This is a genomic window from Streptomyces sp. NBC_01549 (assembly GCF_026339955.1).
Taxonomy (GTDB): Bacteria; Actinomycetota; Actinomycetes; order Streptomycetales; family Streptomycetaceae; genus Streptomyces.
Genome location: NZ_JAPEPW010000003.1, coordinates 344511 through 401613, shown reverse-complemented (window position 1 = coordinate 401613; position 57103 = coordinate 344511). Strand labels below are relative to the sequence as shown.

Here is a 57103-nt window from a genome sequence, read left to right as displayed (position 1 = left end):
ACCTGGAGAGGCGGCGCCCGGTGGACGTCCTGCCCGGCCGGGATGCCGAACCGCTGGCCACTTGGCTGAAGGGCCATCGGGAAGTGGAGATCATTTGCCGGGACCGGGCTGGGGCTTATGCCGAGGGCGCCCGCAGCGGCGCCCCGCAAGCGGTGCAGGTCGCCGACGCCTGGCATTTGTGGCACAACCTCGGCGAGGCTGTCGAAAAGACCGTCGCCGCCCACCACGCCTGCGTCCGCACCACGTTCGAGAACACCGTACCGGCCGCCCCGCCGACCAGCGACGACATCTGGCTGACGCCGCCCGCACCGGCTGCCGCGCTGCTCGACGTCTGCGGACGAGAGCGCCGACTGGTGACCCGGACCAGGGAACGCTATACCGCCGTGCGACAGCTCCTCGACGATGGCAGAACGCTGGAGGAGATCTGTCGGACACTCCGGCTGGACCGATCCACCGTGCGCCGCTTCGCCGGCGCCACCAGTATCGACGAGCTGCTGGTCAAAGCAACGAACCGGTCCACCATCCTGGACGAGTACACGCCCTACCTTCACCAACGGTGGAACGAGGGCTGTCACATCAGTACCCAACTCCACCAGGAGATCGTCGCCTTGGGCTTCGCCGGAAGCATCCAGACTGTGCGGCGCTACCTCCGTCCGTTCAAGGCCGCCACCGCCGCACCACCCGCACGTCGCCCGGCACCACGGCCCCGCCGCATCGTCCGCTGGATCATGACCGACCCCGGAAACCTGACAGCCGATAATGCCGCCGATCTCAAGGAGATCCAGACCGGTTGCCCTGAACTCGACGCCGTCACCCACCACGTCCGCGACTTCGCCGCCATGATGCGTGACCTGCGGGGCAACCAACTGCCCGCCTGGATGGAGCGCGTCCTTGCCGACGACCTGCCCGCCCTGCACTCCCTGATCAACGGACTGAGCCGCGACATCGACGCCGTCACGGCCGGACTCTCCACCCCCTGGAGCTCCGGCCAGGTCGAAGGACAGGTCACAAGGACGAAACTACTCAAAAGGCAAGGATATGGACGAGCCAACCTCGACTTCCTCCGCAAGCGCGTACTCCTCACACCCTGAACCAACAGCGTCACAAGATCAGCGCCAGAGCCGAATTACGTGATCGTCCACAGCCGCCAAGTCTCTGCCTGCCCACCACCCGTCAAGCAATCGGGTGAGGGACTTCGACCGTGCGGAAATTCCCCGACCCCGCAGCGGCAGCTGCGGCACAATCGCCGGATGATCGGCAACAAGACCACTCACCGCACGGTGGACGGCGTTCGCATACCCGGCACCTGGCGCCTGATCGCCCACCCGTGCGGGCTGCTCAAGGAGTTGCCTTTCAGCTCGGTCCGTTCCGTCACACCCGGCGCGTACCTCTCCAGACTGGCCTTCACCAGAGCGAGGAACTCCAGGTCCGGCAGGCGTTCGGGCGGCGGTTCGGCGTCACGCGCTCGGCGACGTATCCAAGACATGCGGTGGATCTTAGAACGCCGTCACGCTCCCGGGGGTGCGTCCGCGTCTGAGCGGTCCGCTGTGGCTTGTCGGGCAGTTCCCCGCACCCCTGGTGCTCCAAGGCTCCCCCCGGGGACCCGTCGCCGTCCCGCGGTCCGTCGTAAAGCCCCGAGGCAGCCGCTCAACCGACTGACCTTGCGCCCCGCGCATTTCGTCACCCCGAGCACCGCATTTCGTTGGTTGCCCGGCTTGGGCGGCGGGTGGGGCAACGGCTCACCCCCGCCTGCGCGGAGAGGACAACTGGCCGCCTGGAGTGGATTCGCCAGGCCGAACAGGGCGGCCCCAAGCCCATGCAAGGCTTTGCCAGGCTTCCTTCGCCAGGACCTCGACGCCGTCACCGCCGGCCTTACCCTCGCCTGGAGTTCCGGCGTCGTCGAGGGGCACGTGAACCGGGTGAAAACACTCAAGAGGGCGATGTATGGCCGAGCCTCGTTCGAACTCCTGCGAGCCCGCATCCTCACCCAGGCATGAACTGCGGCATGAAAACCGCCTCGTCAGCCGACAGGCTGCCGGGTACGTTCGTCTCGTGTGTTACTACGCCGAGCGGCCCTACAAACTGCATTACGTGTGCGTGCCCTGCCGCGTCGCGTTCAAGCAGCACCCCGGGCCTGGCGGACACCGATGCAACCGATGCGCCGAGCCCATGCTCTGTGCTGGCCACGACTTTGCGGCACCACGGCGCCAAGACACGAAGGCGTGGACCGTCGTGGCTGCGGTGCTGGACGCGGGACTGCGTTACGAGGGCCGCGAACCCTGCGGCTGCGGCAGGGAACCCAAGTTCCGCCCTCGTACCCGGGCCCAGTTGCGAGCACGTCGAATCGCGGCAGCACGAACCGGGACTCCCCTCGCCGAGATGCTCGGACGCGAAGATCCACTGACGCCTGCATGACCCGCCAATCCGGTACACACGCTGCACGTGACTGCCGCTGCACCCGCGAGATCATTCACGGAACTGCGGACAGAGCCTTGAGAACGGCCAGGTACGCGCGTCGCGCCACTCGATCCGGTGTTCAACGAAGTGGGGAGTTCCAGCGAGCGCCGGGCGCGTTGTCGACCGGGGCCGCCCGCTCGTGGAGTGCGCGAGACGAAACCTCCGGCAGACGCCATGTGCCGTGCTGCCTCGTGAGAACTCTTCCAGAGCGCGGGTCGGGCTTCAGAACGGCCGATCGGCCGTGCCCAGAACAACGAGTTCGGTGCTGCCCAGCACCTCCGCGAGCGCCTGCGGCGCGCCGCACATGTGGCAGTAGTCCCACTGCGCGCGGCGGATCACCTGGTCCGGGTGACTGAGCGCACGCAGCACGTCCCAGTGCAGGGCCTGGGCCCAGACGTACCCCGGCTCGCCGTCGACGTCCATGTCCTCCGCGTCGATCGGGGTGTCCGCGAGCGCGGAGGCCAAGCGGTGGCTGTCCACGGGCCCGGTGGCGAAGTCCAGGAACGCAGCGGGATCCGCGCCCAAGGGTGCGTCGTTGGCGCTCTCATCGCCCCGGTCCGGCCAGGAGTCGTAGCGGTGGGCGCGAACTCCGTCCCGCCAGACCTCCAACTCCAGTCGGTCACCGTCGTACTGGAAGGCCGCCAGCACCGGGACGCCCAACTCGGCGCTGATCGGCCCGGCGAGCGCGAAGACACCATTGCCGTCGACGAACCGGTCCGGATGGGCGAGGCAGAATCTCGGCCCGGCGGGGGTCGCATAGCCGGCCGTGCAGACCTCGCGCAGGACGGGGGCCGCCTGTTCGAGCGGCACGGGAATCAAGATCGTGCCGTACGTGGTCACGGCCTCACCTCCTGGGACGCGGTGACCCTATGTGGCCGTTACGCTGCGCGGCAAACGAAATACGCCCACTTCAGAAGTGCGCCTCGCGCCCGTCCGATGGCCTTTCCACGTGGGGAGATCCATCGAGCAGGTTTGGGGGCACCCCCGAGCAGGAGGTGGCCGATTTCAAGGCTCTGACCGGATCGGCGTGAACGCTCATGTAGGTTCTTCCGGACTCGCGTGGGCGGGCCCTAGGTGGAGGAAAGAGGGGGTGACCGTGGCTGACGAACGGCTTGATGCCGAGTGGCTTCGCGGCTGGTGTGAGCAGGCGGGTGCGGCGCTCGCGAAGCTGATGGAGTCGTTCCAGGCACGGTTTGGCTTCGAGCCGGGAAGCAACGTGGTCGTGCACGCTTCGGAGGCGAGCCATCAGGCCACCGACGTGCTCGTGGAGCTGACGCCGATTCCCTCGGACCTGACCACGATGTACTGGGTGATCGACGAGGTCTCCTTGCCCGATGTGGAGAACGGCTACTTCGTCCACCCGGCCTTGCTGGTCGCGGACCACTTCCGCGAGTACGGGGCCATCCAGATCGACGGGGAAGAGCCCGCCCTGGTATTCGCCAGCGACGGGGGCGGGCACCTGTTCGCACTGGCGGGCTCCGGGCGGGTCTGGAGGTCGACCACCGCCTCGTGGTTCGATCAGTTCGACCTTGCCGCGGCCAGTCTTCAGGAGTTCTTCGAGGGGCTCTCTCGGCAGATCAGCGGCCGGCTCTGACGGCTGGTCGAAGGGCGAGCCGACTCGAAGCCGGGTGAGGATTCGGATCCTCAGGAGCCGGATTTCACCCGTGCCTGGCCCTTTGCCCTGGTCGGCTTCAGACAGCACGAGACCATCCTCTACGGTGCACAGATGCGCTATTTGTTAGACGCCTTCGCCGTTGGAGCACTGAGGCGAGGTCGGTCCGTCGAGCAGTTTCTGGGCCCCACCGGCTCGCCCGAACGGCCTGGTGTCCGCTGGGTCGAGGTCAGACCAGCTTCCGGACGTTACGAGGTCTTCCTCCACACCGCCCAGGATGTCGGCCATCCGGGCTTCATGGACCTCGTCGAGTTCCCACCGCTCGACCTGGACGACGAAGAGGAAGAGTTCGGTCGCCTGGTCACCACTGCGGACGACCCGCTGACCGCCCTAGCCGAGGCTGCGGGTCGCGCGGGGGCGGTCAGTGGCCGATGGGTCAACACCGGCCTGGCACAAGACGAATACATCGACTTCGTACGAGCCGGGCGCCCAGCACGTGAATCCTCCGACACGCAGCCCCCGATCTGACCAACGGTCGGGTCGTCGAACCTGGAAATTCACGGAACCGCGGTCAGAGCCGTTTTCAAAGATCCTCATCATGTGATCACTGTTCGGCTCACCTCCGCCTCCGAGGGGAGGACGGGCTGAGCCGTTCGAGCTGACGAACTTACGCTGGCTCACCCCTGCCCGCGCGGGGAGGATCCGAGGAAGTACACCGGCTCCGGCGGGGCGGGCGCGGTACTGATCGGCCGCGACCTCTACAAGTTTGTCGGTGCTCTCGCCCGAACGCTGCAGTGTCGGCGGCGGTTGAGCACCCCGATGAGAGTGGCAAGGTCGGCGGCACCGGCCGGGTCATCCGCGTAGCGGGTGGTCTGGAGTGGGCCGACCTCAGGAAGGACGATGTCCTCCCGGGCCAGGATGTGGACCAAGGTCAGCAGGGCAGCGCGGGCGTTGCCATCGGTGAAGGGGTGGAAGAACGCCACGTCAAGGTATGCGCGGGCCGCGCGTGCCGCCAGCGGGATGTCTGGGTCGGTCGCCTCGCGCAGGCAGGAAGCAAAGTCGGCCTGGGTACGCGGGGTCAGGCCGTAGCGCTCGCGGCCGGCCTTCGCATAGGCGACGTTCACGCGGAACGGTGCCTCTGCTTCAGCGAGGATCTCTCGCTGCCAGCCGGCCAGCAGGGCGAAGTTCAGCGGGATGCCGTGTGCGGCATCGGCTCGGGCCAAGGTGTGGGCAGCGAGCAGACGCTGGGCACGAACGGGGTCGCGTCGGCGCACTGGCCCTTCGCACCAAGTCCGGAACCCGTCGCTCGCAGGCGGAACCCGCCGTAGGACTGGTGCGTGTTGCCAGTCGGCCTCACGGCGCACGCGCAGCCAGACCGAAAGGCTGTCAGTAGCGGTCATGGAGATCCTCCAAAGCCGCCCTCTCACGGTGGTCCCGGTACGGGGCGTGGCCGGTGAGGCCAACGGCGAGGTCCTCGCCGACGGATTCGATCAGTGTCCGTTCCGGGGTGACCCAGCTCTTGAACCGGCCGCCGATCGCGCTCTCCACCGCTCGCGCGGCTTCGGCTCGGTCCATGCCGGTGCTGGTGAGGAACCAGCCCAGGACGATCGAGGCCTGGCCGTGCCAGCCGCCCTCCGCGCCCGAGTCCAGCGTGTGGGTCACGAGCCGGACGCAGGCCCGCTCCAGGTGCCAGCTGCGGTCCTCGGGTGAGGCGTCCGACGGCGGCGCCAGTTCGGCGAAGCGCTGAGTTGTGCGCTCCAACCACTCCCGCCACTCCAACAGCGCGGCTATGACGCGTGCTGCGGTCTCGTCGGGGGTCGTCACCGAGCTTGCTCCGCTGATCCAGTTACCGATGGGCCCGCCGTCGCGGTAGCACCAGCTCCATCCCCAGGCCCAGGTGCCGTATCGCTCCCGGATGATTGCGTCCACCTGGCTTTCACACCAGTGTTCGCCCTGCCACCAGCCGGCCATACCGGAGAGCACGGGTGGCACCCACTCTCGGACCAGCGAGCGGAGGTGGGCTTCCTCGCTCTTGTCCCAGGCGAACGGGTGCCGGGCCGGGTCAAGTTCATCCCAGTTCCGAATGCCCTCGTAGGTGATGGGGGGAACACGGTTCTCGGGGAAGGGCAGGGTGTCACGGTTGTACGTCAGCGCTGGCCACTCTTCCTGTCTGATGTGATCGACCCGTCAGTGTCGGCTCGAAGCCCCTCGGATTGCGAACGGTTTTCCGGGCCGCACCCCAGTGCGGCCATCCGTGCAGAACCTATAGCCCGCTCTCGTCGTCACCGACCGATGGTTCGCGCAGCGGCCGGCGCCCGGCCTCCTGCGGTCGGAAGAATGCGTAGCGGCCCAGGAAGTTGATGTAGTCGAACTGCGGCGAGAGCCTGGCGACGTGCCCACCGTACGGCGCCAGGCTTCCCGCTACGTTGGGCCAAGGGCCGCCCTTACGATGATTACCGTGACCGCCCGCCGCATGTCGGCAACGGCACTGTGCGGCCTCGGTGTGGTCAGTCGGTGGCGGTGGGGACGCGGCCGAGTTCGCGGCCCTTCATGCGGTAGGACTCGCCTTTGAGGGAGTGGACCTCGGCGTGGTGGACGAGTCGGTCGATCATGGCGGCGGCGACGGTCTCGTCGCCGAAGGTCTCTCCCCAGCGTCCGAAAGGCTTGTTCGAGGTGACGATCACGCTGGCTCTCTCGTATCTGTTCGAGACGAGCTGGAAGAACAGGTTCGCGGCCTCGGCCTCGAACGGGATGTAGTCGACCTCGTCGACCTATGCGGATATCCGCATAGATCGACGAACTCGGCTACATGGAACTGGACCGCCACGGCGCCGAGCTCCTCTTCCAGGTGCTGACCGAGCGCGAGGAAAAGAACAGCGTCGCCATCGCCTCCAATGAGTCCTTCGGCGGCTGGACCAAGACGTTCACGGATCCTCGGCTCTGCGCGGCCATCGTCGACCGGCTGACCTTCAACGGCACCATCATCGAGACCGGCACCGACTCCTACCGCCTCGCGAGCACCCGAGCCCGGGCAGAAGAACCCGCTTGAGGGTTCTGAGCTGTCTCTTCCATAGTTGCGGACTGCAATCCGGCAGGACGTTATCTACAGGAAGGCACGCACTGATGCGCACTCTTTACGTCGTCACCCATCCGGAGGCGACGCACCACGTCGAGGGAGTCGTCGGCGGATGGCATGACTCGAAGTTGACGCCCGCTGGCGTCCGTGCGGCCGTCTCCATCGCCCAGGCGTTGCGGGCCCAGATCCCGGACGGCGCCGAGGTGGAGCTGTTCTCCTCGGATCTGCAGCGCACCCTGCGGACGGCCGAGGAGGTGGCCGAACTGTTCGGCGTGAAGCCGATTGTGGATCGCAGGCTGCGGGAGAAGTCCTACGGTGAGGCGGGGGGAAAGCCGCAGGAGTGGCTGGACCGGCGCTTCGTCCCACCGCCGGCTGTCGGGGAGCGCATGGACCACGACGAGGGCGTGCAGGGTTCCGAGACCAAGGCTGCGTGGGCGCAACGCATCTACGCAGCAACGGACGAGATCCTGCAGAACCCTTGCGAACATCAGAGTGCGGAACGTGGGCTCTTGTCCGTTTCGTGGTTGAGGTTGTGGAAGGACCGCTGGTCGCGGGTGGGGGGTGGTCCTCAGGCGCCGGGGCAGGCGAACAGGCCGGGTTCGGGTTCGATGAGGATGCCCCGGCTGACCAGGCGTTTCAGTTTGCAGCGGATGCCTTCGGTGTTCTTCGGGAGGATCGGCAGGTCGAGGGCCTGGCAGAGGTCGCGGGCGCGTATCGGCCGGCCCGCGTCGGTCAGGGCGGTAAGGATCTGCTGGTAGGCGGGGTGGTCCGGGATGTCGGGGCGGTCCGGCCCGGTGGAGGGTGAGGGCAGCGGGAGAGTGAGGAGGGTCTTGCGGGTGATGCGCAGGTTCTCGCTCTCCGCGTCGAGTTCGCCGAGCTGCCGGGTGAGCTCTTCGATGCGGGCCCGGAACTGCCCGGCCTGGTCGTCCAGTTCGCGTTCGCGGGTCTCGATGTGTTCCAGGATGACTTTGACCTGCGGGTTCTCGCTCATGCGGTCCTCCAGGAGGCGCTGGTGGCTCCGGTGAGGCGACGGCTCATGACGGAGGCCATCGCCCACAGAACGCGGGAGCGGGAGGAGGCGGGGCGGTGTTCGTAGTCGCGTACGAGACGGCGGTAGAACATTAGGATCCCGTTCGTCTGCTCCACGATCCACCGTTTGGCCTGTGGAACGAAGCCCTTGTCGTCCGGGTTGCGCTCGACGATCTCGACGTCGATACCCACGTTCTTGCCGTGCTCGACGACCTTCTTCTTGAAGCCCTGGTCGACCAGGGCCTTTTTCACCGTGTCGCACTGCTCGGTGACAGCGTCCAGCAGGGCGATGCCGGCGGTGTTCTCGTGCGCGGAGGCGGGCAGGACGACGCAGTCAATGACGAGGCCCAGCACGTCCACGGCCAGGCATCTCTTCCTGCCCGGCACCCTTTTCGCGGCGTCCCGGCCCGTCGTCGTGGCCGGGACGCCGACGGCGGCGTGGATGCTCTGTGTGTCCAGGACCACCAGGCTCGGGTCGGCTAATCGTTTCCGCTTCTCCCGCAGCTGCCAGCGCAGCAGGTCGTGAATGTCCTGGTCGGTGCCCTCGTCGCGCCAGAGGTAGAAGTAGTACTTCACCGCTCCGGGCGGGGGCATGTCATGGGGCAGGAACTCCCACTGACAACCCGTGCGGTTCTGGTAGAGGATGGCGTTCACGATCTCCCGCATCGCGTACTTCCCCTGATGCCCGCTGACTGACGGATGCCGGGCCTTCCATGCCGTGATCACGGGTTCGAGGAGCTCCCACTGCTCGTCGGTGAGATCACTCGGGTACGGCTTGCGCATGCTCATGCCACAACTCAAGCGAACCCCGAACTCCTGACCACCAGCGATGCCCCAACATCACACCATCGAGCGATGACAAGACCGACGGAACGCCACATCCCGCACTCTCAGATCATCGTGACGCATGGCGGCTCCCTGACGTTCGTCGTGGCGTCCTGGATCAAGATGCCGATCGAGTCGGCCGGCTATGCCAGTTTCCGGGCCCCCTCCGGGAGCATCACCACGCTCCGCGAAGACGACTTCTTCCACAACCGCCAAGTCGTCAGCCTCGGTGACACTCTTCATCTCGACTCCGCACAAGCTGGCTGACCTCAGCCTGGCTCGCTTCGACGGCCCGCCGCCCTCACGGGCGGCGGGCCGTCCCACACTGACGTCATTTCTCGGGTTCTGGCTCACTTTCCGTGGAGGGCTGACTGAGTGTGATGTCAGTGGGTTGTGGTGGGATGGCCGGACTCTGCTGCCGTGATCTGCTGGGAGTCCCCTTGATGTCCGTGTACTCGTCTCTGACCCACGCCCTGGCCGAGGCTTTGGTCGACGTCCTGTGGTTCATCGAGGGCAGTGAAGACGATCAGATGGATCCGGACGACTCCGTCAAAGTCCTGGAGGGTGTCGCTCACCTGGTCAGCAAGCTGTCGAGCGACCAGCGGAGCGAACTGATCGACCTGCTCGGGGCGATGGCCGAAGCCGAGTCCGACCCCGCTCGGCGGGAGTTCCTGGAAGGGTTCCCGGAAGACTTCGGCCTCGTTGATGATGCGGTCTGACCTGCGCATCACGAGTAGAGCAGGACACGCTTGCGGAGAAGACGAAAGCCGGCCCGGCCGAACATCTGGCGTTTGGTGTGTCCTGAGAAGCCGTTGTCTTTCCGGATGTGATCGTTGAGTTTCCGCTGCTCAGGCATGGTTCGGGCGTCGTTGCGGGAGAGTTCGGGCGATCAGATCGTTCTCGCGATGCGGAGATGACCGGTGACATCGGTGATGGGTTTGCTGGAGGAACGTGAGAAGGCTGCCCGGGTGCGGGCGGAGGAGCTTCAGGGGGAAGCGGACCGGATTCTTGCGGAACTTGCCGAGGCGGAGGCGGTGTTGGAGCGTCGGGTGATCGCCAGGGTCGAGCTGGCCGAGGCCCTGGCCGCGCCGGGCGCTGCCGCGGATGCGTCTGCCCAGGAGGCGGCGGCCCCGGTGCCGTCGGCCGGGGCGGCGAGGGTTCCGGTCTCCGGGTCCGTCGTGCAGCGATGGCGGGAGGGGATGACGGCGGTGGCGCTCGCGCCGGACTACCGGCGGATCGTGGAGCTGCTGGAGGCCGAACTCCCGGATGGCGGGGAGGGGTTGATGGCGAAGGAGATGACGGTCCGGCTCGGGCTCGAGTTGGTGCCGGCGAAGATCGAGGGGGTGCGGTCGAAGGCGAAGCGGCTCGTTGAGCGGGGCTGGCTGACCCCCTCGCCGTCGGGCCGGTTCATGCCGCGAGTGTCGTCCGCTGCTGACGCGGCGTCCTGATCGTCTGGCCGTGGGCAGTGGTGCGAGCCAGGCGGCGGGTCATGAGCATAGTGGCCGAGAAGTGGATGAACGCTTCGCTGCTGGCGGGTAGCGTCTCGTAGTCCCGGGCCAGACGCCTCGTGCGCAACAGCCATCCCAGAGTTCGTTCCACCACCCACCGTCTCGGCAGTACCACGAACCCCTTCATGTCGTCGCTCCGCTTGACGATCTGCAGGGTGAGCTGGAGTTTCTCCTTCGCCCAATCGACCAGGACGCCCGTGTAGCCGCCGTCGGCCCATACCAGGCTGATCTTCCTAAACCGCACCCGCAGCCGGGGCAGCATGATGCGGGCGGCCTGCCGGTCGGTGACGTCCGCGGCGGTCACCAGCACCATGAGCAGCAGGCCGAGGCAGTCCGTGATGACGTGCCTGCGCCTGCCGTTGATCTTCTTCCCGCCGTCGTAGCCGCGCGTGGCGGACGGCACCGAGGCGGCGCCCTTCACCGACTGCGAGTCGATGATCGCCGCACTCGGCTCCGTCTGACGGCCCTCGGCCTCACGGACCTTCCCGCGCAGCCGGTCGTGCAACTCCTTGACCAGGCCGTTCTCCCTCCACCTGCGGAAGAAGGCATACACGCGGTCCCAAGCAGGGAAATCGGCAGGAACCGAGCGCCACTTGATCCCGTTGTCGGTGACGTAGAAAACCGCATCCAGCATCTGCCGGTGACAGTAGCCCTCCGGCTGCCCGCCCCGGCCCTCCAGCCACGCCGGCACTGGCAGCGCGTCACGCACCACCGCCCACTCCGCATCCGTCATGTCCGACGGATACCGCCGTACCCTCTCGGGCCGGTCGGCCGCGTTCCCGAACCGGTGAGCGAGGCAATCGCACACCGACACGCGGAAGTTGGACGGGACGAGGGCGGAAACGCAAGACTGGAACAACAGGGCCTCCTGATACTCGAGTGGCGTCGCAACCCCGAGCTACCAAGGGGCCCTGTTCTCATGCATCCACCCGGCCAAGATCACCCGACCAGGCACCCTGTTCGAACAGAACCGTCCTCATGATCGATAGGAATACGGCTTCTGAAGTCAAGCCAAGCGCAGGGTCCGCGTGTGCCCGCGTAAAGTGCCCGCATGATCGTTCGGTGCGTTCAGATCATCAGCCCGACGAGCTGAGAGGTCGTGAGTGATCACCCGGGGATCGGGGTCGGCGCGGAGTATCCGGTCCTCGAGGTCATCACAACCGCAAGCCGGGTGCTGCTCCGGATCCCCGAGAGGCCCGACGTCTTGGTGGCGCGGGACTCTCCTGGGCTGTGGGATGCCGCCATGTTCACTGTGGTCAGCAGCCGCATGCCGGACTGCTGGGTTGCAGGGCTTGAGGGCGGCCAGATGACGCTGGCGCCAAAGGAGTGGCAGCGCCCAGGCTTCTGGGAAGACTACTTTGACGGCGAGCCATCTGCTGGCGCCGAGTACGAGCGTCTGCGAGCGAAGGTTACCTCCCAGGCGTGATTTCGAACTGGCGAAGATGGCTCTATTCATCTGAAGTCGCAGGTCAAGTGGCTGCTGTGATCGGTCTCCGGGTGCTCATGTGGGCGGCTGTCCGCGGAGCGCGGTTGCGTGGCGCACGTGCACGCGGAGCGTGGTGAGGATGCGCCACTTCTTCAGGTACGCGAAATATGCTCGCAGATGGAACGGACGGAGGCGATCAGCTTGTTGACCTGCTTCTTCGCCGGGGTGAGGGGCTTGGTGCAGGCGGCCTTGTAGCCGGTGATGACCATGGGGTTGTCCGGATCGTCGTCCAGACCTGTGAAGCCGAGGTTGCGATGGGGCCCAGCTCGTACGCGCGCAGGCGCTCGACGAGCTTGTTGCAGCGGGCGGTGGTGATCTCCGAGCTCGGCCGGAGCGGGTCCACCGCGTCGACGACGTCGTGGTCGGCGCGGTGGACCCAGTGCGGGGAGCGGTGCACAGCCGCGAGGGGCGAGGCACGTATGGAGGAGGGTTCCTCAGCCCTGTGGGACCTGCCGCCAAGGACGGACGAAGTCGTGGAGGATCTGCTGCGCGGCTGGCGCGATCACCGGATCGTTGACCGGCGTGCCGACGGGGTGGAGGAGATGGTCGAGTCCAGGGAGGACCCGCAGTCCTGGGCCGGTGGTGTGGGCGGCAGCAAGGGCCGACAGCAGAGAAGGCATCGTCCAGCAGGGCACATTGGTGTCCTCGGTGCCGCAGGTGACGAGCGTACGCGTGCCGTGCGCGATACCTCGGGCGACGGACGGCGGGTAGAGGGCGTCGTCGCTGCGGACGAAATCCGCGTTGACCGGTCCGAACATGCTCTTAAGGAGCAAGGAGAGGGACGGCAGCAGCCCCGAGGTGTCAACCGGGCGCTGGGCGCGGAAGTCCGCGATGGCCCTGGCCACGCCGTGGTTGTTCAACCACGCCTGCTTCGCGGTGAGTTGCCCTGCGGCGGCCGCCCGGTTCAATTCGGCCGACAACTGGAGGCGGATCAGGTCCAGCAGCCGCATGTCCTGCGGGGCGATGAGCGCGAGCCCGGCGGGCTTCGGCTGTACGGCGCGGTCGACGAGCAGTGCTTGCAGGCCGCCCTCACTGTGCCCGACCACCAGCATCGCGTGTGGGTCGGCTTCAGCCTGGGCGCGCAGGGTGTTGTACGCGGCCACGGCCTGCCGCGTGTAGGCGGCCATGACGGGAGCGCTGGTGCGTCCGCCCAGGCCCGTCCGCCCGGTGCCGTACTTGTCGAAACGCAGGGTCATCACGCCATCACCGCTGAGGACGCCGGCCATGAGGGCCAGGGTGTGGGGCGTGAAGCCGGGCGGCTCGTCGCCGTTGCGGTCGGTCGGTCCGCTGCCGGGAAGCAGCAGCGCCGCGGCGAGCCTGCGGCCCGCGCGGTGGGCGGGTATGTGCAGCGTGCCGTACGCGGTGGTGCCGTCCGCGGTGAAGTGGACCTGACGGTCCACGGCGGGTACGAGGGCGGCCCGGGGTGCCGCGGACGCCCAGGTCGTGCCTGACACCGGCCCGGCCGTGACGACGGCGACCGCCACTATGAGCACGGCGATCATCCTGCTGCGCCAGGGGGTGCGTAAACGCATGTGTTCTCCTCATGAGCTGAAGTTGTGAGAGAGAGGGTGAAACGACCGGGGATAGTGGTTTGCCGGGTGCGGAGTAACACGCCCTGGCCAGACGCCTGAGCAATGACTCGTCGGCGGACGCACTCAGTGGACGAGGAGCGGCACGACGAGCGCTGGGGCCAGAATGAGCCCGAGCAGCAGCACGACACCTCGCGGGTTGCCGAAGTTGACGGTCCAGCCGATGCCGAACCGCTTTTGAACAAGCAACGCAGGATCGGCCCGGTTGACGTATACCGAGCCGAGCAGACGCCAGTACTGGTCATCGTCGCGCCGCACCATTCCGGTGCTCTCCTCCGCCACCGCGCCGTCGTGCGTGGGCAGTCGACTAGCGCCCTGCCCGGTGCGGACAGCGATACAGATCACCACGACCAGCCCGGCCAGGATGGGCAGCACGATCAGGGCCGGGGACACCCGCTGGCCCGCGTGCCACATAGCCCACGCTCCGGCGAGCAACGAAAGGTTGGCGAACGCCGCCAGCAGCAGAAGGGAGATGGCGGTACGAACCGAGAAGCGGCGGTGCCTGCGGGCGGAGTCGGCCGGCCGCGCCGGATCGAGATCCGCACGAGCCCGGAAGGACAGCCAGGTCAGCGCCAAGAGCAGCACGGTGAGCGCGGCCTGCGCGAACACCGGGAAGAACGCGCTGCTGATCGACCTGGCAGCGAAGCGGTCAGCGCTGCCGGAGCCGGTGAAGTGCACGGGAATGCGGTCCGGCAGTGACGGATAGCGCAGGACGCCCACCACCGTCGTACCGATGCAAATGAGCAACGCGGGGACGGCCCACATCCAGGGGAAGCGCTCCGGATCGGTACGCAGCGCCGTGTCCGCCACCACGCCCTGCCGCAGCCCGCCGTACCAGTCCTCACGCCGCTTGACCGCCATGACCGCCACCCGTGCCCGTCCGTAGGCTGCAAGGTAGGCGGCAACGGTCAGCAGCGGGATGACGCCAGGCATGCCGAAGCGGAACACGGAGCTCACCAGGACTCCAACCATGATCAGCACCGCACCGGACGCGGCGACCTGCTGGCGGTACTGTCTCCGCTGCACGGCGATCTCTGGGGCGTCCGCCCGCGCATCAGGGCTGCGTACCCCGAAGGGCAGGGTCGGACCGGTCAGCGACGGCAGCCACCACGTCACTCCCGTAAGCACGGCGGGCATGAACACGTTGACCAATAAGTCTGCACTGCTCATGACGCTGAATCTCCTTGGTCTGCACTGGGGTTCGCGTGCCGTGAAGAGGGAGCGAGTGACGTGAACGAGCTGAGGACGGAGCGGCAGCTGTCCAGTACCGCCGGGTCGCCGGTCCCATGGGCGACCGCCTCGGCGAGCAGGGTCCGAAGCCGCGTCTCCCACTCGGCGGTGAAGCCCGGTTCGGGCGGACCGCTGCGGGTGTCGCGCTGCACCAGGGCGCCGCTCTTGCGGTTGACCCGCAGCAGTCCTTCGCGTCGCAGTAGGTCGTACGCTTTGTTCACGGTGTGGAAGTTGATGCCCAGATCTACGGCGAGTTGCCGCGTCGAAGGCAGCGAGCTGCCTTCGACGAGCTGACCGGAGGCGATGGCCTCGACGATGCGGTCCCGGATCTGCTGGTAGATCGGCACCTCGCTGTCCATGTCGAGGCTGAGGATCACGTCTCGCTCCCACTGTTGCTCTGTTATAGCTTTTATAGAACACAAGGAAGTATGGGGGCAACGGGGAGAGCGTGAAGAACGTGACAAGGACGGCGCCGGCAGGCGAAGCCTCACCTGCCGAGGACCTTCAATGGACGCCATTGATGTCGATCGGCCACCGGGCTCACGGCCGTCTGGGTGAGTCTGACCTGTGGAGTGTTGTTCGCGGCCCCGCAAGGCGGTACGAGTCGTTCGGGGCGCCGTGGTATGTGTGCGTGATGCCTGCGCTCCGTCCGGAGGGCGTCCAGAACGATTGGAGTGAGCGGGCATGGTCCTGGCAGCACAGCTGGTGTTGGCTGCGGTCTTCGGGGTCGCGGGGATGGCCAAACTCATGGACCGCGAGGGACTGCCCCGCGCAATCGCAAGCTTCGGCCTGCCAGCTCGAACGGGGAAGCCGCTTGGATACCTTCTCATCTCCTACGAGTTCGTCACAGCCCTGGCCCTTATCGTCAACCCATGGGCAAGAATCGGTGCGCTTGGAGCGCTCGGACTGTTGCTGACGTTCTGCCTGGCCATCGTGGTGAGCATCGCACGCGGCCGGACCCCCGATTGCCACTGCTTCGGAGGGCTACGCGCCACGCCGGTCGGGTGGGCCACGCTCGCACGCAACGGACTCCTCGCAGCTACGGCGGGATTCGTCGCAACCGACGGGCGTGCCCCATGGTTCTTCACGGGCCTAGGGACCATCGCAGCGACGTGTTGGGTGGTGCTGGGACTCAAGCGATCCGGGAAAGTGCGACCGGGCATGGTCACAGCGGGCTTTTCACTGCCTGACGCAACGGGACAAGTATGGACTCTCGACAAACTGTTTGCTGGTGCGCATCAGCCACTCCTGCTTCTCTTCACTGATCACGCGTGCGGCGCGTGCGACGCACTGCTGCCACAGGTGGCCCGGTGGCAACAGGCCTATGCAGAACGGCTGACCATCGCAATCGTGAACGGCGGTCCCCCCGCAGACAGCGTTGCCTTCTCACGTGAGCACGGGCTGCGGAACCTACTGGTAGACGAAGACCGAATGCTGCTCACCACTTACGGTCTGACCGCCACACCCAGCGCAATGCTGATCGACACCGACCGGATCCTCGCCGCCACGCCAGCAGCTGGGTCAGCAGAGATCGCCGACCTGGTGACCAGGGCACTCCAACCGCGTGGTAGATCAACGATCGCACGACGCGCGCTGTTGTTCGCCTCGGCCACGATGGTACCCGCCGTCATCTCCACGCGCGCGATGGCCCGCGGCGTTACCGGGGCGAACTGGCGCCCAAAGCAAGTGAAGTTCGCTGGGGGATGGCTCTGCAAACAGCGCTACGCGCTGTGTACTAAAGCCGCCTGCAAACCCTCGCCGAGCGACCCGAACGTCCTCATCTGCCGCTGCGTGGTGGAATACGGCTACTCCTACGGCTATAAGTCGTGTGCAGAACGGGCACCAGTCGGCAAAAGATTGGTATCGACGTTCTCGACACAAAACACGAACCACCATACCCGCACCATGACCTGCACATCCCCAGCACAATGGGCAAACTGTCTGGACGTGGACTGCGAAATCGACCCGCGCAACCCGAACCACGCTGTGTGCCGCTGCAAGTCCGTGGAGAGCGGCGACTTTTTCACATTCGGGGGAAACTGCGACACCAGCACCTGCACCTCCGTGCTTTGGTCAGCGGCAACACCACCCGGAGTCCCCTTCCAAGCCGCGATGAAGAGCATCGGCCTATCAGTCACACTCCCCAAAGCATGCCCGACAGGCACGGACGACGATGACCTTCCGCCTAGCGGGCTGGAGCTGCTTTGGGGCGAGTGATCATGGCCCCTTAAGCTTCCGGCGAGTCGGGCAGTCTGTGGACCTGCCGGTTAAAGCACGACGTTGGGGCCATGGTCTTAGTTCACGTCCGCGAGAGTGGTGTATTGACGGCTACTCGGTGATCTCGTTTTGAGGCGATGCGGTGAGTTCGGTGGGCAGGGCGGTCTCGTCGGTTCCTGACTCGATCGGGTGGAGGCGGGCCTTGGTCAGCAGGTCGAGTCCCATGTAGCGGCGGTTCTCGGTCCACTCGTCGTTCTGCTCGGCCAGCACCGCGCCGACCAGACGGATCAACGCGGTGCGGTCGGGGAAGATGTCGACCACGTCCGTGCGCCGGCGGATCTCCGTGTTCAGCCGTTCCTGCGGATTGTTCGACCAGATCTGCCGCCAGATCTCACGAGGGAAGGCGGTGAACGCCAGCAGGTCGTGCTGGGCGGCGTTCAAGTGGGCTGCAGCTTTGGGGAACTTGGCTTCCAGGGCGTCCAGGACGTGTCGCATCTGGGCCTGGAAGGCGTCGGTGTCGGGCTGTTCGAAGACGGTCCGCAGCAGCGTGGCCACCCAGGGCTGGGCCGATTTCGGAACCTGGCTGAGCAGATAGCGGGCGTAGTGAAGCCGTAAAGAATCAACGTGTCGGCGTGTCGGTTTCTTCATCCGCGGCGGCGAGGAGTTCGGTGGCGGTGCGGTAGCGGGTGGTGGCCGGAGGTGGGAGAAGTCCGCCTTCGGCAAGCAGGGGCCGGATCTCGCGGACGACGTTCCCGATCGAGGACCTGCTCACGTCCCCCAGCACGTCGGCGAGGACGTCCAGGGTGCACAGTTTCCGCAGGTAGAGGATGGCGACGACGACGCGTTCTCTGTCGCCGAGCTTCTGCGGGAAGACGCCGCCGCGGCTGCCCGGCTGGCGATCGGCGCCCCGGCGCTGGTAGGAGGCACGTTCGACCTGGGCAACCTGGCGTGGGGCGAGGCGGCGAGCGAGCGCATCCAGCTCCGTGCGGGACATGCCGGTAAGCCGCGGATGGGACAGGCTCTCCATGATCCGGGTGCGCGGCGGGGTTTTGTCGGTGTCGAGGAAGGCCATCAGCGTGTGCGCCGTGGTGAACCGGTTGGGGGCGTAACCGGGCTGGTGGCCGTGGTCCTCCAGGACCCGGCGGGTCTCGGCGACGAGGTGGCCGATGCAGGTGGGGGTCACCTCCAGCATGTCGCCCAGCAGCTTCATCGAGCAGACCTGGCGCTGGTAGAGGAGGGTGAGCATCACCCGGGTGGCGTCGTCGAACAGCGGCTTGGCCCGCTGATTTCCGGTTGCGCGCCGGGCGCGTCCGCCGCGCTGCTCGCTGTAGCGTTCCTGGGCCCGGGCGGCCTGCAGCGGGGCCAACTCAGCGCACAGGTCCGCGAGTTCCGTGCCACGCAGCCCGGTCAGGCGTGGGTCCGCGAGACGGGTGAGAAGCTCGCGGCGGCGGTCGGCGACGCCGTGTGCCTCGCCGGCGGGCGACACCTGTGGCGCGGAGGGTTCGGGCAACAGGGTGTAGTTCCACTGGCCGTGAACCTCATGCCGGACTAGCGGCAGCGCGGCGAAGCGGTCATTGCTGATCGCGATGCCGGTGGGGTAGTCGCCGGGATCCAGATGGGCCTCGACGCGCAGACCGGCCCGGGTGCGAGTGGCGGCGATCGTCTCAATGACGACTTCATGGCTGGTCAACGGCCTGCCGCGCCAGCTGTGGGTGATGTGGGAGAACAGCCGGTGCTCGATTTTGTTCCATTTACTTGTGCCTGGACAATGCCGTTGCTTGAACTCGTCAAGCAGTTCGCAGTGACGCCGGAGGAGCGCGGTCGTTGGGCCCGGCATGCATCCTTGGGTGGGGTTGTCCGACCATGTGCGACTGGGGGTGGTGACCCGGTGGGTGACTCCGGAACTGGTCGCCGAGGTGCTGGAGAAGTGCCGGGTCCGGGACAAGAAGCCCGGCGCGCTGCCGGCCGGGTTCATGGTCTACTTCACGCTTGCCTTGGCGCTGTTCCAACAGGACTCCTATGACGATGCGGCGGAGCAACTGGTGGGCAGTATCAGGGAGTTGAGCGGGAGCATCCCGAACAAGTCCTCGTTCACGCGGGCGCGCAGGCGTCTGGGACCGCTGGTCCTGGAGGCCGTCTTCCGCGAGCTGGCCGACCCGTTGGCCCCCGTCGGCCTGGAGGGCTCCTTCTACCGCGGGATGCGGCTGGCCGCGGTGGACGGGTTCGTGCTGGACGCGCCGGACACACCAGCCAACCGTGCCGCGTTCGGTGGGCCGGTCAAGAACGGCCAGCCGGCGGGGTTCCCTCAAGTGCGGGTGGTGACACTGACCGAGTGTGGCACGCACGCGCAGATCGACGCGGCGGTGGGCGGATTCAACGGCGGTGAGCGGGAGTTGGCGATCACTCTGGCGACCTCGGCGAGCAAGATGCTCGTCATCATGGACCGGGGCTTCCCCGGGGTCGAGTTATGGAAGGCCTATCTCGGATTCGGGGCCCATCTGCTGATCCGGGCTCGCTCGCCGGTGGCGCACCGGCCGGTTGAGTATGTGCCCGACGGGACCTACCTGGGGAGGATGAACCTGGGCGGGCAGAAGGGCGCGCATCCTGGCGGGGTGCTGGTCCGGGTGATCGAGTACCGCGTCGACGGCGGCGAGGTGGTCAGGCTGTTGACCGATCTGTTGGACCCGGTTGCGTATCCGGCGGCGGAGTTGGCAGAGCTCTACCATGCCAGGTGGGAGGCGGAGTCGGCGTTCCGGCAGATCAAGACGTTCCAGCGCGGGCCGGTCGAGGTCCTGCGCTCGGGAGACCCGGATCTGGTGCGGCAGGAGGTCTGGGCGCACCTGGTCGTGCACCACTGCCTCACGCGGGTCATCATGTGTCTGGCCGACGACAACGGCATCAACCCGGACCGGGTCTCGTTCGTCAAGGTCCTCAAGCACACGCGGCGCAGCGTGGTCCGACAGTGCGCGGATACGCCCAAGAAGATCAAGAAGTTCCTGGCCGTGCTGGCGGCGAAGGTGCGCCGGAAGCTCGACAACGGCGCCAGGCGCCTGCGCGAGGCGGACCGGCACCTCAAACGGCCGGACTCGAAGTACTCCTCGAAGCTCTCCTACCGGATCAACACCCGGGACCGGCAACCGACACGGCGGATCACAGCCAAGGCCATCACGCTGCACACCGCGATAGTCCAGTAATCAAGCAACGGCATTGTGTGCCTGGAGGAAAGTGACACACCGTGATTGTCAGTCCGGTCTCGGCTGCCAGGGCAGCCAGTTCGCTCTTCCAGACCCGGTAGCGGTAGCCGTTGGAGCCGCCCGCGTCCGAGGTGATCAGCAGCCGTGACGCCTTCGGGTAGTCGAGGCTGCCGCGACAGCGCCACCAGCGGCGGATGGACTCGACCGCGAAGACTGAAGTGTCGTGATCGACACCCACGTTGACCCAGCCGGTGTTGCGGGCGATGTCGTAGATCCCGTACGGGATCGCCTGCTGAACATCCGGGCCGCTGAAGAAGAAGTGGTGGTCCTCCACCTCGACCGGCTCGCCCTTGGGCCGCCACTCCCGGCCGGCCATCGGCAGCCGTCCGATCTGCTCCCGCTTCTTCGTGTCCACGCTGATCACCGGCTCGCCGTCGCCCTGGTGCTGTTTCACCTGCTCGTTGATGTAGCGGAACTGGGCATCCCGGTCGGGATGTTGGGAGCCCTCAAGGGTCTTCACATTCGCCTGCAGACTGAAGCCCTCTTGCTTGAGCAGCCGCCCCACCGTCGGCGCGGACACCGGGTGCCCCTGCCGGGTCAGCTCCTCGGCCAGGTTCCGCAGCGACTTCGTCGTCCACCGCAGCGGCGACATCGGATCCCCCCGCTCGTCCGGCTCGACCAGGCCCAACAAGGCTTTGAGCAAGGCGGGATCGTTGGCTTCGGTCCGCTTGCGGCCCCCGCCTGGCGCACGCACCCGGCCGCCCGGCAGCGGCCCGGCCCCCGCTTCCAGCTCCAACACTCCACGACGCACGGTCGTCTCGCTGACCTGCGCGATCCTCGCCACCGCCCGTACGCCGCCATGCCCGATCAGCCGGGCCTCGGTAGCCAAGGCCAGACGCCGCTGCCGCTCGTTCAGATGCGGCAATAACACCGAGAACCTGCACTGAAGTTGGGAACAGATATCCTCCGGAACCGCCATACCCTGACAACGAGCCCGCACCTGTAAAGCAGCACCTTGATTCTTTACGGCTTCAGTGGGTGCGGCATCGCTGCCAGGAGGCGCCGGGCAGCACTGCGCCGACGACGTCGACGAGGCCGGCGTGGGCGTCGGAGATGACCAGCTGGACACCGCTCAGGCTGCGGGGTTCGTGGTCTTCAGCACCACATGGTCCAGTCCCCACGGATGCGTCATCACAAGAAAGCGGCCGGTCGACGCAGCGATCGCCGGGAACGGCTCCGTGGAGTAGTCACGGAAGTCACCCGTCGCCGACACATGCAGCTCGTTCATGCTCGTCCACGGAAACAGCCTGCGCAGCGCCGGCTCCTCCGCAGCCAACTCCAGCAAGTTCCACAATGCAGGACTGGCCCAGTCCCCAGGCTGATGCGGCGGCCGCCAGGCGTTCAGAGTTCTCTGCCATTCCCCATCGTGCTCGCCGTCGCCACCCAAGTTCGTCATGTCCCGACCATTGAGGCCCATGCATCGTGAAATGTGCAGGTGAGGTGGGCTGGTGTGCGGGCGGGTTGTCGTGCTCGTGCTGGTCGGCGGCGGGTGTCCATGGTGAAGATCGTCTGCCCTGTCGGCTGAGGCGGTTCTCGGGTTCCGCTGCGTTCGTCACGGCGCCGCTCCTACGATCCGTGACCGGAGCAGTACGCGGTGAGATTGCGAGAGGGTGCAGGGTATGGGAGACCTGGAGCGGATCACCGCTCGCCGGAGCGAACTGGATGGGTTCACCGACGAGTTGACCAAGCAGTTGCAGGAGGTCCAGGCCGAACGGGAGGAACTGCTGGTCGCCGAGCGGGTCTTGAACCGGCTGGCCGAGCAGGACCGGGCCGAGGGGGAAACCGCCGTGGCCGCATCCCCGGCGCCCGCCCGGGTGGCGGGGCAAGCGGTCCTGCTGATCCCGCACCGCGGCGAGGAGCCCGATGAGGCCGCGCTGCCCGGCGATTACCGCGAGATCCTGGCGATCGTACGGGTCGCTGACGACCCGGTGCAGGTCAGGGCGGTGGGTGAGGAACTCGGGCTGGAAGTGGCAGTGCGCGGGAAGCTGGAACCACTGCGGGCGAAGATGACCAAGCTCGCCGATCGTGGCTGGCTGCACAAACGGCCCGACGGACGTTCACCGCACGCCGGTAGCCACACCGGCACGGTACGTCGGGGCGTAACCTGCGGGCCCCCGACGGCAGTTGACGTGTTTTGTGAGGAACAACACCAGCCCCGTCGAGGGCCCTGACGGCCTTGTCTACACCGCCCGCCTGCCGCTGTCGAGCGCCACTCTGAACTACCTCGCCACCGTGATACGCGGCCACTGCAAGAAGATCGGATCGCGGTGGCGGGCCCTGCCCGCGGGGAAGATCGCCGGGCGCGGTCTTCCGGGACCGGGACGGCAAGGTGCTCCACACCCTGGCCTTGGACGTGCTCGACGGGCAGATCCAGACCATCCTCACGGTGATCAATCCCGACAAGCTCGGCCACCTCGGGCCGGTCGCCGATGCCTGGGCCGTCGACCGCGAGGTGAAGCAGGCCCGCCGGCGGATGAACTGACCCCGGTGCGCGGCGCAGACCGGCTCGTCCTGTCCGCCTGAACCGATCGCCCCCCGTGGCGTGCCCGGATCGGCCCGAACCATGGCGCGCCGCCCCTGCACGGCACACACGCACCGGCCGCCACCCGCCCGCACATGGCCACGCGGCCTTGTCATTTGAGGATGTTGACGGCCCGGGCGACCACCAGCACCACCGTCACCAGGGAGACCGAGGACTGCAGCATCATCAGCATCTTGGCCCACCGCGACAGCGGCATCACGTCGGTCGGGCTGAAGGCGGTGGAGTTGGTGAACGACAGATACAGGTAGTCCAGGAACGCCGGCTCCCAGTCCGGCGGTGCGGTCTGCGGGCTCTGCATCTGTACGAAGAGGAAGTCGGCGTACTGGCTCTGGCCGCGGACCCGTGCCATCGGGCCGCCGCGGTCCCACTCCCAGTACCACAGGGCGAACACGATGACGTTCGTCAGCCAGATACCGCCGCCGGTCAGCAGCAGCGGCCCGGCCTCCGTTGCCGCGGTGCCGTTGACCAGACCCGCCACCAGCCGGACCGCCGACCAGCCGTTGGCCAGACTGATTACACCGGTCAGAGCCAGCCCCCACCACCGCAGCCACTGGGTGCGGGGTTCGACCCGCTGGGGATTCGCCGCGACCAGACCGGCCAGCAGCACCAACTCCAGGGCCGGCAATGCCCAGTACGGATGGAAGGCGAGCTGGTGCGGCAGCATCCACTGCAGCGCGACCGCCACCAGGATCACCGCGGTCACCGCCCAGCGCGGCTCACCCCGCGTCGCCCGCCGCCACGCGGGCGCCACCTCACGCTCGCCGCTCTCCAGCAGCCGCTCGATCCGCGCCAGGCGGCTCTCGGCATCACCCGTACCGTCATTCATGACGATGATTGTCCTCGGCGGTGCCCGCCCCTTCGAACGGGCACCGATACACGTGGTGCCGATGCCGACCAGCCCCACCAGTAGGCATCGACACCAGTACAAGGACACATGTTGCCGCCTCTGACGCGCCCCCTCCGGACCAGCACCGACCGCGGCTGCTCCTGGACGGTCACCGCCACCGGGGCCGACGGCACCGCCACCACCCAAGCCCGGCGGCCCGCCGCCGGCACCGGGTACCGCGAAGAACTGGAGACGGTGTCCCGGAGCGGCATCGCGCACCGGGGCCCGGGAGCGGCATGAACGACTTCGAGGCGATCGACCAACTGCTCGCGGCCGCCGCCGAACCCGTCCCCCTTCCGCCGGCCGAGCAGCGACGGGCCCTGCGCGTGGCCCTTGGTCTCTCGCGCGCCGAAGTCGCCCGCGCCCTCGGCGTGAGTCCGTCCACGGTCGCCGGCTGGGAATCCGGCCGCGACCCCAGTGGTGAGACCCGCGAGAAGTACGTCTACTTCCTCAAGGGCGCCGACGCGAAGATCAGTACCCGCGACATCACCGCCCCCGATACCACTGCCTCCGAGCCGGCACCCGCCGACCCGCACCACGAAGAGCAGGTGGACGGGTCAGCCTTCTCACCGGGCGGGGGCAGGGCCAGTCAGCGGTCGAGGTCGATCGTGAAGCGCCTCGTGCCCGGAGCGATCGTGTCGGCGTGGAGCGAGCCACGAGCCCGGTCGAATTCTCCGGTGCCGCCGGTGATCCCGTTGTCGAACGAAGGGGGAGGGCCCGGGTTGAGAATGCCGAAGACCATTCCCTGCACGGAGAGCTGGCCGCCCGGGAGGTTGTAGGTCACGACGCACTCCTCCGCTCCGCTGTTGTCGACCCGGGTGGTGGTGCAGGTACCGTCGGTGTCGCCGACCTGGTTGCCGTACTGGTCGAAGAGGATCGAGCGGAAGACGGTCCGATCGCCCTGGGCGGGGGCGCCGCCGGGGTTCACGGGGAAGCGCGTCTGCTGCACGAGCCGGCCGATGAGTGTGATGACCCGGTCTCCGCCCTTGGCGTGGGCGGAATCGGTGTCCGTCGTAGCGGCGGCCGCGACAGGGGCGCAGGCGAGAAGGGTAACCAGCGCAGTGGCCGTGCCGAGACAGGCTGCTCTCATGGGGCGCATCGTGTGGCTCCTGAGTTGATGCTCATGAATGGTCAGGTGACGCATTCATAACCTCGGCTCTGCCGCCGCCCGGAACATCCCGGCGCGACCCACCGGCAGATCCGACCAATCGGACCAACCTGGAACGAGAGACGGCCCGCCCGACCGGACGAGTCGCGCGGGCGGGTTGACGCTGGTGCAGCACATTGGCTCCTGGATCTTGCCCGTTCCCCGACGACCCGGCTCCAGCCACCCTCACACCGGCTCCACTGGTCCTACTGGCGCCGACGTCACCAGCCATTGCCCGCCACCGCCACTACCAACGCCGCACGCATCCCGATCAGGTGAGTAACGAACGACCGCCAACCTGACGAGACATCAGCCCGCTAGACTCCAAACAGGCACTCTGAACAGCACAAATGGAGAAACGCTGCTGGAGTACTAGAAGAACCATTCCGGACCACTGATGCCGGAATTCACCAAAGCCCACTGCCGCCCCCGGATCCTGTATTCCTGACTCACCCTGAAATGCGGGTAGATGAGGCCCCGTCAAGTCGGGCTGGAAAGCGAGGAGACGAAATACCGGAAAGGAACAACGATTTCGGCAAATTCGGGGCTCGAGGCATCAAGGGCCACGAGGCCGTGGCCCGGCAACTCGACGCGCTCGCGGGGTTCGTCGCCACCCCGGTCACCGCCCGGCGCGGCCTCCTCGCCCGGCTCCGCTACCTCACTCGCTCGGAGCGTGCCCGCGCGGCGGCCCGGGAGGCGGGTCTGACGGTCACCGACCGGACGCTGAAGGCGTGCCGTCGCTGCGGCGTGCTTCGACGTGGACGCCGTAGTTCGCCGGGAAACCTTCTTCTTGAAGCCCTGGTCGACCAGGGCCTTTTTCACCGCGACGGTGTACTGGGCGGCCGTGCCGAAGGGGCGGTAGGACTGGGCGCCGTATACCCAGACCCGCTGTCCGACGCGGCGGGCGTCGGGGCAAGAGGCTCCCACACGGAGTCGCTGACGTACTGCCAGGCCGCTTCTGTGGAAGCACGGATGTGGGACGCGCCGGTCGACCACCCCGGCTGCTGGCGGCTGGTGAGAAAACTTCGTCTGGCTGGTGAGTTTCACGTTCGCCGTAACCAGTCCGCACCGGCGTCGGTCTGGCCGTCACCAGGAAGTGGGCTGGGGAGAACCCGACTATGAGACCTCTGGCTGGCCGGATGGTTCGCCGGGTGTGCCGTTCCTAGCGTTGGGCTATGTCGATCACGCAGAGTCGGATCAGTCGTCGGACAGCGACCGTCCTCGCTGTTGCCCTTCTGGCGGTACTCGTCCCAGCGGAAGCCGGAGCGGCGGCCTCTACCCCCTTGTCCCACCTGCAGCGGGATGCCGACGCGTTGCGTGACGACGGAGTAACAGGCGTATCGGTCAGGCTGGAGACGCCTCGGGGAGTGCGGACCGCTCGCAGTGGGGTCGGCGATCTCAGCACGACAGAGCCGGTGCCTCAGAACGGGTATGTGAGGATCGGCAGTACTACGAAGACGTTCGTCGCGACCGTTCTGCTGCAGTTGGTAGGTGAAGGCCGACTGTTGCTGGACGACACGGTTGACCAGTGGCTGCCGGGCGTGGTGCGAGGCCACGGGAATGACGGGCGCCGGGTCACCCTGCGCCAACTGCTTCAGCACACCAGCGGGCTGCCCGACTACATCGGTGACGTGGTCCCAGACCTCAGCGCGGCCGGGTATCGCAAGAATCGCTGGACCACCTACACCTCCGAGCAGCGCGTTGCCTTCGCGATGCAGCACCCGCCGTCCTTTATGCCTGGCAGCGACTGGGAGTACTCGAACACCAACTACGTCCTCATCGGGATGGTGATCAAGGCGGCCACAGGCCATTCCTGGGAGCACGAGGTTCGAGCCAGGATTCTGCGTCCGTTACGGCTCACGCACACTGTCGTACCCGGCAACCGGCCGTTCCTACCGGGTCCCCATGCCCGTGATTACCAGCAGTTCGAGCCGGGCGGCGTCATGGCTGACACCACGATCGCGTATCTGCCCTTCGACGGCGACGCCGACGGAGCCATGATCAGTACGACAGCGGACACCAACAAGTTCTTCAGGGCGCTGGTGCGAGGTGAGATTCTGGCCTCTGCCCAGCTGGCTGAGATGCAGCGCACGGTCGAGGTGCCTGCCGACCACGGTGCTTTGCCGGGCACGCGCGACGGGCTCGGACTGGACTGGACGCCATTGTCCTGTGGCGGCGGGTACTGGGGGCACAGTGGCGATGGATTCGGCTACTTGGTATGGCCTGCCACGACTTCGGACGGGCGGAGCGCCGTCACTGTCTCGTTGCATAGCCGACCTGGCGATGAGGGAACTGCCGGGCGGCAGATCGGGGACGTCACAGCTCTCGTGGACCATGCGCTGTGCTCTTCTCGCGGCGGCGGAACCCCGTGAGAGCCGGTGGTGGCCCGTCCGGGCAGCGCGTACGGCGGCACAAGAATTGTCCAGCTGGCTGGTGTGGGACCACACCAGCCCTGCCGGTACATCGACGACCTGCACGTCACCCATAGCGACAGCACACCGCGGGGGCGCCTCGGGCACCGGGGAAATGCCGAAACCAACATCACCCTGCCCGTCCCGTGCTCAACTCGCCACATCAGATGCTCAGTCACACCGGCGATGGGACGACGGTGGGCTCAGCGGCTGAGGCGAAGTGAACACGCCTCGAACAACGCCTTTTGGTCAGCACCCCGCTTTGCCCGGCCAGGGCCGTGCCACGGCCGGTACGGTCAATCAGTCCTGGCCCGCGAGACGCTCCGGGCCGGATCGCACGGACCCACACGAGCGCCACCACCAGCTGACCGGGGAGCCGTCCCATGTACGAAGAAACAGTCATGGCCGTAAGCACAGGAGCCGCCAGCGGTGTCCTCTCCTACCTGCTCCAGGGCCAGGTCGACGCCTTGCGCACCCGGATCTCGGCCATCTTCCGTCGCGGCGGCAACCCGGAGGAGGAGGCCGCTGCCCTGCACATACTGAATGAGCACGCGGCAGCGCTGGCCCGGCGTGAGATCACTGAGCGCACCGTCACCGACACCTGGACCGACCTCTTTGCCGCCTTTCTCGACGCTCACTCCGACGCCCAAGCCGATATCGAGGAACTCAAGACGCCGGCGCCGACGAAGACGGTCATCATCGGCTCCCAGCACAACCACGGTTCCGGAGCCTTCATCGGCAATGACCACTACGGCAACATCAACATCAACACCCGGGACGACCGGTGACCACCGACGCCCCAACACCTCAGGAACCGCGCACCGTCCAGAACAACTTCGGCGGCGCCTTTGTCGGCCGTGACCACCACGGCAACATCAACATCCATAACGAGATCGACCCGCAGACCAAGGCCACACTCACGAAGCTGGGGAAGTCCGCGCCCGCGCTTTCCCAGATGCTCGAAAAGGCTCTGCGAGACGGTGTTATCTCACCTGACACGGTCAGCCAGCTCTCCTTGGCCGCACGGAGCATCAACGAAGACGTCGCCGACCAGATCTCGCGCGCCTCCCACCGAATCAACGAGGACGTCGCCGGCCTTCTCACCCATGCAAGCCAGAGCATCAACGAGGATGTCGCCAGCCAGCTGACCCACGCCGCAGACCGACTGTCCAATGCCTCCGCAAAGCTCGACTTCGGCTCGCTCGACCTGCTCGTCAGGCGCCTGGAGGGGGTTCTCGGCCACGACGACGGCAGCGACCTCAACGGGCTCGCCACTCGGCTGGAGAACGGCCTCAACGATCTCAGCACGGCGACACACCAGGTCGGAAGCCTGAAGGGTGACAGCACCCAGACGGCGAGACTTGAGCAGGTGACCAGGTCGCTCACCGACATCGCGAAACGAGTCGAGGCAAGGGTGACCCCACCTCCCCCAGTGATCCTCCCCGACTGGGAGGGACGATTACGGTGGTTCGGCGTCGGCGTTCTGCTCGGCATCTTGATATCGATCGTGTACGCGGCCTACTCGTAAGCACCCCGCTCCCGACGCTCCGGGACGGTGTGTGGTGACTGGCCGTCACTTTGTATGGTGGCGGCCGGAAACTGGTCCGATCGAGGTCGCTCCCTCCATCCTCGCGCCTGAGCATCGGACATGGTGATCTTGGTGACAACAAGATCGCTTTTGTGTCAACTACACTGCTTCGGCTCGACCAGTTGGTCCGGGCTCGCTCGCGTATAGGACGGCTTCTCTTCCCAGAACCAGCCGTGGGCGGCGCCGCAGCGAAATCCCGGCGCGTGATCCCGGCCCCGAAGGGCCGTCCGAACGCTAGAGCGCGTAGATACTGACCGACATGGCAGAAGGCTCCGATTCGCAGCAGGACGTCACCTACCGGGCGCCGGTCGGCTCCGTCGACCTCAAGGCGTTCGACGACGATGGCAACTCGTACGAGATCCATGTGGCTTCGAACGAGTCTTCTGGCCCCGGCGGAACGAGTCCTTTGGCCCCGGGTGGCGATCTCTGGGCCCGGTTGCGAACGAGTCGATTGGCCCCACCTGGGTGCGAGCCGTGGGCGGCCTCGCGGTGATGGGCTGTCAGGCCAGATCGGCGACTGCTCGCGGCGGTTCGGGCAGGGACAGTACGTCCGTCGGTGAGGACAGGGACGGTCCGACCCAATCGTCTTCACGTGCGTGGGCATCGTTGTCGGCCAGTTGTCGACGGCTCGAAGCCTGACCGCCGGTATGCCGCAGTCGGAGGCGCCGGTGAGTTCGTTCCCGCCGCCGTCGCCGATGTAGAGGCAGTCCCGCGGATCGGCGCCAAGGCGGCGTGCGATCAAGCCGAAGAGCTCGCCGTGCGCACGCCACCGCTGGCGCAGTCCAGTGTCCGTCAGCGATACAGCGGAGCGGCCAGGCTCAGTCGCCTCGGACGCGGGCGTGCAGATGCATGTCGTGTCGGCCATCGTCGTGCACGGCGGCGCTGCGCTTGGTGCCTTCCAGGAGGTAGCCGGACTTTGTGGCGACCCTGCACGAGGCGGGGTTGCGGGTCGAGTGGTCCAGCTCCAGCCGGTGGAAGCCGATCTCGTCCAGGGCCCAGGTGGTGAGCGCCAAGAGAGCGCGCGAGGCCACACCAGCGCCGCGGGCGGCTGGGAGTACCCAGTAGGCCGCGCCGGCTATGCCGTCGTCGAAATCCAACCCGCGTAGCGCGATCCGGCCGAGCACCTCAACGCCGTCGCGGGTGATCGCCCAGTGGCCGCCCCTCTCGTGTTTCCAGTCCTGGTGGTATGCGTCGAACCATTCCCGGACCTCATGCTCGGTGGCGGGCCGACGCATGTGCCAGCGGCGGACTTCATCATCTCGGTACGCAGAAAGGAACGCTGGTGCGTCGGCTTCTTCCCAAGGACGCGGCAGCAAACCCCCGGTGGTGGGCAGCACGGGTTGAGGGGAGCCACCGAGCAAGCCGGAGGCGATGACGGGCGGCGTCGACAAAGCGCGAGTCATGCACCATGATCGCCCAACGCTGGTCGCACACGTCAACAACGAGCCATTCGCCAAGGCCCACGACCGCCACCATGTCGTGGCTGCAGTCGGGAACCTCAGGAGGCTGCAGTGGCCTGCTGGCGGGCTTTGGTGTGGGCGAGGCGGTAGGAGTCACTGCCGGTCTCGATGATGTTGCCGCCGAAGGTGAGGCGGTCCACGATGGCCGCGCAGAGCCGGGGGTCGGTGAACGTCTTTGTCCACGAGGAGAACGACTCGTTGGAGGCGATCGCCACGCTGTTCCTTTCCTCACGCTCCGTCAGAACCTGGAACTGTGTGCTACCGCAGCCCAGCGCGGACTCGATCGAGGAATGCAAGTGCACTTGGTGCAAACCAAGCGGCCCCGGGTGACTGCAATGCCATCCGGATGAGGGAAGCACCTCAGCAATCCGTTGCCCCAGAAGCACCTCATCAGCAGGCATGAGCCATGTGTCCGTCGTCTTCGTGCGAGAACCCGCGATTGCCATAGGGCAAGAGTGCCAGTACGTCCCTCCCACCCTGCCGTCACTCCTCGCTCCCCACACTCCTCACACCGTTCAAGTGTCAAGGAAGTGAGGCGAGGAGTATCGCTGGCCGTTTTCAAGAATCGCCATCAGCGGAGGGCACGCCGACGTGTCCCACGGCGGGGGCACAAAGCTTGCCAGGGCAGACAGTACCGGGCTGGCCGGCATCCTCGCCGACGGCCGGCTACGTGACTTCGGCCAGTTGCGTGGCTACAGCTTCGCTACCTGGTGCAGGGGGGAGGCGGTCCGATGGGGCGGCGACACGGTGATGCCGTGCGCCTGCGCTGTGGCTGTTGAGATTTCCGGTGTGTGCGTGAGTCCCGGTGACTACATCTACATGGACAGCGCCGGTGGCGTCGTGATTCCCTCCGCCAGCCTGCGGCGGGTGCTTGCCATCGCGGAGGACATCTCAGCCGAGGAAGCGGAGGCCGCGAGGGGCATCAGAGGTGAACAGGCGCAGCCAGGTGAGTAGCGGCGCAGACCCGCGGGAAGTGGCGGCTGCTGGAGGCCCCCTTCCCGTCGTGCCCCACGCATACGAGATCAGCACCCTGCCGAGCTGGACGCCCTCTCCTGGACCCGGTGCGTCCCGTTGGCGCTGCACGAGGTCCCACGCGGTGCCGACGACGGCGACGTCACTCGCGAAAGCCCAGACCGCCAGGTGGTCGGGACCCAGCGTCACGGTGCACGACCAGTCGGCCGTCGCCGGACGTGACGGCGCCAGACGATCCCTGCCGCCTGGAAGCACGCGTCCACATCCGTGCCCGGCCTGTCGAGGGCGACCTGCAACGCAGCGTCGCCGCTACGGGCCGGGCACGAGCGATGGGGCAGTTTGGGCAACCCTTCCTCGTCCTCCCGTCCCGGTCGTGAGGGGAGGCAGCCGGGCTCGCGACGGGCGGCCGCTCGCTTCTGACCACCACTTCAACGGTCCGCCCGTGCATCGCCCCGGGCAGGCCCTCACCCGCGGTCCCTGCACCCCTGCAACACGGTAAGAGTCGGGGCGATGCATGACGCGAATAGGGCAGAAGAGACACTCCAGCACCGTCTGGGAGGTAGGCATGCCGGAGTACAGCAAGAGCCCACAGCGCATTTCACAGCTCACCGACCAGCAGTATCGTGTGACCCAGCGAGACGAGACGGAGCCCTCATTCTCCAACGCCTACTGGGACAACAAGGCACCCGGTATCTATGTGGACATCGTGTCCGGGGAGCCCCTCTTCGCCTCGATCGACAAGTACGACAGCAGGACCGGCTGGCCCAGCTTCACGAGGCCTCTGGAGTCGGGCCACGTCGTCGAGAGGCCCGATACCAGCCACGGCATGGTCCGTGTCGAAGTACGGTCGGCTAAAGGGGACAGCCACCTCGGGCACCTGTTCCCGGACGGGCCCAGCGACCGCGGAGGACTGCGGTACTGCATCAACTCCGCATCGCTGCGCTTCGTCCCCCTGGAGCATCTGGAGCAGGAGGGCTACGGCCGGTATCTGAGCGTCTTCGAGACGACGGAAGAGGACGCCGCCGAGAGCCGATGACCGGCAACCAGGGCAGGGCCCCGGAGCTCGAACGGCATGGCGACTCGGCGCCCCGTCTTGCGGCTCGGGGCCCAGCAGGGCCCCAGCCGACACCCGTGTACAGCGGTACGTAAAGCGCTCATGTGCTGCGGCGCCCAAGGGGTCGAGTCCCCTCCACGGATCGGAGGCGGCCAAGACAGTAGAGCAGACCCACCCCCTCCAATGGGATCATCTTCGCCGCGGTGAGCCAGAAGACGCCCGCCGGACGCCCGCCGGACCTCACGAGCAAACCGCCGGGCCAGGGAGAAGGACCGCACAGTGACCAGGAACATCGACAACCTGCACCCAGAAGACGGCGCCATCGTGCCGCCTGAGCAGATCCCCACCGCTGTCACCGCAGGCCGCCTGGCCTACGGCGATGGCACGACCCAGATCTTCCAACCCGACGGGAGCGCCTCCTACTTCGAGGCAGGACGCCAGACGGAGGGCACCTGGTCCGTCGACGAGAATGGGCGCTTCTGCTCCTTCTGGCCGCCCTCCTACCAAGCGTCCTACGATCTGCGCTGGGTGGTGGAAGGGGGAGTAGTCGTCGGCCTTCGGTTCTCCGACCTGAGGAGCGGTACCTGCTTCGACGGCCGTTTCCAGTAGCCTCAGGTTCCGCTTGAGGTGACAAACCCGAGCGGTGGCCCACCAGCTTCCAGCGGCCCCGCCTTCCGGTCGTGGCGGGCACCACCGAGCTTGCCGCGCCGACGGCGACGGCGTGCCATCCGCAGGGGAGGCCATGGGTGGCTCAGTCGGCGCCGACGGGGATCGACAGTACTGTGATGCCGCTCATGTTTAGCCAGACCGTCTCCGGTGCGCGCACCAGACGTAGCATCACTTGTCCACACTGCTGGCAGCGGGCTACCAGTCCCGGTGCCTGGCGGTATACGTGCAGGAGTGCGACGGGCCCTGTGTTGCTGCAGTGCGCGCACTGGCTGGTCGCTGCTGTCAGGTCGACCGCGAAGAGTTCGGCCAGAGGGCCGGCCAGCGAGTTGCCGTCGATGTAGCCGCCCTCTGCGTCGCGTGGGATACCAGCGTCTGCCGGTGTGCCTGCCGTCATCTCAGTCCTCTCCTCAGCCGAAGCGCTCTGTGCGGACTCGCTCGGGGTCGTGTCCGAGGAGCACCAGGTAGGCAGCTGCCTTCTCGACGAATGCCGTGGGTCCGCAGACGTAGCAGGTGGGCGCGAAGTCCGGTGGCCATCCGTGGCGTACGAGGTCGTCGGGTGTGATGCGGCCCGGGGGGCGCGCGGACTGCTGTGGCGCTTCCCGGGTGTAGATATGTGTGACGTCGACCCCTGGTGTTCCTTGACGGAGTTCTGGCCCGTACAGCAGCTCGGCCGGCGATCGCAGGGAGTACAGCGCCCGGAAGGGAACCCGGCTGCCGGCTGCGCGCCGCGAGCGGATCATGCACATCAGCGGCACCAGCCCGGAGCCTCCGGCCACGAGCAGGACCGGTTCTTGCTGCTCCGGCTGCCAGACGAACCAGCCTCCGACCGGTCCCCGCAGTTCCAGCTGGTCGCCGGGCATGAGCTCGTCGACCAGGTAGGGAGAGACCTCGCCCTCAACGACGCACTGCACTGTCAGTTCCAGGCGCGTTCCGTCCGGGGCCGAAGCGATGGAGTAACTGCGTTGTGTGCTGTAGCCGTCTTCCGCGGTCAGCCGGATGTCCACATGCTGGCCTGCCACATGGCCGGGCCATTCCGGCACCTCCAGCACCAGCGTGACGGCCGTCGCGGACTCAGCGCGACGTTCTGTCACCTCGGCGACCCTCCAACGGAGCCGGTCGCCTAGTCTCCTCGATACCGCTGTTCTTGCCACGGGTCTCCGTAATTGTGGTAGCCGGCGCTCTCCCAGAACCCCGGGATGTCGTTCTCCCGCAACTCCAGTCCGTGCACCCACTTCGCGGACTTCCAGAGGTAGAGGTGCGGGACGAGCAGTCGGGCCGGACCGCCATGCTCGGGGGCGAGCGGCCGGCCGTCGTAGCCGTACGCGATCCAGGCCTTGCCGTCCAGAAGATCCTCCAGCGGGAGGTTCGTGGTGTAGCCCCCGTAGGAGGAGACGAGGACGTACTCGGCGGCCGTCTCGACATCGGCGAGCAGGACGTCCAAAGACACCCCCTGCCACCCGGTGCCGAACTTCGACCACTTGGTCACGCAGTGGAGGTCTGCCGTCGGGGTTTCCGACGGCAGCTTCGTGAGGGCGGCCCAGTCCCAGTTGTGCCGCCTCCCGGTTTCCGTGGTGACGGACAGCTCCCACTTGTCTGTGCTTATCCGCTGCGTGGGCCCGGCCGAGAGGACCGGAAAGTCCGTGGTCTCGTACTGTCCGGGTGGCAGCTTCCTGCCCGCGGGCGGCCGTCGGCCGTGGAAACCGCGCGAGATGATCGCCATGCTGGCCGTCCAATCTGCTCGCCGGAAGCAGGGCTAGCGCCCCTAAAAAGTATCAGCGACGGGGAACACACGCCTCTTATCTTCCTTCTCTCCCACAGCCCTCAGCCGCACCTCCGGCCTTCGGCGCGACGTCGGTCCAGACATTGCGCAGTCAGTCGAAGTGCCCGGCGGCCGCCAATTGAACCGAACCGAAGCAGCACGGCAAAGCACTGCCCCTCGGGTAAGGAAACCGCGCTCGGGTCCGTTACTGTAGGCCCCGCGCGTAGGGTTCTGGGTGGACGACGGAGCCGCGAGCGCTTCGGTGAGGCCAGCAAGCGGTCGGCTCCGGCCAGTATCGGCACGAGGCTCTGGAGTTTGCAGAGCTCCGCCTTGTGCGGCGCGGTTACCCACGTCTCCGGCTGTGGTGAACTCGGAGGCTGTTACGCACTTTCGGGTGACGGCCCGCACCGTATCGGGGTGGCGTGGTGTGGCGGCTGCGGGGAATTTAGCCAGCTTTTGCAAGGCCGCATGTCAATCCCCTGGTTGCGTAGAGACGTTGGTTATGCGGCCCGGCCTTCCTGATCGGTCCGGGCTCGCGCTTCCTGGATGATCCGTTCGAACTCGACGGGCGGGTTCCCGCCGGCCGCGCTGCACCCGCCGACCCGCGCGTGCGGACCGGACGCCAACGGCGTGCGGCACAGCGTGCACAACCCCGGCTCGCTGGGAAAGGACCCGGTCGACCCGGCACCGGTGCGAGGCCCCCGACGGGCACCCACTCCTCGCCGGGCCGCCCCGCTTCCACCGCCGGACCCCGGCGGAGGTCCTGGCGGCGCGCTGCCGATCACTACCTTCACCGCTTCAGCCACGGATCCACCTTCAGCGGTCGGGTTCACGGTTGGGTCCTGGCTCGGGCCCGGCGCACCGAGGCTCGGACGTACTGGCAGGAAGCCCTGCGCGGCGACATCGCCGACCCCCAGGGCGGCACCACGAGACACGCTCGCCGTGCAGAGGGACGTCATGCCCGCCGTTTCTGTTCGGATCATCTTGGCCGGGCGGTGTGTCCGATGTTCCCGACAGCAACGGGTGATGCGCACCGAGACGACACCTCCCGGGTCGGACATCGTTTTCGAGGCACAGAAGTGCATCGTCCGTCACTTGCAATAGTGCAGACGGTGAGTGCACCCACTCCTTTGAACGATTCAAAATTCTTCCTCGGGACGCCGTTCGGCGAGTCGGGTTCCGGGACGGCCGCAGGCTCCACCCCGTGTGGTCATGGCCTGAACGTGGTGAGGCAGTCCCCACAGAAAAGCGCTTTTGCAGGCAATTATTCCGGCAACGGCCGTCCTTGCGCGAACCCTTGACGGTTGTGATGTGCACACTTACCGTCTCCGGCGACGACGTAAAACGATTCAAGTCGGTGAAGTGCCAGAGCTCTGCCGTCAGTTGAGCCCGCAGTCCTCCGCCGTCGCGCCTGCGATCGCAGCCGTGCGGGGAGGCACTCTCCCTGCCCGGAAGGAGCACGGCGCCTTGTCCGCACCACGCGACATGCCCCGCCCGTCCCGCCGCCAGATCCTCCTCGCCACATCCGTCGTGGCCGCCGCCGTCGCGCTGCCCCCTCAGTCGGCCGGCGCCGCCACGGCGGGACCGCGACCCGTTCTCACCGCCTTCCCGCCGGCCGATGTCCGGCTGCTGGAGAGCCCGTTCCTCGCCAACATGCGGCGCACCTGCGCGTATCTGCTCTTCGTCGACGCCGACAGGCTGCTGCACACCTTCCGCCTGAATGTGGGACTGCCCTCCTCGGCCGAACCCTGTGGGGGGTGGGAGGCGCCAGGGATCCAGTTGCGCGGCCACACCACCGGGCATCTGCTCAGCGCGCTGGCCCAGGCACATGCCCATACCGGCGACGACGCCTACGCGGCCAAGGCCCGGTCCATCGTGTCGGTGTTGGCCCAGTGCCAGCAGTCCGCCCCGGCCGCCGGCCATCACCGCGGCTATCTGTCGGCCTTTCCCGAGTCCGTCTTCGACCAGCTCGAAGCCGGCGGCAACCCGTGGGCGCCGTACTACACCCTCCACAAGATCATGGCGGGCCTGCTCGACCAGTACGAACTCAGCGGCAACGAGCAGGCGCTGGCCGTACTGCTGGACATGGCGGCCTGGGTCGACGCCCGCACCTCACCGCTCTCCTACGAGCGGATGCAGACGGTGCTGAACGTGGAATTCGGCGGCATGAACGACGTGCTCGCCCGCCTCCATCTGGTGACCGGCGACGCGACGCACCTCCTGACCGCCCGACGCTTCGACCACGAGTCGCTGTACGCACCGCTGGCCGCCGGCCGGGACGAACTCGCGGGGCACCACGCCAACACCGAAATCGCCAAGATCGTGGGAGCGGTACCAAGCTACGAGGCCACGGGAGAGCGCCGCTACCTGGACATCGCCGACCATTTCTGGACGACGGTCGTACGGGACCACTCGTACGCCATCGGGGGCAACTCCAACCAGGAACTGTTCGGGCCGCCGGGCGAGATCGTCAGCCGCCTTTCCGAGGTGACCTGCGAGAACTGCAACAGCTACAACATGCTCAAGCTCGGGCGGCAGTTGTTCCTCCATCAGCCCTCCCGCGCCGACCGCATGGACCACTACGAGTGGACGCTCTACAACCAGATGCTCGGCGAACAGGATCCCGACTCCGAGCACGGGTTCGTGACGTACTACACCGGGTTGTGGGCGGCCTCGGAGCGGCAGCCCAAGGGTGGCCTCGGTGCCGCGCCCGGCAGTTACAGCGGGGACTACGACAACTTCTCCTGCGACCACGGTTCGGGACTGGAGACGCACACCAAGTTCGCCGACAGCATCTACTTCCGCACCCGTGGCACGCGCGGTCCTGCGCTCTACGTCAACCTGTTCATCCCTTCCGAAGTGCACTGGCGGGAGGTGGGAGTGACGATCCGTCAGGAGACGGAATACCCCACGGCCGACCGCACCCGTCTCACCGTCACCGGGGGAGAGGCACGCTTCACGCTGAGGATCCGTGTCCCCGGCTGGATGGCGGGCTCCGGCAGACCGGCCGTGCTGAAGGTCAACGGCCGGCACGTCCCGGTCCGGCCGGAGCCGGGAACATATGCCACGGTGGACCGGCGCTGGTGCTCCGGGGACACGGTGGAGCTCGTGCTGCCCCGCGAGCCCCTCTGGCAGGCCGCGCCCGACAACCCGCAGGTGAAGTCGCTGTCGTACGGCCCGCTGGTCCTCGCGGGGGAGTACGGCGACACCGCGCTCGCCACCCTCCCCTCGGTCCGTCCGGACACCCTGCGCCCCGCGCCCGGCAGCGCCACGGCGTTCACCGCACTCGCCGACGACCGGCGCGTACAACTGAGGCCGTTCCACGAAGTGCAGCACCAGCGGTACAACGTCTACTGGGCCGTGCGGCCGCGTCCCGCGCGCGAACGGGACATCGTCCGCTATCCCTTCGACGAGGGGAACGGCACCTCGGCGGCCGACCGTACCGGCGCCTTCGCCGACGCGACGCTCGTCGGCGCGACCTGGGACGACAGCGACGGTGTGCGCTCGGTGTCCCTGGACGGACACGGCGGCCACGTCGCGCTCCCCGCCGGCCTGCCGAGCGGGCTGGACGAGCTGACCCTCGGCGTGCGGGTACGCGTCGACACCCTGGCCGCCTCCGCCCGCGTCTTCGACCTGGGATTCCACAAGGAGACCTATCTGTTCCTGGCGGCCACCACCGGCGCCGGGCGGGCCAGGGCCGCCCTGAAGATCGCCGGAATGCAGGCCGAGGACTTCATCGACGCGGGCGCCCCGCTGCCCGTGGGCCGGTGGACCCACGTGGCCCTCACCCTCGCCGGCGGCACCGGCGTCCTGTACGTCGACGGCGTCGAGGCCGGCCGCAACTCCGCCATGGTGGCGAGCCCCCTCCTGCTCGGCGCGAGCACCCGCAACTACCTGGGGCGCTCCCAGAACGCCACCCACCCCTACCTGCACGGCGCCGTCCGCGACTTCCGTCTGCACAACCGGGCCCTGAGCGCGTCCGAGGTGGCGCGACTGGCCGTCGGCTGACCCGGCCCGCAGCGCGCGCTCCCGTCCCTTCTTCCGCACACCCGCTTCCGTTCGGCACGCCTCCCGGCGCCCGCCGTCCACGCAGGAGTTCACCCATGTCTCACAACGACCTGTCCAGACGCCGCTTCGTGGCCGCGGCCGGTGCCGCGGGCACCGTGCTCGCGGTCGGACTGCCCGATCCCGCCCGCGCCGCCGGGTCCGTCACGAGCGGCGAACCCGGCTTCCTCGCACGGGACTTCACCGACCCCCGCAAGGACAGCAGACCGACCGTCTACTGGTACTGGAACGGGCCCGTCACCGCCGACCTGGTGGACCGCCAGATGGCGGATCTGCGGTCCAAGGGCATGTACGAAGTGGTCCTCTTCCCCTTCGACAACGCCCAGATGAAGCCGGTGTTCTTCACCGAGGAGTGGTTCGACATCGTCGGCCACGTGCTGCACACCGCGGAACAGACCGGCATGCGCGTGTGGCTGTTCAACGACGACCACTTCCCCAGCGGCCGGGCGGGGGAGTACGTCGTCAAGGGCGGAACGGTCGGCTCGCGTACGTACCAACCACGGCCCGACCTGCGGCTGAAGGCGTTGTGGCGCTCGACCACCGTCGTGCGGGGACCCGCCACCGTCGACCTGCGCCGTACCACCGGAGTGGGCGTGGAGGCCGGGCACCTGGTCGCCGACGCGGCGGTGCTCGACGGTGTCGCCGTCCTGCGCGGCGGCGAACGGTGGACGGACTACACCGTCACCGGCAGTGCCAAGGCCGACCACACCGCGGCCGGCCTCGTCGTCCGGGCCTCGCCCGACGGCCTCGACGGCTACGCCGTGACCTTCGACCAGACCGGAGTCGTCACCGTCCTGCGGCTGGCACGCGGCGCGGACCCCGTCGAACTGCTGCGCAGCACCCGGACCGATGGTTTCAACAAGACCAAGTTCCACACCGTGGCCGTCACCGTCCGTGGCACCACGCTGTCCGTCACCTTGGACGGCAAGGCCAAGGGCAGCGTCGACGACGACCGGTACGCGGCCGGCGGGGCGGGCGTACGGGCCGTGGCCGACCAGCGTTCCCTGTGGGACAGCCTCACCGTCGCGGCGGCCGACGGTACCACCCTCCACACCGCGGCCTTCGACGACCCGGCCGACGCGGGGGACTTCCCCGAGCGCGCACGCCTCGGCGACGAGGTCACGGCCGTCGCCGCCGCGGCCCGGCCGGCCGGCACCTCCGACGCCGCCGACGTGGTCGACCTGACCGGGCGGCTGAGCGGCGATCACACCTGGCAGGTCCCGGCGGGCCGTTGGCAGATCGACCTGTTCGGGGGAGTCCCCCTCATCGACGACACCCAGGGCTACAGCCGCAGCTACGTCGACCTGCTCGACGACGAGCCCGTGGAGCTGTTCCTCGACATCGTGCCGGGCGAGTACCACCGGCGCTTCGGCCGCTACTTCGGCACGGTGGTGCCCGGCTTCTGGGACGACGAGCCGTTCTTCGCCTCGGCCGAAGCCCACTTCCGGCGCCTCCCGTGGTCGCCGACCCTCGACAAGGCGCTGCGAGCGGTGGACGTCACCCCCGGCATCGCCTACGCCGCCGCCTTCGACGACCTGGGCCGCGACGGCAGGATCGCCCGGGGCCGCTACTGGCGGGCCGTGTCCAACCGCTTCGCCCGCTGCTTCCAGAAGGAGGCCCGCTGGTACGAGCAGCGCGACGTCGCCCTGATCACCAACCCCCTCTACGACGAGACGGCCCCCGCCAAGCGCATCCCGTCCACCGGAGACCTGCACAAGGTCAACCAGTGGGCTCACGTTCCCGGTGGGGACATCATCACGGCCGAGTACGTGGCCGGTGAACCCACCATGATCCCCCGCAACCCGGCGTCCGTCGCCCACCAGACGGGCCGGGAGCGGGCCCTGCTGGAGATGTTCGGCAACATGGGCTGGCAGGTGACGCCCGGCTTCGTCCACGCGACCGTCGGGGCCCAGGCGACGCGGGGCATCAACCTGACGGTCCTGCACGCGCTGTGGACCGACGAGACACTCGTCTACTTCCCGCCGCCCTTCGGCCCGCGCGCCCCCTGGTGGTGGGCGATGCGACCGCTCGCCGAGTGGATCGGCCGGGTGATGGAGGCCGGCCGCGGGACGCCCGGGGCCCGTACCGCGATCCTGCAGCCGCAGCACGCGGCCGAGCAGTGGACCGGTACCGACCGGCAGGGCGAGGTCGACGACGCGCTCGCCGACGTCGCCTACGCGCTGGAGCGGGCCCAGGTCGACTTCGACCTCGTCCACGAGGGCGCGCTCTGTGGTGACCCGGACCTGCTGTGCCACGCCGAGGTCCGTGACGGCCGCCTGGCCGTCGGCGCGGCCCGCTACGACCTGGTGGTGCTGCCCGTGACGCCGACCCTGGACGTGGCCTGCGTCCACACGCTGGCGCAGTTCGCGCGGGCGGGCGGAACCGTCGTGGCCGTCGGCTCCCTCGCCGCCGACGAGGCGGACGGCAGGGACCGGTCCCTCACACGCGCCTTGACCGACCTGTTCGGCGAGCCCGTGCCCGGCAGCCGGTCGGTGGGCCGAGGGCGTGCGGTGCGCATCGCCGACACCACCGGACTGCGCGCCGCGACGCACGGGGCCGGGGTCGCCGCCGCCGTGCTGGAGACCCCGCAGGACGCGGTGCGCGTGCTGCGCGTCCACCGGGGCACGGACACCGCCTTCCTCATCAACAACGAAGGCGGCGCCCGCGTCGAGACCGTCGCCACGCTCCCCGCGACCGGGGTTCCCGAGCTCTGGGATCCCGCGACAGGCAGGACGGGCACCGCACCGCTGCACCGGGGCACCAGGCGCGGCGTTCAGCTGCCCCTGAGTTTGGAGCCGTACCAGACGTTGATCGTCGTGGTACGCCACGACGCGCGAGCCGTCCCGCACCTGACGTCCTCGGCGTTGCCCGTCGTCGCGGTCGAGCGGCACGGTCCCGCCCTGCGCGTGACGGTGGAGGCTTCGGCCCCCGGCAGCCACCAGCTCACCGGAATCGACGGCACCCACACCTACCGCGGCACGGTGCGCACCGCCGACCCGCTCGAGCCGGTCGGCGTGGCCGGCGACTGGACCCTCACCCTGGACCGCGCCGACGCCACACCGATCACCGGACCCCTGGGCAGCTGGACCGACCACGACCGTCTCTTCTCCGGCAGCGGCACCTACACCACCGACATCGATGTCGAGCGCGCCCTGCTCGACGGTCGGCGGGTGCTGCTCGACCTCGGCGACGTCCGTGACGTTGCGGCCGTCACCGTCAACGGCACCGAGCTCCCGTCCCTGCTGTGGGCGCCATGGGTCGTCGACCTCACCGGCCTGGTGAAGCCCGGCCACAACTCCCTCTCCGTCCGAGTGGCCAACACCCTCTCCAACGAACGGAACAAGCCCCTGCCGTCCGGCCTGCTCGGACCGGTCACCCTGCGCTTCCGGCGGCACGTCACCGCCGACCTCGCGCGCGTCTGACCATGCCCCGAAACCCTTCCCGACCCGCACGCACCCCAGGGAGTCCCCATGCTCAGACCCCGTCCCCGCAGCAGACGGCGACGGCCCGTGCCCGTACTCCTCGCCGGACTGACCGCCTTCGTCACCGTGCTGGCCGGCGCCGTCACCGCCGACGCCACCACGGGCACCATCACCCCGACCCGACTGCGCACCCAGCACCTGAGCCGGGCGCTGGGCATCGACGACACCACGCCCGACCTCAGCTGGCAGACCACCGCCCGCGCCGCGAACACCCTCCAGTCCGCCTACCGCGTCCAGGCGGCCACCTCACCGGACCTGCTGCGCCACGGGCGCCCCGACCTGTGGGACTCGGGCAAGGTCCGCTCCACGATGCCGGAGACGACGTACGCGGGCAAGGAAATCGCATCCCGCACCCGCGTGTACTGGCGGGTCAAGCTCTGGTCGTCGCACGGGCAGAGCGACTCGGGATGGAGCGGCACCGCCGTCTTCGAGACCGGCCTGACCCGCCCAGTCGGACTGGGACGCCGACTGGATCACGCATCCGGACTGGCGACTGAGCGAGCGCACCGTCGAACCCGTCGTCGTCAAGGTCCCCCGCACCAACGCCCGTTACGTACGCCTGGACGTCACCAAGCTCGGTCTGCCCCTGGCGGAGGCCTTTCCCGCCCGCACCTGGCGCGTCCAGCTCGACGAGATCGACATCCGCGACTCCGCCACCTCCACCACCGGCCTCGCCCGAGGCGCCGCGGTCACGGCCTCGGAGAGCAACACCCAGCGCAAGACCTGGGAACCGGCCCTGGCCGTCGACGGCCTGCCCAACAGCGCCCTGCAGACCGCCGCCGGATACGCGAGCGCCGCACACACCAGTGCGGACGTCGCCGCCGCGCCCGTGGTCCTCACCCTCGACCTGAAGACGGCGAAGACCTTCGACGAGGTGGCGCTCTACCCGCGCGCCGACGTCCTCACCGCGGACGGTCGCGTCCCGAACTTCCCGGTGGACTACGCGCTGTCGAGCGCCGACAGCGCGAGCGGCCCCTTCACGACGCTCGCCCAGGTCGACGGCCAGCAGCCGCCCCAGCCCTACCTGCCGGACGGACTGCCCCTGCTCACCGACGACTTCACCCTGCGCGCGAAGGTGCGCAGCGCCCGGCTGTACCTCGCCGGCCTCGGCATCTACGACGCCACCCTCAACGGCGAACCGGTGGGTGACGCCGTCCTGGAGCCTGCCAACACCAACTACGCGCAGCGCGTCCAGTACGCCACCTACGACGTCACGGACCGCCTGCGGACCGGCGCCAACACCATCGGTGTCGCCCTGGGCAACGGCATGTCCAACGTCGTCAGCACCGCCGACCGCTACCGCAAGCTGTACGGCAACCTGAGCGACCCCAAGCTGATCGCCCGGCTGGAGGTGACCCTGGCCGACGGCAGCGTCCGCACCGTCACGAGCGGCGACGACTGGCGTGCCACGCTGGGACCCACCACCTCCTCGAACTGGTACGGCGGCGAGGACTACGACGCACGCCGAGAGATCCCCCACTGGGACGAGCCGAGCGGCGACCGGCACCGGTGGGGGAGGGCGGTCACGGTACCGGGCCCCGGCACCGCGCAGAACCCGGCCCGGCTCAGCGCACGCGAGACCGAACCCATCAAGGTCGTCGAGACCTTCACCGGCAGGGAGGTCGACGGCGCCGAGCACAGCCGGGTCTTCGACCTGGGCCGCAACATCGCCGGCTGGCCCGAGATCACCGTCAGCGCCGCGGCCGGAACCGACATCCGTGTCTACCCGGCCGAAAGCCTGAAGGACGGCCACGCGTTCCAGTCCATCAGCAACGTGGGAGCCCCCCTCTGGGACAGCTACACCACCCGCGGCGCCCGCAGCGAGACCTGGCACCCACGCTTCGGCTACCACGGCTTCCGGTACCTGGAACTCAAGGGCCTGCCCGAGGACGCGACGGTCACCGTACGCGGCAAGGTGCTGCGCACCGACAACACCTCGGCCGGCGACTTCAGCAGCTCCGATCCGCTCGTCAACGGCATCCACTCGCTGATCCGGCGCGCCATCCAGGGGAACATGATGAGCGTCCTCACCGACTGCCCCAGCCGGGAGAAACTGGGATGGCTGGAGCAGGACCAGCTCGTCTTCCCCGCGCTCGCCGCCAACTACGACATGCGGTCCTACCTCCGCAAGATCGTCGGTGACATGGCGGACGCGCAGACGCAGGACGGGCTGATCCCCAGCACCGTGCCGGAGTACACCAGCCTGCCCGGCGCCTACCGCAACGACGCCAACTGGGGCGGCGCGTTCGTCCTCGTCCCCTGGCAGCTCTACACGACCTACGGGGACACGGACACGCTGCGCACCTACTACCCGCGCATGCGCCAGTACGCGGACTTCCTCGAACGGCAGGTGTCCGGCGGCATCCTCGACTACGGGCTTGGCGACTGGTTCACACCGGACCGCACGTTTCCGCGAGCGGTCGCCGGAACCTACGGCTACTGGCGGGTTGTCGACGCCCTCGGCCGGATCGCCGACGTCCTGGGCGACCGGGCGGCGGCCGACGCGTACCGGGTGAAGGCCGACGCCAGCGCGACGGCACTCGCCGCGAAGTACTACGACTCCGCCACCGGAACCTTCGGGGGCGGTGGTCAGGGCGCCGAGGCCCTGGCCCTGGACATGGGGGCGTACCCGGCGGGGGAGAAGGACCGCCTGCTCAGCCACTTCACCACCGCCGTCAAGGACGCCGGTTACCACCTGCTGCTCGGCGAGATCTCCCTGCCGGCCGCCTTCCGCGTCCTGTCCACCGCGGGTCGCGACGACATCGTCCACGAGATCGCCACCCGGACGACCAGCCCGAGCTACGGCTACCAGGTGCGCGCCGGCAACACCACGCTGGGCGAGTCCTGGGACGGCGGCCCGGGGCAGTCGCAGAACCACTTCATGCTCGGCGCCATCGACTCCTGGTTCACCACTCGGGTCGCCGGTATCGGGCAGACGCCCGAGTCCGTCGGCTACGCCAAGCTCCTCATCGACCCGGCCGTCGAGGGAGACATGACCTCGGCGTCGGGCTCTTACCGCACGCCGTACGGCGTCGCACGGACCGACTGGACACGCGACGCCGGGCTGTTCCGTCTCACCGTGGACGTGCCCGCGGGCAGCACGGCGGAGGTGCATGTCCCCCTGTTCGACGGACGCGCCGAGGCACCGGCCGGAGCACGGCTAGTGCGCGACGGCGGGATTGAGACGGTGTACGAAGTCGGCTCGGGCCGTTGGAACTTCCGCTCGGTCACCTCATAGCGCGACCCGCGCCCGCCCTCGGACGCCGGGCCGGGCAGCACACCGCGCACCACGGTGTGCTGCCCGGCCCGGCTGAGATGTGAATCCGAGAGTTCGTGGGCAGCGCGGATTCCGGCGGGACGTCAGACGGGTCCGGCTTCGGTGGATCAGGCCGGTGGTGCTGAGGCCGGTTCGACGGTGACGTCGTAACCGAGGGCTTCGAGCTGGGCGGTCAGGCGTTTCGCGCGACGGGCGGGGCCGAATCGCCGCGCCGCCCAGTCCGGGCCCAGGTCCCGGTAGGGGACGTGGTCGTGGACGATGTGCCAGTAGGCGACGACGACGATGTCGTGCCGGGTGGCGCCGTCGTTTGCCCGCGGCGTAGCAGCCGCCGACGTGCACCTCGATGGGCGGGCGCCCGTTGCCGATGCCGAGTTCGACGATCCAGTCCGGCTCGAGAGGCCGGTTCTTTTGGCCCTGTCCTGTTCGCCTCCCGCTCCTGAAGAGCGGCGATCTGTTTCGATACGCTGCAACCACATGGCGTGCCACATCCGCATTCTGTGGAATCTGATTTGTCAAGATTGTGCCGAGTCAACCCAGCGGGCTGGCTGGGCAGTGAAGGGGCGCTTCGACCTCCTCAGGCACAGATCGAACCACGGGCGCCTAGGGATGGTCCCGCTGATCCCGGGCTTGGTTTGCCTTCAAGCCCATCAGTCCTCGCCGCTCCCGTACGGCCTGGTCAGGATCTCCAGGTTGTGTCCGTCCGGGTCGTCGAAGTAGACCCCGCGGCCGCCGTCGTTGTAGTTGATCTCGCCGGGGCGGTGGTGATACGGGTCCGCCCAGTAGTTCAGGCTCGCCCTGCGGACACGGGCGAAGATCGCGTCGAAGTCGTCCTCGGAGACGAGGAACGCATAGTGCTGCGGGGTGATCGAACCGGCCGTGTCCGCGTAGTCCAGCGTCACGCCGTTCGGTATCCGCACCGGGACGAACGGACCATACTGCGGTGACACTTCCAAACCCAGCAGTTCGGCGAGGAACCGTGCGGACGCCCGCTTGTCGTGTGTGGCGACGATCGTGTGGTTGAGCTCGACCGCCATTGATCGGCCTCCTTCCCGTGGCTGCCGGATGCGCTTTCCACGCTAACAGCCATCCTCGGCAGAGCCATCGGTCCCTGGTCCTGTCCTGCTCGGCCTTGTGCCGTAGGGCACCACCTTCACAAGATAATTGGTCCGATGTATCACCGTCACGGTCATTGACGTCTCACGCCGATACCCCTACTTTGCCTGCATGTTTTTCATAAGACAGCAGGCGCATGCCACGAGACCCCATGGATCATTCCGCTTATTCATCGGGTCTTATCGTGTCGTCGCGGCCTTCCTTTGCGCGCTCCTGCCCCTCGGAGCGCTCTCCTCGCCCGCGCATGCGGCGACCGCAGTCACCTACTTCGTCTCGCCCAGTGGCAGTGACAGCAACCCTGGGACGAGTGTCGATGCCCCCTTCCGCACGCTCACCAAGGCGCAGACCGCAGTCCGGGCGATCGACAAGACGACGTCCGGCCCGATCACCGTGACCCTGGCCGGCGGCGTCTACCGGCTGGCCAACACGCTGACCTTCACCGCCGCGGACTCAGGCGGCGGCACGGCCGGCACCGTCTGGTGGAAGGCTGCGTCCGGACAGACCCCGGTCATCAGCGGCGGTGTCCAGATCAGCGGCTGGGCGAAGACCAGCACAAGCAGCGACATCTGGTCCGCCCCGGCCCCCAGCGGCCTGGACACCCGGCAGCTGTACGTGGGCGGCGTGCGCGCCCAGCGCGCGACAGGCTCCCTGCCGGTGTCGTTGACCCAGACGGCTACCGGATACACCACGGCGTCCGGAGACCCGATGGCCGGCTGGCGCAATCCATCGGCGATCGAGTTCGTGTACCGGGGCGGCCTCGGGCTGTGGACCGAGCCGCGCTGTCCGGTCGCTTCGGTGACGAGTACCGCCATCACCATGGCCCAGCCCTGCTGGAACAACTCCACCCAGCGTGTCATGCGTACCGACGACTCGGGCCGCACCTACAACCTGGTCGGCCGCAAGTCGATCACCGAGAAGCCTACGGCGGTGGAGAACGCCTACGAACTCCTCGACAAGCCAGGTGAGTTCTACCTGGACAAGAGCGAGCACCGGTTCTACTACATTCCGCGTTCCGGGGAGAACCTGGCCAACGCGGACGTCGAGGCGCCCTCGCTCGACACTCTGGTGGCGTCCTCCGGCAAGGCCTCGGACGAACCCAGTCATGTCGGCTTCCAGGGGATCCAGTTCAGCTACGCGAACTACACGACGTCCAACACCGGTACCGGCTTCTCCGAGATCCAGGCGACGTACCAGGTCACCGGCACCACGGGCTACGCCACCCAGGGACTGTGCGACTTCGTGTCGGGCGGCAGCTGCCCGTACGGCAACTGGACGAAGATGCCCGCCGCGGTGCGGTTCAGCTACGACAAGAGCATCCACTTCGACCACGACTACTTCGTCCATCTCGGCGCGGCCGGACTGGACCTCGGCGACGGCTCACAGAACGACACGGTCACCGCCTGCGTGTTCACCGACATCTCCGGCAACGGCCTCGACCTGGGCGGCGTGGACATCCCGCAGCCCAGTAGCTCCGCCCAGCACACCAGCGGGATCACCGTCAAAGACAGCCACTTTTACAACATCGCCACCGAATACCACGGCGGGATCGCCGTCGACGCCGGATACATCGAGACATCGACCATCACCCACAACCAGATCGACCATGTGCCCTATACGGCGATCTCCATCGGCTGGGGCGGCTGGCCCGACAAGGTGAGCCTGCCCGCACAGCCCAACTACTCGAACAGCAACACGATCTCGAACAACCTGATCTACGACCACATGTCGCTGCTCGGCGACGGCGGAGCCGTCTATACAAACGGGATCACCGGCACCTCGATGGCGAACGGTGAGCATGTCAGCGGCAACGTGGTCCACGACCAGCTCAACACCTCCGGCGGCCACGTCCTGTACACCGACAACGGCGCCACCTACGTGTCGATCCTCGGCAACGCGGTCTGGAACATCAGCGTCTCACCATGGGGCAGCAAGCACGTGAACTACACCGTGGGCGACGGAACGTACGACCCGACGGACATCGAAGGCAACTACTGGCCGAACGGTCCCTCCGACTACAACAACAAGGAAGTCCTGATCCAGAACAACCACAACATCACCGGGGCGGACCAGGTTCCGTCGAGTATCACCGCAGCCGGGGGCATCGAGTCGCAGTACCAGGCGATCCTCTCCTGGCAGCCGGCCTGACACGCAAGCGTGCGGGCGTGCGGCGCTCACCGCAGGTGCGGTGCGGCGGCGCCGCCCGGCACCAGGCGCCGTTCCCGCAGCTGCGTCCACGTCGTCGATGCCGTGTCGACCTGTGATGCAGCTGCGGTATCGGCGCGCCGCCGACCTGCGGTGTTCACCGCAACTCCCGGCCAAGTGACCCGATTACCGGGCCGGAACGACCCTCCGCTTCGCCATCCGGGAGAACATCACCAGCGCCGCCGACCAGCCCGTCGCGCCCTGAGCACAGGCCCAGAACCGGGCCCCACAACGCCCCGACACACCGTCAGACGCCCACGCACCGAACAACATGACAACGCCCCCGCCCGGGTTCCACGCCTGACGTCAGCCGGAGAAGGCGGGGACGAGCGGGCGCGGAGGGAACTGCATGGTGTGCAGTGAGACGCAGATCACTTGCCAAGGTGTGACACGGCAGCTGTAGTTCTTGATCACGGTTGGTCGTGACGGTGGTGTCGTTGCTGGTGGCAGGCGGTCGCGACGGCTTGGTGATGGCGCCGCCAGGCGGTCCAGTGCAGGACGTGCTCGCGGTCGCGGACGGGTGGCGGCAGCACGAGGGCTCGCAGGAGCCGGATGAGCTCGGGGCAGCTCAGCGGGACGAGTGCGGGTTCGTCCTCGGCAGCGTCGTGGACGGCGGCGGCCGTGAGGGCAAGGACGGCGGCGGCGATCAGGGCGAACAGTGACCAGCGCATCCAGGAGTTCCAGCAGGTCACCTGAGCCTGGTCGAGTCCGGTGAAGCCCTTGGCGAGTTGGAAGGTCTCCTCGATCCGCCATCTGCGACAGATCACTTCCACCAGCGTGCCGAGCGAGACGTCGCCGGGTGCCCAGCAGCGGAAGTAGGATACCTCGCCGGTGTAGCGGTGCCGTCGCGCGACCAGCACACTCGTCCCGGCCTCCTTCTCGTTCCGGTTCTCGTCGAGAGCGTCGTCGGGGCGGACATCGAGCCAGGCCCAGTCGTACTCGCGGGTGCCCTTGGTGCCATGTCCGGTCTGCCGGCGCATCCACTGCCCGGGCCGCACCTTGTTGATCATTTTGCGGGCCTCCCAGCGGCACCCGGTCCCGTCGGTGACCTGGTAGGTGGCGGCGATGCCAACGGTGTAGCCGAGCCCCAGCGCCCGTATGCCCCGGCGTAGTTCGCGCCCGCAGTACACCTCGTCGCCCGCGAACCAGCGGGCCTTCAGCCCGGCGGCGAGCGCGTCGGTGACCATGGCCAGCGCCTGCTGCGGCTTCGTCGCGAAGGCGATCTCCTCCGGCACTCCGGCGACCTCGCGGCGTTCCTCGTCCGCAGCCCAGTCCGCCGGGAGATACAGGGCCCGATCGATGATCACCTTCGTCGTCGCGGTGACCGCCGCCAGGTGTACCGCCACCTGGCACAGTCCGACACCGCCGATTGCACCGGAGTATTGCCGGCCGGCGCCCACGCAGTCCGTGGACGACTTCGCATCCCCCGTCTCGTCCGCCACCAACACCACGCTCTGACCGGCGAGTTCATCGATCACGAGGCAGGCGATCTCCTGCCGGGCCCGCTCATGGTCGAACCGGGCGCGCGAGAGCAGGTGCTGCAGCCGGTGCGGGCCCGGATGTCCCAGAACCTGCGCGAGCGTCCAGCAGTTCCGCGTGTCCACCTCCAGCAACAGCCCCGCGACCAACTCCGCCGCCGTCGCCCGGGCTTCACGTCGCGCGAAGCACCCCGCCACCGTCCGCATCGCCCTCCCGAACGCCTCGCCCCACGCCCGCTCGGCTATCGTTGCTTCCACGGCCACCGCGTCTTGATACGTCGTCACAAACGTTCATGATCACGGTGGCCGTACTCATGCCCGCACCCGCCCCGGCAACACACTGACCAGCGCAGACGCTGGAACTACAGCTGCCGTGTCTCACGCGAACTTCTCCGACCGGGCCCGCATCACATGTTGTGTGTCCAGCCGCATCAGACTGAGAACGGACCCCGGCCAGGGGGAAGTTCGTCAGATGAGGCGGCCCCTTACCGAAGAGAGCAAAGCAGCCCGGGAGGCGAGGTTGTGTCCGAAAAATGAACCTCTCTCGCATCGCACGATCGACCGCGGCCCGTGTTGCTGGACGTCCTGACCATGGGTCACATCGCAACGGAGTTGCGTAAGCGACGGCAGCGCCCTCTTGAAGACCAACGCATAAGGATTGAAATGAAGCTCAAGCGGAAAATCACTCCGCGTCGAACTTCCGCCTCTTGCCTGCCATGACCCTCAACTTCCCCTGCAGCCAGGGTCTCTACGCTACGAGGGGAAGGTCACGTTTCAACGCCTGCTGCATGCCTCGGGCGCCAGCGAACCGGAGCAGAACAGGACGCTCGTTCGCTCAACGCCCCCCGTGTTCCAACCGTCCGCACCAAATTTGCACGGTGGATGTCACAAAACAGGGACCTACGTTGTCAATGAAGCAGACGCGATGGGCAGGGATGCGGGCACGTTGGTCTGTCCTTCGGTCAGTGGAAATCCGGATTCCGGACGACTGGTTGACCGACGAGTAGCCGCCCTTGTGGCATCCGGGGGTCACGATCTTGCCAGCACTTGGGCGCGATCGGTCACCGGCCGGCGTGGCTAGGCGTCCTGAACGATGTCCTGGGCCTGCCAAGAGTCAGCGTCAGCACGGACGTGTCGGTCCGGCGGGTCCCGTCGGGCAACGGGCGGAAGCCCTGCGGGCGCAGTTGGTCGATCACCTCGGCACGCGAGGCCGGCCACATCCAGAACGTCTCCGTGTGCTCGCGCAGCACGTGTCTGCCCGCGCACACCCAATAGTCGAACCGTGTGCGGATCCGGGCGCCGTCGGCCGACATCACCATGCGTCCCCCGTACTCGTGTCGGCCGACCCGCTGCGCCGGGAAGGGGCGCACCACCTCCGCGTCGGGAAGCCGAGCGGGAGGCAGCTGAAGATGCAACGAACCGCCGGGGACGATCGCCCGGGCGAGGGACGGCCACAGGGCGCGGCGTACGGCGGACGACAGGCTGGCGACGGTGTTGTGGCAGATCGCCACGTCCGCGACTTCGTACAGCTCCGCCTGGTCGAGTGGATGAGGGTGGACCGTGACGCGCGCCCTCGACTCCGCGGGCAGGGAGGCCAGACGCGTCATCAGCGAGGTCCTCATCGCCCGCGCGGGTTCGACGGCGTGCACGCCCACCTCGGATTCGAGAAGGCTCATCAAGGTCACACGACCGGTTCCGGCGCCCACGTCCAGCACGCCAAGCCGGGCGCCGCGCACGGCGTCGCTGTAGAGGTGGTGGACCCGTATCGCGTCCTGCTGGGCTTGGAGCACGTCGTAGAACTCGGCGCTGACGGTGTAGTCGTCCGGCTGGGGCGGAGCGGCCGACTCCCGGGAGGTGACAGGGTGCATACCCAGCAAGACAGACGATGCGTTACTTTTGTGACAGCCGTGTGGTGGCGGCCCCGGTGCCATGAGGCGACGGGGGCCTTGAGGCGGGACGGAGACCGACCTCTGGACTCCGCGGTCGGCATGAGGTCCGCGCCGAGGGCGTCGGACTCCAGGAGCGTCTTGACGGTGCCCAGACAGCGGGCGGCGTCGGCGCCGACCACCAGGCGGTGGTCGTACGACAGCGACAGGAACCATGTCGCGGATGTCGATCGCGGCCGCGCCGTCCGCCTCCACGACGGCGGGACGCTTCACCACGCTGCCGCCACCCAGCATGGCGACGTGGCCCGGTGGCACGGCGACCGTCTCGAACAGGGCGTCGCGGCAGCCGGTGTCGGAGATCGTGAAGGTGGCACCCGGCACGTCGTCCGGGGTGAGCCGGCCGGTGCGGGCCCTGTCGGCGAATTCCGTGGTCGCGCGTGCGATCCCGGCGATGCTCAGGTCGCCCGCAGCTTTGATGACCGGGGTCATCAGGCCCTTGTCAGTGTCCACAGCGATACCACGGTGCCGACATCGGAGCCGTGCTCCGATGTCGGCACCGGGTGGCGGGGGAGGGGCGGGTACGCGGGGCGAGCGCGCGCTCGGCCTCGGTGGTCAGCGCCGCGCGAGCCAGTGTGCGAGCGTCTCGTGACCCGGGTGGGCCGTCGCGCGGGGCAGCAGCGAGCGCTCGGCGACCAGGGCGCCGAAGAACGGGGCACGCGCGTCGGTGACCACCCCCCGGATGTCCCCCCGAGCGGCCTGCAGCTTGGCGGCGAGGTCGTCGAGTGGGTACTCCTCGGGGCCGACGATCTCCAGGACGCCGAACAGCGGCAGCCCGACGGCGACATGGGCGAGTTCGGCCGCGACGTCGTCCGTCGACACCGGGCGGATCAGCACGGGCGCGACGTGCACGCCGTCCGCGTGCGCGGTCGACCGGGACAGGGCGTCCACGGACTCGAAGAACGGCATGGCGCGCACGAGGGAGTGTGGGATCGGCGAGCGCCGGGCCCGCTCCTCCTGGAACGCCTTCGCACGGAAGTAGCCCTGCTGCACCCGGTCGGCTCCCACGACGGACAGCGCGACATAGTGCTCGATGCCCGTGGCGGCGGCGGCCTCCAGCAGGTTACCGGTCGACGTGCCGAAGAACTCGACGCTCGTCCCCTCGGCGCGGGAGGGCGCGTCGGTGACGTCCACGACCACGTCGGCGCCCCGCAGGGCCGCGATGAGCCCCTGCCCTGTGATGACATCGACACCCTCCCGGCGCGAGACGGGCACGACTTCCACACCGTGGTCCCGGAGCCTGGCGACAGTCCTGGAACCGATCAGACCGGTGGCCCCTGCAACAACGACTCTCATCCGGGTCTCTTCCCGTCAGGGGGTCGGTGACCCCACGGATGCGTTCGTGACGGCGACGTCAGCCACTCACAACATCAAGGACAGTGTTTGCGCCATTGTTGTGACACCGTCCCGCGCACTGCCTGTGGAACGCCATACCTGTCACAGATCCGCACGGTGCTCGGTCAACACAGCTGAAGAGGCGGGGAGATGCGCCCCGCCCGGAAGCATGGCGACTCATGGAAGGTGCACAACAGTGTCGGACAACCACGCGGCGCACATGCACGGAGTCGGCGACCAGGCGGCGTCGGAGAGCTGGATGACGGCGGCGCAGATGGTGCAGGACGCCGCGCCCCTGACGAACCCCGAGGGCGCCGCGCGATGAGCATTCAGGCCGAGTGGGAGCCCGGCGACCCGGGAACCTCGCCGCACCGCCACTCCGGGCCCGCCTTCGACTACGTCGTGGACGGCGCCGTCCGCTTCGAGCAGGAGGGCGAACCCGAACGGGTGGTGGAGGCCGGTGGCACGTTCTGGGAGCCGGGCGGCGACATGATCCACTGCCAGGACGGCAGCGCGCTCAGGGACGCCTGGACCTGGTTCATCGTGACCATGATGTGTGCGCCGGGAAAGCCCATGCTCGAACTCTTCTCCGATGAGGAGCTGGAACAGCGTGCCCACCTGCGCGCACCGCGGCCCACCGAGTGAGGCCCCCGGCACACGGCCGCCGCGCGCGAAGGCACGCCGGGCGATGAGCGCCACCGATGCCGTGCACGCCCTGCTGACCACGCTGTTCGTGGGCGCGGCCGGCTATGCGGTGCGGTACGCGCTCGGGCCTCCCGGTTCGGCATGGCGCGGACGCGTCGACCATCTCCTGCACGCCGCAATGGCTGTGGCCATGGCGGCGATGCCGTGGGGGCCACTGCTGCCGCGGACCGGGCAGGCCGTTCTCTTCACCGCCGCCGCCCTGTGGTTCCCGCTCACACCCGTACGCCGCCCCGGGGAGTCCCTCCAGGCCACGACGGCACGGCGACTGCCCTACGCGCTCGGCATGGCCGCGATGGTCTGGATGCTCCACAGCCCGCACGCCACGCACCACGCACCGGCCGCGGTGGAGTCGACCACCGGATCACTCGTCACCGCCGCGCTGGCCCTGTGCCTGCTCACCTGCGCGCTGTGCTCGCTGACCCGCGACATGCCCGGGCTGCGCGCCACGTCGGACACTCGGGGCATCCTCCCACGGCCGTACGGCCACTTCTGGGACGGCTCGACCGCGCTGGGCACGGCGATCATGCTGGTCATGCCTCACTGACCGACATGATCGCTCGCCCCGCGTCACCGCGCGCCGATGACGGCCTTGCTGCGCATGAGGAAGTCCGAGAACGTCGGGGCGCCTCACCTCCTGTTGCTGGTCCGTCCCGACGCACTGCTGCGCTGGCACCGCGACATGCTCGGGCAACGTCGTGGCGCCGCCTGAGTACCGAAGTGTCGCGGGCGCCCGCCCACCGTCCGCTCGATCCGCGCCCTGGTCCTGCGCCTGGCCCGCGAAGACAACTCATAGGGCCATCGCCGCATCCACGGCGAACCCGCCGCGCTCGGCGTCGAGGTCGCCGCCTGCAGCGTCTGGGAGTCATGATGCGCGGAGCGCGGTGGTCGGCGAACGCCGTGTGAGGACGGAGTCCCGGCGGGAACCGGCGCGGGGGGTTCGTGGGTGGTTCCGGACCGGCCGTGTGACGTCAGTGGGCGTTCTCGTGCTGGGAGCGGTGGGGTGTGGAGCGGGCGGTGGTGGTGGTGCGGGCCGCCGCTCGGGCCGCGGCGTCCGGGAGAGTGAAGGCGAAGGCCGCGGTTGCCGCCGCGATCGCGGCGAGGGCGAGGTAGGCGTTGTGGTAGGCGCTGATGGGCGGAGCGGAGGAGGCGGTCGCGGGGGTGCTCAGGACCAGGACCGTGGTGACGGCCGCCGGTGCGAGTGCGCCTCCGGTCTGGCGTACGACCGTGTTGAGGGTAGATGCCTGGGCCAGGTCGTGGCGGGCGATGTTCGCGAGCGAGGCGACCGTCGTGGGCATGAAGACGCCGCCCATGGCGATGCCGAGCAGGAACATGTAGGCCCGGAAGGTCCATAGGCCGGTGTTCTCGTCGCAGGTGGAGAAGAGCAGCAGGACCACGGCTACGCCGGACAGTCCGCATCCGACGATCACGCGGGGACCGACGCGGGCGTAGAGCGCTGCGGCGACCTGGACGGTGAGCAGCACGCCGAACGCCTCGGGGAAGGTGCTGGTGCCGGACTCCAGAGCGGTGCGCCCCTGCGCCTCCTGAAGGAAGAGCGGGCCGAGGTACATGGCGCCGAGGATGGGGATCAGGCCGACGAGGTTGACCAGGTTGGTGTCGCGGAACAGCCGGTCCGCGAAGAGGCGTAGCTTCAGCAGGGGTTCGGCGGTACGCAGTTCGAAGACCACGGCCGCGGCCAGCCCGATCGCGCCGAGAAGCAGTGTCGTGACTACCGGTGGGGAGGTCCAGCCCCGGTTGGGGCCCTCGCACACGCCGAACATCGCCGCGCCCAGCCCCGTGGCGCTCAGCAGGAGGCCGGTCAGGTCGAAGCGGCCGGGCGGGCGGCCCCGCCGCTCGGCCAGGAACAGCATGCCGAACAGCACGACGGGCACGCCCACCGGCAGGTTGACGTAGAAGACCCACCGCCAGGAGAGGTGGTCCACGAGCAGTCCGCCGAGAATGGGGGCCGCTGCCGGGGCCATCTGCTGGGGAATGATCATGTAGCGGGATATGCGCACCTGCTCGCCGGAGTCGAAGGTGGCGAAGAGCAGTGCGGCGGAGGCGGGGAAGAGTATGCCGGCGGACAGTCCCTGGAACGCGCGGTAGGTGACCAGTTCGGCGAGGCCGGCCGCCGTACCGCACAGCAGCGACGAGCCGAGGAAGGCGGCGAGCGCGGTGAGCAGCACGCGTTTGGCGCCGAGGCGTTCGACCAGCCAGGCGGAGGCGGGAATGGCCATGGCCAGGCAGACCGGGTAGACCACGACCACGCCGTCCAGGGCGGCCGTTGTCAGGTCGAACTGGTCTGCGATCGAGGGCAGCGCCACCGTGGTGATCGCGCCGTCGACGATGGCGATGAAGGTCACGCTGACACAGATGACGGGGACGACCAGGCGCTGTCGGGGGCGGAGGGAACGAAGCGGCGGCCGGAAGCGGTGAGGATGGGAACGCAGCACATGCTGAGTATACTCAGTATGTGGGTGCTCATAGAATCGGGTCATCGGCGGAGCGGGAAACGGGGAGCGGTCATGGCGGTGCAGGGCAGCAGCGACATCCTGGTCGACGAGCTGTACGAGACGACACATCAACTGCGTCAGTACGTGGAGGCGCGGCTGCGGACCGGGGGTGCCTCTGTCGCCCGGCTGCGCGCCATGCGGATGCTCGCGCAGGCGCCGGAGCCCCTGCGGATGCGGGACTTGAGCGAGCTGACCGGCGTTTCGGCACGGACCACCACCAGC

At 68.0% G+C, this 57103-nt stretch carries 46 protein-coding genes and 17 pseudogenes (2 of these 63 only partly in view); 33 read left to right on the top strand and 30 right to left on the bottom strand.

What is annotated here, in order from left to right; translation table 11 throughout:
• Positions 1-1091, top strand: partial view of an ISL3 family transposase gene (locus OG819_RS48075; RefSeq protein ID WP_266637864.1) — the 3' portion only. Its footprint begins 511 nt before the window's first position; only the last 1091 of its 1602 coding nucleotides appear in the window; its start codon lies beyond the left edge, outside the window; its stop codon occupies positions 1089-1091.
• Between the two features lie 179 nt (positions 1092-1270).
• On the opposite strand, the gene OG819_RS48070 is transcribed toward OG819_RS48075, so the two are convergent.
• Both OG819_RS48070 and OG819_RS48060 read right to left on the bottom strand, forming a co-directional pair.
• Positions 1271-1486 carry a hypothetical protein gene (locus OG819_RS48070; RefSeq protein WP_266637862.1) on the bottom strand — a complete coding sequence of 72 codons (216 nt, stop codon included), beginning with the start codon at positions 1484-1486 and terminating at the stop codon, positions 1271-1273.
• Between the two features lie 1193 nt (positions 1487-2679).
• Positions 2680-3297 (bottom strand): hypothetical protein, encoded by a 618-nt coding sequence (locus OG819_RS48060; protein WP_266637858.1) that lies wholly within the window; start codon positions 3295-3297, stop codon positions 2680-2682.
• Positions 3298-3547: 250 nt separating this feature from the next.
• Here OG819_RS48060 and OG819_RS48055 point away from each other — a divergent pair, with 250 nt between their 5' ends.
• Positions 3548-4051 carry a hypothetical protein gene (locus OG819_RS48055; protein ID WP_168504281.1) on the top strand — a complete coding sequence of 168 codons (504 nt, stop codon included), beginning with the start codon at positions 3548-3550 and terminating at the stop codon, positions 4049-4051.
• 132 nt (positions 4052-4183) lie between these two features.
• Complete coding sequence (locus OG819_RS48050) at positions 4184-4597, top strand: hypothetical protein (RefSeq protein ID WP_168504283.1); 414 nt, start codon at positions 4184-4186, stop codon at positions 4595-4597.
• Between the two features lie 230 nt (positions 4598-4827).
• On the opposite strand, the gene OG819_RS48045 is transcribed toward OG819_RS48050, so the two are convergent.
• From OG819_RS48045 to OG819_RS48035, 3 genes and pseudogenes are all read right to left on the bottom strand, one after another.
• A complete protein-coding gene (locus OG819_RS48045; protein ID WP_266637851.1) occupies positions 4828-5343 on the bottom strand; it encodes a Fic family protein in 516 nt (171 codons plus the stop codon).
• A 112-nt stretch (positions 5344-5455) separates the two neighbouring features.
• Positions 5456-5998, bottom strand: a complete 543-nt coding sequence (locus tag OG819_RS48040) for a hypothetical protein (protein WP_266637849.1) — start codon at positions 5996-5998, stop codon at positions 5456-5458.
• Positions 5999-6576: 578 nt separating this feature from the next.
• A pseudogene (locus OG819_RS48035) lies at positions 6577-6828 on the bottom strand (ATP-binding protein); the annotation flags it as partial.
• Between the two features lie 32 nt (positions 6829-6860).
• Between OG819_RS48035 and OG819_RS48030 the strand changes: the two are divergent.
• Positions 6861-7118 (top strand): annotated as a pseudogene (locus OG819_RS48030) (ATP-binding protein); the annotation flags it as partial.
• 74 nt (positions 7119-7192) lie between these two features.
• Positions 7193-7621 (top strand): annotated as a pseudogene (locus OG819_RS48025) (histidine phosphatase family protein); the annotation flags it as partial.
• Between the two features lie 92 nt (positions 7622-7713).
• Here the strand turns inward: OG819_RS48025 and OG819_RS48020 are convergent.
• Together OG819_RS48020 and OG819_RS48015 are read right to left on the bottom strand one after the other, a co-directional pair.
• On the bottom strand, positions 7714-8136 hold the full coding sequence (locus OG819_RS48020) for a hypothetical protein (RefSeq protein ID WP_212726660.1): 423 nt from the start codon (positions 8134-8136) through the stop codon (positions 7714-7716).
• Positions 8133-8963 carry an IS5 family transposase gene (locus tag OG819_RS48015; protein WP_266653077.1) on the bottom strand — a complete coding sequence of 277 codons (831 nt, stop codon included), beginning with the start codon at positions 8961-8963 and terminating at the stop codon, positions 8133-8135. Before OG819_RS48015 ends, OG819_RS48020 begins: the two co-directional genes overlap by 4 nt.
• 66 nt (positions 8964-9029) lie before the next feature.
• Here OG819_RS48015 and OG819_RS48010 point away from each other — a divergent pair, with 66 nt between their 5' ends.
• The 3 genes from OG819_RS48010 (at position 9030) to OG819_RS48000 (ending at position 10447) form a co-directional block, all read left to right on the top strand.
• A complete protein-coding gene (locus OG819_RS48010) occupies positions 9030-9266 on the top strand; it encodes a hypothetical protein (protein WP_266656007.1) in 237 nt (78 codons plus the stop codon).
• A gap of 176 nt (positions 9267-9442) precedes the next feature.
• Positions 9443-9718: a hypothetical protein gene (locus OG819_RS48005; RefSeq protein ID WP_266656005.1), complete on the top strand. Its 276-nt coding sequence runs from the start codon at positions 9443-9445 to the stop codon at positions 9716-9718.
• A 201-nt stretch (positions 9719-9919) separates the two neighbouring features.
• Positions 9920-10447: a hypothetical protein gene (locus OG819_RS48000; RefSeq protein ID WP_266656003.1), complete on the top strand. Its 528-nt coding sequence runs from the start codon at positions 9920-9922 to the stop codon at positions 10445-10447.
• Here OG819_RS48000 and OG819_RS47995 read toward each other — a convergent pair.
• Positions 10407-11240 (bottom strand): IS5 family transposase, encoded by an 834-nt coding sequence (locus OG819_RS47995; RefSeq protein WP_266626983.1) that lies wholly within the window; start codon positions 11238-11240, stop codon positions 10407-10409. The two genes, OG819_RS48000 and OG819_RS47995, sit on opposite strands and share 41 nt — an antisense overlap.
• 366 nt (positions 11241-11606) lie before the next feature.
• On the opposite strand from OG819_RS47995, the gene OG819_RS47990 reads away from it, so the two are divergent.
• Positions 11607-11933: a hypothetical protein gene (locus tag OG819_RS47990; RefSeq protein ID WP_266656001.1), complete on the top strand. Its 327-nt coding sequence runs from the start codon at positions 11607-11609 to the stop codon at positions 11931-11933.
• 494 nt (positions 11934-12427) lie between these two features.
• Here OG819_RS47990 and OG819_RS47985 read toward each other — a convergent pair whose 3' ends face one another.
• From OG819_RS47985 to OG819_RS47975, 3 genes are all read right to left on the bottom strand, one after another.
• On the bottom strand, positions 12428-13525 hold the full coding sequence (locus OG819_RS47985) for a S9 family peptidase (RefSeq protein WP_266637836.1): 1098 nt from the start codon (positions 13523-13525) through the stop codon (positions 12428-12430).
• Between the two features lie 123 nt (positions 13526-13648).
• A complete protein-coding gene (locus OG819_RS47980; protein WP_266637834.1) occupies positions 13649-14752 on the bottom strand; it encodes a DUF1648 domain-containing protein in 1104 nt (367 codons plus the stop codon).
• Positions 14749-15189, bottom strand: coding sequence for a GntR family transcriptional regulator (locus tag OG819_RS47975; protein WP_266637831.1), 441 nt, complete (start codon positions 15187-15189; stop codon positions 14749-14751). The genes OG819_RS47980 and OG819_RS47975 overlap by 4 nt, the downstream gene beginning before the upstream one ends.
• A gap of 307 nt (positions 15190-15496) precedes the next feature.
• Between OG819_RS47975 and OG819_RS47970 the strand changes: the two genes are divergently transcribed.
• Complete coding sequence (locus OG819_RS47970; RefSeq protein WP_266655999.1) at positions 15497-17029, top strand: MauE/DoxX family redox-associated membrane protein; 1533 nt, start codon at positions 15497-15499, stop codon at positions 17027-17029.
• 111 nt (positions 17030-17140) lie between these two features.
• Here the strand turns inward: OG819_RS47970 and OG819_RS47965 are convergent.
• Positions 17141-17641, bottom strand: a pseudogene (locus tag OG819_RS47965) (transposase); the annotation flags it as partial.
• Positions 17642-18527: 886 nt separating this feature from the next.
• Positions 18528-18794: pseudogene (locus OG819_RS47960) on the bottom strand (ISAzo13 family transposase); the annotation flags it as partial.
• Positions 18795-18876: 82 nt separating this feature from the next.
• Between OG819_RS47960 and OG819_RS47955 the strand changes: the two are divergent.
• A complete protein-coding gene (locus tag OG819_RS47955) occupies positions 18877-20223 on the top strand; it encodes an IS4 family transposase (RefSeq protein WP_266655997.1) in 1347 nt (448 codons plus the stop codon).
• Positions 20224-20239: 16 nt separating this feature from the next.
• On the opposite strand, the pseudogene OG819_RS47950 reads toward OG819_RS47955, so the two are convergent.
• The 3 genes and pseudogenes from OG819_RS47950 to OG819_RS47940 all read right to left on the bottom strand — a co-directional run.
• Positions 20240-21202: pseudogene (locus OG819_RS47950) on the bottom strand (ISAzo13 family transposase); the annotation flags it as partial.
• 55 nt (positions 21203-21257) lie between these two features.
• Positions 21258-21365, bottom strand: a pseudogene (locus OG819_RS47945) (transposase); the annotation flags it as partial.
• Positions 21356-21679 (bottom strand): DUF6193 family natural product biosynthesis protein, encoded by a 324-nt coding sequence (locus tag OG819_RS47940; protein ID WP_266637823.1) that lies wholly within the window; start codon positions 21677-21679, stop codon positions 21356-21358. The gene OG819_RS47940 and the pseudogene OG819_RS47945, both read right to left, overlap by 10 nt.
• 223 nt (positions 21680-21902) lie before the next feature.
• Here OG819_RS47940 and OG819_RS47935 point away from each other — a divergent pair, with 223 nt between their 5' ends.
• From OG819_RS47935 to OG819_RS47925, 3 genes and pseudogenes are all read left to right on the top strand, one after another.
• Positions 21903-22454 (top strand): hypothetical protein, encoded by a 552-nt coding sequence (locus OG819_RS47935; protein WP_266637821.1) that lies wholly within the window; start codon positions 21903-21905, stop codon positions 22452-22454.
• Positions 22420-22563 (top strand): annotated as a pseudogene (locus tag OG819_RS47930) (IS5/IS1182 family transposase); the annotation flags it as partial. The gene OG819_RS47935 and the pseudogene OG819_RS47930, both read left to right, overlap by 35 nt.
• A gap of 16 nt (positions 22564-22579) precedes the next feature.
• Positions 22580-22765, top strand: a pseudogene (locus OG819_RS47925) (RNA polymerase subunit sigma-24); the annotation flags it as partial.
• A gap of 151 nt (positions 22766-22916) precedes the next feature.
• Here the strand turns inward: OG819_RS47925 and OG819_RS47920 are convergent.
• Positions 22917-23651 carry a hypothetical protein gene (locus OG819_RS47920; protein WP_266637819.1) on the bottom strand — a complete coding sequence of 245 codons (735 nt, stop codon included), beginning with the start codon at positions 23649-23651 and terminating at the stop codon, positions 22917-22919.
• Between the two features lie 108 nt (positions 23652-23759).
• Here OG819_RS47920 and OG819_RS47915 point away from each other — a divergent pair, with 108 nt between their 5' ends.
• On the top strand, positions 23760-23951 hold the full coding sequence (locus OG819_RS47915) for a hypothetical protein (RefSeq protein ID WP_266637817.1): 192 nt from the start codon (positions 23760-23762) through the stop codon (positions 23949-23951).
• Positions 23948-24187: pseudogene (locus OG819_RS47910) on the top strand (helix-turn-helix domain-containing protein); the annotation flags it as partial. The gene OG819_RS47915 and the pseudogene OG819_RS47910, both read left to right, overlap by 4 nt.
• 113 nt (positions 24188-24300) lie before the next feature.
• Here the strand turns inward: OG819_RS47910 and OG819_RS47905 are convergent.
• Positions 24301-24801, bottom strand: a complete 501-nt coding sequence (locus tag OG819_RS47905; protein WP_266637816.1) for a hypothetical protein — start codon at positions 24799-24801, stop codon at positions 24301-24303.
• Between the two features lie 567 nt (positions 24802-25368).
• On the opposite strand from OG819_RS47905, the pseudogene OG819_RS47900 reads away from it, so the two are divergent.
• From OG819_RS47900 to OG819_RS47885, 4 genes and pseudogenes are all read left to right on the top strand, one after another.
• Positions 25369-25590, top strand: a pseudogene (locus OG819_RS47900) (transcriptional regulator); the annotation flags it as partial.
• Between the two features lie 443 nt (positions 25591-26033).
• Positions 26034-27230 carry a serine hydrolase domain-containing protein gene (locus OG819_RS47895; protein ID WP_266655995.1) on the top strand — a complete coding sequence of 399 codons (1197 nt, stop codon included), beginning with the start codon at positions 26034-26036 and terminating at the stop codon, positions 27228-27230.
• Positions 27231-27652: 422 nt separating this feature from the next.
• A complete protein-coding gene (locus OG819_RS47890) occupies positions 27653-28057 on the top strand; it encodes a hypothetical protein (RefSeq protein WP_266655993.1) in 405 nt (134 codons plus the stop codon).
• On the top strand, positions 28054-28797 hold the full coding sequence (locus OG819_RS47885; protein WP_266637812.1) for a hypothetical protein: 744 nt from the start codon (positions 28054-28056) through the stop codon (positions 28795-28797). The genes OG819_RS47890 and OG819_RS47885 overlap by 4 nt, the downstream gene beginning before the upstream one ends.
• Positions 28798-29675: 878 nt before the next feature.
• On the opposite strand, the gene OG819_RS47880 is transcribed toward OG819_RS47885, so the two are convergent.
• Together OG819_RS47880 and OG819_RS47875 are read right to left on the bottom strand one after the other, a co-directional pair.
• Positions 29676-30260, bottom strand: a complete 585-nt coding sequence (locus OG819_RS47880) for a GNAT family N-acetyltransferase (protein WP_266655991.1) — start codon at positions 30258-30260, stop codon at positions 29676-29678.
• A 95-nt stretch (positions 30261-30355) separates the two neighbouring features.
• A pseudogene (locus tag OG819_RS47875) lies at positions 30356-30568 on the bottom strand (ATP-binding protein); the annotation flags it as partial.
• A gap of 340 nt (positions 30569-30908) precedes the next feature.
• On the opposite strand from OG819_RS47875, the gene OG819_RS47870 reads away from it, so the two are divergent.
• From OG819_RS47870 to OG819_RS47860, 3 genes are all read left to right on the top strand, one after another.
• Positions 30909-31271, top strand: a complete 363-nt coding sequence (locus tag OG819_RS47870) for a hypothetical protein (RefSeq protein ID WP_266637808.1) — start codon at positions 30909-30911, stop codon at positions 31269-31271.
• 583 nt (positions 31272-31854) lie between these two features.
• Complete coding sequence (msrB, locus tag OG819_RS47865) at positions 31855-32325, top strand: peptide-methionine (R)-S-oxide reductase MsrB (RefSeq protein WP_266637806.1); 471 nt, start codon at positions 31855-31857, stop codon at positions 32323-32325.
• Positions 32326-32622: 297 nt separating this feature from the next.
• Positions 32623-32952, top strand: a complete 330-nt coding sequence (locus tag OG819_RS47860; protein ID WP_266637804.1) for a hypothetical protein — start codon at positions 32623-32625, stop codon at positions 32950-32952.
• 142 nt (positions 32953-33094) lie between these two features.
• Here the strand turns inward: OG819_RS47860 and OG819_RS47855 are convergent, their stop codons facing one another.
• Genes OG819_RS47855 through OG819_RS47845 form a run of 3 tightly spaced genes read right to left on the bottom strand, consistent with a single transcriptional unit; the run spans position 33095 to position 34732 of the window.
• Positions 33095-33406: a DUF6510 family protein gene (locus OG819_RS47855; RefSeq protein WP_266637802.1), complete on the bottom strand. Its 312-nt coding sequence runs from the start codon at positions 33404-33406 to the stop codon at positions 33095-33097.
• 13 nt (positions 33407-33419) lie between these two features.
• Positions 33420-34163, bottom strand: a complete 744-nt coding sequence (locus tag OG819_RS47850) for a ferredoxin reductase (RefSeq protein ID WP_266637800.1) — start codon at positions 34161-34163, stop codon at positions 33420-33422.
• A complete protein-coding gene (locus OG819_RS47845) occupies positions 34133-34732 on the bottom strand; it encodes a sulfite oxidase-like oxidoreductase (protein WP_266637799.1) in 600 nt (199 codons plus the stop codon). Before OG819_RS47845 ends, OG819_RS47850 begins: the two co-directional genes overlap by 31 nt.
• Positions 34733-35356: 624 nt before the next feature.
• On the opposite strand from OG819_RS47845, the pseudogene OG819_RS47840 reads away from it, so the two are divergent.
• From OG819_RS47840 to OG819_RS47820, 5 genes and pseudogenes are all read left to right on the top strand, one after another.
• A pseudogene (locus OG819_RS47840) lies at positions 35357-35537 on the top strand (hypothetical protein); the annotation flags it as partial.
• A pseudogene (locus OG819_RS47835) lies at positions 35533-35700 on the top strand (hypothetical protein); the annotation flags it as partial. The pseudogenes OG819_RS47840 and OG819_RS47835, both read left to right, overlap by 5 nt.
• Before the next feature lie 556 nt (positions 35701-36256).
• Entirely contained in the window at positions 36257-38779 is a 2523-nt protein-coding gene (locus tag OG819_RS47830) for a beta-L-arabinofuranosidase domain-containing protein (RefSeq protein WP_266638729.1), read from the top strand.
• A gap of 95 nt (positions 38780-38874) precedes the next feature.
• Positions 38875-42258: a glycosylhydrolase-like jelly roll fold domain-containing protein gene (locus OG819_RS47825; RefSeq protein WP_266637798.1), complete on the top strand. Its 3384-nt coding sequence runs from the start codon at positions 38875-38877 to the stop codon at positions 42256-42258.
• Between the two features lie 889 nt (positions 42259-43147).
• Positions 43148-45556, top strand: a complete 2409-nt coding sequence (locus OG819_RS47820; RefSeq protein WP_266655989.1) for a family 78 glycoside hydrolase catalytic domain — start codon at positions 43148-43150, stop codon at positions 45554-45556.
• Here OG819_RS47820 and OG819_RS47815 read toward each other — a convergent pair.
• Together OG819_RS47815 and OG819_RS47810 are read right to left on the bottom strand one after the other, a co-directional pair.
• Complete coding sequence (locus OG819_RS47815) at positions 45551-45934, bottom strand: hypothetical protein (protein WP_266638728.1); 384 nt, start codon at positions 45932-45934, stop codon at positions 45551-45553. The two genes, OG819_RS47820 and OG819_RS47815, sit on opposite strands and share 6 nt — an antisense overlap.
• A gap of 308 nt (positions 45935-46242) precedes the next feature.
• Entirely contained in the window at positions 46243-46629 is a 387-nt protein-coding gene (locus OG819_RS47810) for a VOC family protein (protein WP_266637794.1), read from the bottom strand.
• Positions 46630-46819: 190 nt separating this feature from the next.
• Here OG819_RS47810 and OG819_RS47805 point away from each other — a divergent pair, with 190 nt between their 5' ends.
• On the top strand, positions 46820-48853 hold the full coding sequence (locus OG819_RS47805; RefSeq protein WP_266637792.1) for a fibronectin type III domain-containing protein: 2034 nt from the start codon (positions 46820-46822) through the stop codon (positions 48851-48853).
• Positions 48854-49320: 467 nt separating this feature from the next.
• Here OG819_RS47805 and OG819_RS47800 read toward each other — a convergent pair whose 3' ends face one another.
• The 4 genes and pseudogenes from OG819_RS47800 to OG819_RS47785 all read right to left on the bottom strand — a co-directional run bounded on the left by OG819_RS47800 (position 49321) and on the right by OG819_RS47785 (position 53627).
• Positions 49321-50673 (bottom strand): IS701 family transposase, encoded by a 1353-nt coding sequence (locus OG819_RS47800; RefSeq protein WP_266655987.1) that lies wholly within the window; start codon positions 50671-50673, stop codon positions 49321-49323.
• A gap of 776 nt (positions 50674-51449) precedes the next feature.
• Complete coding sequence (locus OG819_RS47795; protein ID WP_266637788.1) at positions 51450-52256, bottom strand: methyltransferase; 807 nt, start codon at positions 52254-52256, stop codon at positions 51450-51452.
• Positions 52257-52399: 143 nt separating this feature from the next.
• A pseudogene (locus OG819_RS47790) lies at positions 52400-52799 on the bottom strand (2-oxo acid dehydrogenase subunit E2); the annotation flags it as partial.
• An 87-nt stretch (positions 52800-52886) separates the two neighbouring features.
• Positions 52887-53627, bottom strand: coding sequence for an SDR family oxidoreductase (locus OG819_RS47785; RefSeq protein WP_266637786.1), 741 nt, complete (start codon positions 53625-53627; stop codon positions 52887-52889).
• A 259-nt stretch (positions 53628-53886) separates the two neighbouring features.
• On the opposite strand from OG819_RS47785, the pseudogene OG819_RS47780 reads away from it, so the two are divergent.
• The 3 genes and pseudogenes from OG819_RS47780 to OG819_RS47770 form a co-directional block, all read left to right on the top strand.
• Positions 53887-54311 (top strand): annotated as a pseudogene (locus OG819_RS47780) (cupin domain-containing protein).
• Between the two features lie 43 nt (positions 54312-54354).
• Entirely contained in the window at positions 54355-54915 is a 561-nt protein-coding gene (locus tag OG819_RS47775) for a DUF5134 domain-containing protein (protein ID WP_266637784.1), read from the top strand.
• A gap of 36 nt (positions 54916-54951) precedes the next feature.
• Positions 54952-55233, top strand: a pseudogene (locus OG819_RS47770) (hypothetical protein); the annotation flags it as partial.
• Between the two features lie 106 nt (positions 55234-55339).
• On the opposite strand, the gene OG819_RS47765 reads toward OG819_RS47770, so the two are convergent.
• Positions 55340-56743 carry a DHA2 family efflux MFS transporter permease subunit gene (locus tag OG819_RS47765; protein WP_266638727.1) on the bottom strand — a complete coding sequence of 468 codons (1404 nt, stop codon included), beginning with the start codon at positions 56741-56743 and terminating at the stop codon, positions 55340-55342.
• Positions 56744-56893: 150 nt separating this feature from the next.
• On the opposite strand from OG819_RS47765, the gene OG819_RS47760 reads away from it, so the two are divergent.
• On the top strand, positions 56894-57103 hold the 5' end (the start) of the coding sequence (locus OG819_RS47760) for a MarR family winged helix-turn-helix transcriptional regulator (RefSeq protein ID WP_266421148.1). It continues 222 nt past the right edge of the window; the window shows 210 of its 432 coding nt (coding positions 1-210); the start codon lies at positions 56894-56896; the stop codon falls past the right edge of the window.

Excerpts from the sequence above, each read along its gene's own strand:
- OG819_RS47895 (WP_266655995.1), top strand. The coding sequence starts at position 26,034 with ATGTCGATCACGCAGAGTCGGATCAGTCGTCGGACAGCGACCGTCCTC.
- OG819_RS47855 (WP_266637802.1), bottom strand. The coding sequence starts at position 33,406 with ATGACGGCAGGCACACCGGCAGACGCTGGTATCCCACGCGACGCAGAG.
- OG819_RS47935 (WP_266637821.1), top strand. The coding sequence starts at position 21,903 with ATGGGAGACCTGGAGCGGATCACCGCTCGCCGGAGCGAACTGGATGGG.
- OG819_RS47985 (WP_266637836.1), bottom strand. The coding sequence starts at position 13,525 with ATGCGTTTACGCACCCCCTGGCGCAGCAGGATGATCGCCGTGCTCATA.
- OG819_RS48050 (WP_168504283.1), top strand. The coding sequence starts at position 4,184 with ATGCGCTATTTGTTAGACGCCTTCGCCGTTGGAGCACTGAGGCGAGGT.
- OG819_RS47890 (WP_266655993.1), top strand. The coding sequence starts at position 27,653 with ATGTACGAAGAAACAGTCATGGCCGTAAGCACAGGAGCCGCCAGCGGT.
- OG819_RS47980 (WP_266637834.1), bottom strand. The coding sequence starts at position 14,752 with ATGAGCAGTGCAGACTTATTGGTCAACGTGTTCATGCCCGCCGTGCTT.
- OG819_RS47970 (WP_266655999.1), top strand. The coding sequence starts at position 15,497 with ATGGTCCTGGCAGCACAGCTGGTGTTGGCTGCGGTCTTCGGGGTCGCG.
- OG819_RS47830 (WP_266638729.1), top strand. The coding sequence starts at position 36,257 with ATGCCCCGCCCGTCCCGCCGCCAGATCCTCCTCGCCACATCCGTCGTG.
- OG819_RS48015 (WP_266653077.1), bottom strand. The coding sequence starts at position 8,963 with ATGAGCATGCGCAAGCCGTACCCGAGTGATCTCACCGACGAGCAGTGG.
- OG819_RS47775 (WP_266637784.1), top strand. The coding sequence starts at position 54,355 with ATGAGCGCCACCGATGCCGTGCACGCCCTGCTGACCACGCTGTTCGTG.
- msrB (WP_266637806.1), top strand. The coding sequence starts at position 31,855 with ATGCCGGAGTACAGCAAGAGCCCACAGCGCATTTCACAGCTCACCGAC.
- OG819_RS47805 (WP_266637792.1), top strand. The coding sequence starts at position 46,820 with ATGTTTTTCATAAGACAGCAGGCGCATGCCACGAGACCCCATGGATCA.
- OG819_RS47920 (WP_266637819.1), bottom strand. The coding sequence starts at position 23,651 with ATGAATGACGGTACGGGTGATGCCGAGAGCCGCCTGGCGCGGATCGAG.
- OG819_RS47940 (WP_266637823.1), bottom strand. The coding sequence starts at position 21,679 with ATGACGAACTTGGGTGGCGACGGCGAGCACGATGGGGAATGGCAGAGA.
- OG819_RS47880 (WP_266655991.1), bottom strand. The coding sequence starts at position 30,260 with ATGACTCGCGCTTTGTCGACGCCGCCCGTCATCGCCTCCGGCTTGCTC.
- OG819_RS48005 (WP_266656005.1), top strand. The coding sequence starts at position 9,443 with ATGTCCGTGTACTCGTCTCTGACCCACGCCCTGGCCGAGGCTTTGGTC.
- OG819_RS47905 (WP_266637816.1), bottom strand. The coding sequence starts at position 24,801 with ATGAGAGCAGCCTGTCTCGGCACGGCCACTGCGCTGGTTACCCTTCTC.
- OG819_RS47795 (WP_266637788.1), bottom strand. The coding sequence starts at position 52,256 with ATGCACCCTGTCACCTCCCGGGAGTCGGCCGCTCCGCCCCAGCCGGAC.
- OG819_RS48070 (WP_266637862.1), bottom strand. The coding sequence starts at position 1,486 with ATGTCTTGGATACGTCGCCGAGCGCGTGACGCCGAACCGCCGCCCGAA.
- OG819_RS47915 (WP_266637817.1), top strand. The coding sequence starts at position 23,760 with ATGTTGCCGCCTCTGACGCGCCCCCTCCGGACCAGCACCGACCGCGGC.
- OG819_RS47810 (WP_266637794.1), bottom strand. The coding sequence starts at position 46,629 with ATGGCGGTCGAGCTCAACCACACGATCGTCGCCACACACGACAAGCGG.
- OG819_RS47845 (WP_266637799.1), bottom strand. The coding sequence starts at position 34,732 with ATGGCGATCATCTCGCGCGGTTTCCACGGCCGACGGCCGCCCGCGGGC.
- OG819_RS48020 (WP_212726660.1), bottom strand. The coding sequence starts at position 8,136 with ATGAGCGAGAACCCGCAGGTCAAAGTCATCCTGGAACACATCGAGACC.
- OG819_RS47785 (WP_266637786.1), bottom strand. The coding sequence starts at position 53,627 with ATGAGAGTCGTTGTTGCAGGGGCCACCGGTCTGATCGGTTCCAGGACT.
- OG819_RS47825 (WP_266637798.1), top strand. The coding sequence starts at position 38,875 with ATGTCTCACAACGACCTGTCCAGACGCCGCTTCGTGGCCGCGGCCGGT.
- OG819_RS47995 (WP_266626983.1), bottom strand. The coding sequence starts at position 11,240 with ATGACGGATGCGGAGTGGGCGGTGGTGCGTGACGCGCTGCCAGTGCCG.
- OG819_RS48010 (WP_266656007.1), top strand. The coding sequence starts at position 9,030 with ATGACAAGACCGACGGAACGCCACATCCCGCACTCTCAGATCATCGTG.